The organism is Curtobacterium sp. PhB190, from assembly GCF_004365385.1.
GTDB lineage: Bacteria > Actinomycetota > Actinomycetes > Actinomycetales > Microbacteriaceae > Curtobacterium.
Genome location: NZ_SODN01000008.1, coordinates 168,599 through 226,269, shown reverse-complemented (window position 1 = coordinate 226,269; position 57,671 = coordinate 168,599). Strand labels below are relative to the sequence as shown.

At 70.7% G+C, this 57,671-nt stretch carries 43 protein-coding genes (2 of these 43 running past the window's edge); 9 read left to right on the top strand and 34 right to left on the bottom strand.

Going from position 1 to position 57,671, the window contains the following annotated elements:
• From EDF47_RS14940 to EDF47_RS14875, 15 genes are all read right to left on the bottom strand, one after another.
• Window positions 1-30, bottom strand: partial view of a sugar ABC transporter permease gene (locus EDF47_RS14940; protein WP_131881209.1) — the start only. It extends 1,014 nt beyond the left edge of the window; 30 of the gene's 1,044 nt are visible here — the first part of the coding sequence; its start codon is at window positions 28-30; its stop codon lies beyond the left edge, outside the window.
• Between the two features lie 3 nt (window positions 31-33).
• Entirely contained in the window at window positions 34-1,359 is a 1,326-nt protein-coding gene (locus EDF47_RS14935; RefSeq protein ID WP_131881211.1) for a sugar ABC transporter substrate-binding protein, read from the bottom strand.
• 283 nt (window positions 1,360-1,642) lie between these two features.
• Entirely contained in the window at window positions 1,643-2,833 is a 1,191-nt protein-coding gene (locus tag EDF47_RS14930) for an ABC transporter permease (protein ID WP_243692484.1), read from the bottom strand.
• Window positions 2,830-3,552, bottom strand: a complete 723-nt coding sequence (locus tag EDF47_RS14925; RefSeq protein ID WP_131847068.1) for an ABC transporter ATP-binding protein — start codon at window positions 3,550-3,552, stop codon at window positions 2,830-2,832. Before EDF47_RS14925 ends, EDF47_RS14930 begins: the two co-directional genes overlap by 4 nt.
• Window positions 3,549-4,610, bottom strand: a complete 1,062-nt coding sequence (locus EDF47_RS14920; protein WP_133937473.1) for a peptidoglycan-binding protein — start codon at window positions 4,608-4,610, stop codon at window positions 3,549-3,551. Before EDF47_RS14920 ends, EDF47_RS14925 begins: the two co-directional genes overlap by 4 nt.
• Complete coding sequence (locus EDF47_RS14915) at window positions 4,607-5,152, bottom strand: hypothetical protein (RefSeq protein ID WP_133937475.1); 546 nt, start codon at window positions 5,150-5,152, stop codon at window positions 4,607-4,609. The genes EDF47_RS14920 and EDF47_RS14915 overlap by 4 nt, the downstream gene beginning before the upstream one ends.
• Before the next feature lie 47 nt (window positions 5,153-5,199).
• The gene (locus EDF47_RS14910) at window positions 5,200-6,366 is read right to left on the bottom strand and encodes an ATP-binding protein (RefSeq protein WP_132100709.1); all 1,167 of its coding nucleotides are present in this window, start codon (window positions 6,364-6,366) and stop codon (window positions 5,200-5,202) included.
• Window positions 6,363-7,016 carry a response regulator transcription factor gene (locus tag EDF47_RS14905; protein WP_123937429.1) on the bottom strand — a complete coding sequence of 218 codons (654 nt, stop codon included), beginning with the start codon at window positions 7,014-7,016 and terminating at the stop codon, window positions 6,363-6,365. The genes EDF47_RS14910 and EDF47_RS14905 overlap by 4 nt, the downstream gene beginning before the upstream one ends.
• Window positions 7,017-7,022: 6 nt before the next feature.
• Window positions 7,023-7,145, bottom strand: a complete 123-nt coding sequence (locus EDF47_RS20365) for a hypothetical protein (protein ID WP_260154542.1) — start codon at window positions 7,143-7,145, stop codon at window positions 7,023-7,025.
• Between the two features lie 55 nt (window positions 7,146-7,200).
• Window positions 7,201-7,755, bottom strand: coding sequence for a DUF2231 domain-containing protein (locus EDF47_RS14900; protein ID WP_132100710.1), 555 nt, complete (start codon window positions 7,753-7,755; stop codon window positions 7,201-7,203).
• 89 nt (window positions 7,756-7,844) lie between these two features.
• Window positions 7,845-10,013 carry an AAA family ATPase gene (locus EDF47_RS14895; protein ID WP_131921346.1) on the bottom strand — a complete coding sequence of 723 codons (2,169 nt, stop codon included), beginning with the start codon at window positions 10,011-10,013 and terminating at the stop codon, window positions 7,845-7,847.
• Between the two features lie 53 nt (window positions 10,014-10,066).
• The gene (locus EDF47_RS14890) at window positions 10,067-11,467 is read right to left on the bottom strand and encodes an MFS transporter (protein WP_131881224.1); all 1,401 of its coding nucleotides are present in this window, start codon (window positions 11,465-11,467) and stop codon (window positions 10,067-10,069) included.
• Between the two features lie 115 nt (window positions 11,468-11,582).
• The gene (gene tatA / locus EDF47_RS14885; protein WP_123293839.1) at window positions 11,583-11,870 is read right to left on the bottom strand and encodes a twin-arginine translocase TatA/TatE family subunit; all 288 of its coding nucleotides are present in this window, start codon (window positions 11,868-11,870) and stop codon (window positions 11,583-11,585) included.
• 171 nt (window positions 11,871-12,041) lie between these two features.
• A complete protein-coding gene (locus EDF47_RS14880; RefSeq protein WP_132100711.1) occupies window positions 12,042-13,538 on the bottom strand; it encodes a sugar transferase in 1,497 nt (498 codons plus the stop codon).
• A gap of 112 nt (window positions 13,539-13,650) precedes the next feature.
• Window positions 13,651-16,362 carry a glycoside hydrolase family 2 protein gene (locus EDF47_RS14875; RefSeq protein ID WP_132100712.1) on the bottom strand — a complete coding sequence of 904 codons (2,712 nt, stop codon included), beginning with the start codon at window positions 16,360-16,362 and terminating at the stop codon, window positions 13,651-13,653.
• A 256-nt stretch (window positions 16,363-16,618) separates the two neighbouring features.
• On the opposite strand from EDF47_RS14875, the gene EDF47_RS14870 reads away from it, so the two are divergent.
• Window positions 16,619-17,038, top strand: coding sequence for a pilus assembly protein CpaE (locus EDF47_RS14870; protein WP_131847075.1), 420 nt, complete (start codon window positions 16,619-16,621; stop codon window positions 17,036-17,038).
• A 78-nt stretch (window positions 17,039-17,116) separates the two neighbouring features.
• Here EDF47_RS14870 and EDF47_RS14865 read toward each other — a convergent pair whose 3' ends face one another.
• Entirely contained in the window at window positions 17,117-21,337 is a 4,221-nt protein-coding gene (locus EDF47_RS14865; RefSeq protein ID WP_132100713.1) for a hypothetical protein, read from the bottom strand.
• A gap of 90 nt (window positions 21,338-21,427) precedes the next feature.
• Between EDF47_RS14865 and EDF47_RS14860 the strand changes: the two genes are divergently transcribed.
• Entirely contained in the window at window positions 21,428-22,258 is an 831-nt protein-coding gene (locus EDF47_RS14860) for an aldo/keto reductase (RefSeq protein WP_131847077.1), read from the top strand.
• Window positions 22,259-22,343: 85 nt separating this feature from the next.
• Here EDF47_RS14860 and EDF47_RS14855 read toward each other — a convergent pair whose 3' ends face one another.
• From EDF47_RS14855 to dnaK, 7 genes are all read right to left on the bottom strand, one after another.
• Window positions 22,344-24,398: a hypothetical protein gene (locus EDF47_RS14855; RefSeq protein ID WP_133937477.1), complete on the bottom strand. Its 2,055-nt coding sequence runs from the start codon at window positions 24,396-24,398 to the stop codon at window positions 22,344-22,346.
• 99 nt (window positions 24,399-24,497) lie between these two features.
• Window positions 24,498-25,643, bottom strand: a complete 1,146-nt coding sequence (locus EDF47_RS14850; protein WP_123937420.1) for a class I SAM-dependent methyltransferase — start codon at window positions 25,641-25,643, stop codon at window positions 24,498-24,500.
• Window positions 25,644-25,791: 148 nt separating this feature from the next.
• On the bottom strand, window positions 25,792-28,197 hold the full coding sequence (locus EDF47_RS14845) for a M60 family metallopeptidase (RefSeq protein WP_133937479.1): 2,406 nt from the start codon (window positions 28,195-28,197) through the stop codon (window positions 25,792-25,794).
• Window positions 28,198-28,235: 38 nt separating this feature from the next.
• A complete protein-coding gene (locus EDF47_RS14840) occupies window positions 28,236-28,646 on the bottom strand; it encodes a MerR family transcriptional regulator (RefSeq protein ID WP_123293837.1) in 411 nt (136 codons plus the stop codon).
• Window positions 28,647-28,770: 124 nt separating this feature from the next.
• The gene (locus EDF47_RS14835; protein WP_123293531.1) at window positions 28,771-29,781 is read right to left on the bottom strand and encodes a DnaJ C-terminal domain-containing protein; all 1,011 of its coding nucleotides are present in this window, start codon (window positions 29,779-29,781) and stop codon (window positions 28,771-28,773) included.
• A 23-nt stretch (window positions 29,782-29,804) separates the two neighbouring features.
• Window positions 29,805-30,464, bottom strand: coding sequence for a nucleotide exchange factor GrpE (locus EDF47_RS14830; protein WP_123672067.1), 660 nt, complete (start codon window positions 30,462-30,464; stop codon window positions 29,805-29,807).
• A gap of 2 nt (window positions 30,465-30,466) precedes the next feature.
• Complete coding sequence (gene dnaK, locus EDF47_RS14825) at window positions 30,467-32,332, bottom strand: molecular chaperone DnaK (protein WP_133937481.1); 1,866 nt, start codon at window positions 32,330-32,332, stop codon at window positions 30,467-30,469.
• 263 nt (window positions 32,333-32,595) lie between these two features.
• Here dnaK and EDF47_RS14820 point away from each other — a divergent pair, with 263 nt between their 5' ends.
• The gene (locus tag EDF47_RS14820; RefSeq protein WP_166673242.1) at window positions 32,596-39,309 is read left to right on the top strand and encodes an Ig-like domain-containing protein; all 6,714 of its coding nucleotides are present in this window, start codon (window positions 32,596-32,598) and stop codon (window positions 39,307-39,309) included.
• A 274-nt stretch (window positions 39,310-39,583) separates the two neighbouring features.
• On the opposite strand, the gene EDF47_RS14815 is transcribed toward EDF47_RS14820, so the two are convergent.
• From EDF47_RS14815 to EDF47_RS14805, 3 genes are read right to left on the bottom strand one after another with little or no spacing between them, the layout of a single operon-like run.
• Complete coding sequence (locus EDF47_RS14815; protein WP_133937485.1) at window positions 39,584-40,459, bottom strand: glycosyltransferase; 876 nt, start codon at window positions 40,457-40,459, stop codon at window positions 39,584-39,586.
• Window positions 40,460-40,474: 15 nt separating this feature from the next.
• A complete protein-coding gene (locus EDF47_RS14810) occupies window positions 40,475-41,971 on the bottom strand; it encodes a lipopolysaccharide biosynthesis protein (protein WP_133937487.1) in 1,497 nt (498 codons plus the stop codon).
• 29 nt (window positions 41,972-42,000) lie between these two features.
• Window positions 42,001-42,453 (bottom strand): DUF3060 domain-containing protein, encoded by a 453-nt coding sequence (locus EDF47_RS14805; protein WP_133937489.1) that lies wholly within the window; start codon window positions 42,451-42,453, stop codon window positions 42,001-42,003.
• A gap of 104 nt (window positions 42,454-42,557) precedes the next feature.
• Between EDF47_RS14805 and EDF47_RS14800 the strand changes: the two genes are divergently transcribed.
• Window positions 42,558-43,703 carry a glycosyltransferase gene (locus EDF47_RS14800; RefSeq protein WP_166673241.1) on the top strand — a complete coding sequence of 382 codons (1,146 nt, stop codon included), beginning with the start codon at window positions 42,558-42,560 and terminating at the stop codon, window positions 43,701-43,703.
• 78 nt (window positions 43,704-43,781) lie between these two features.
• Here EDF47_RS14800 and EDF47_RS14795 read toward each other — a convergent pair whose 3' ends face one another.
• Genes EDF47_RS14795 through EDF47_RS14790 form a run of 3 tightly spaced genes read right to left on the bottom strand, consistent with a single transcriptional unit; the run spans window position 43,782 to window position 46,820 of the window.
• The gene (locus EDF47_RS14795; protein WP_131847612.1) at window positions 43,782-44,909 is read right to left on the bottom strand and encodes a glycosyltransferase; all 1,128 of its coding nucleotides are present in this window, start codon (window positions 44,907-44,909) and stop codon (window positions 43,782-43,784) included.
• On the bottom strand, window positions 44,887-45,489 hold the full coding sequence (locus EDF47_RS19920) for a low molecular weight phosphatase family protein (RefSeq protein ID WP_165932426.1): 603 nt from the start codon (window positions 45,487-45,489) through the stop codon (window positions 44,887-44,889). Before EDF47_RS19920 ends, EDF47_RS14795 begins: the two co-directional genes overlap by 23 nt.
• On the bottom strand, window positions 45,486-46,820 hold the full coding sequence (locus EDF47_RS14790; protein WP_165932427.1) for a hypothetical protein: 1,335 nt from the start codon (window positions 46,818-46,820) through the stop codon (window positions 45,486-45,488). The genes EDF47_RS19920 and EDF47_RS14790 overlap by 4 nt, the downstream gene beginning before the upstream one ends.
• Before the next feature lie 91 nt (window positions 46,821-46,911).
• Here EDF47_RS14790 and EDF47_RS14785 point away from each other — a divergent pair, with 91 nt between their 5' ends.
• From EDF47_RS14785 to EDF47_RS14770, 4 genes are read left to right on the top strand one after another with little or no spacing between them, the layout of a single operon-like run.
• The gene (locus EDF47_RS14785) at window positions 46,912-48,339 is read left to right on the top strand and encodes a polysaccharide biosynthesis tyrosine autokinase (RefSeq protein ID WP_123937411.1); all 1,428 of its coding nucleotides are present in this window, start codon (window positions 46,912-46,914) and stop codon (window positions 48,337-48,339) included.
• Window positions 48,336-49,415 (top strand): polysaccharide pyruvyl transferase family protein, encoded by a 1,080-nt coding sequence (locus EDF47_RS14780; protein ID WP_123937410.1) that lies wholly within the window; start codon window positions 48,336-48,338, stop codon window positions 49,413-49,415. Before EDF47_RS14785 ends, EDF47_RS14780 begins: the two co-directional genes overlap by 4 nt.
• Window positions 49,412-50,329, top strand: coding sequence for a glycosyltransferase (locus EDF47_RS14775; RefSeq protein ID WP_159571017.1), 918 nt, complete (start codon window positions 49,412-49,414; stop codon window positions 50,327-50,329). Before EDF47_RS14780 ends, EDF47_RS14775 begins: the two co-directional genes overlap by 4 nt.
• 33 nt (window positions 50,330-50,362) lie before the next feature.
• A complete protein-coding gene (locus EDF47_RS14770) occupies window positions 50,363-51,259 on the top strand; it encodes a glycosyltransferase (RefSeq protein WP_165932429.1) in 897 nt (298 codons plus the stop codon).
• Here the strand turns inward: EDF47_RS14770 and EDF47_RS14765 are convergent.
• Together EDF47_RS14765 and EDF47_RS14760 are read right to left on the bottom strand one after the other, a co-directional pair.
• Window positions 51,232-52,362, bottom strand: a complete 1,131-nt coding sequence (locus EDF47_RS14765) for an acyltransferase (RefSeq protein WP_131881258.1) — start codon at window positions 52,360-52,362, stop codon at window positions 51,232-51,234. The genes EDF47_RS14770 and EDF47_RS14765 overlap by 28 nt on opposite strands.
• Window positions 52,355-54,031 (bottom strand): glycosyl hydrolase, encoded by a 1,677-nt coding sequence (locus tag EDF47_RS14760; RefSeq protein WP_123937406.1) that lies wholly within the window; start codon window positions 54,029-54,031, stop codon window positions 52,355-52,357. Before EDF47_RS14760 ends, EDF47_RS14765 begins: the two co-directional genes overlap by 8 nt.
• An 86-nt stretch (window positions 54,032-54,117) precedes the next feature.
• Here EDF47_RS14760 and EDF47_RS14755 point away from each other — a divergent pair, with 86 nt between their 5' ends.
• Window positions 54,118-55,332, top strand: coding sequence for an ankyrin repeat domain-containing protein (locus EDF47_RS14755; protein WP_133937495.1), 1,215 nt, complete (start codon window positions 54,118-54,120; stop codon window positions 55,330-55,332).
• Window positions 55,333-55,345: 13 nt separating this feature from the next.
• On the opposite strand, the gene EDF47_RS14750 is transcribed toward EDF47_RS14755, so the two are convergent.
• The 3 genes in view from EDF47_RS14750 to EDF47_RS14740 are tightly spaced (at most 12 nt apart) and all read right to left on the bottom strand, a layout consistent with a single transcriptional unit that may run on beyond the window.
• A complete protein-coding gene (locus tag EDF47_RS14750; RefSeq protein ID WP_131881262.1) occupies window positions 55,346-56,536 on the bottom strand; it encodes a family 1 glycosylhydrolase in 1,191 nt (396 codons plus the stop codon).
• 12 nt (window positions 56,537-56,548) lie between these two features.
• A complete protein-coding gene (locus EDF47_RS14745; protein ID WP_131881264.1) occupies window positions 56,549-57,418 on the bottom strand; it encodes an alpha/beta fold hydrolase in 870 nt (289 codons plus the stop codon).
• Window positions 57,415-57,671: the final stretch of an ABC transporter ATP-binding protein gene (locus EDF47_RS14740; RefSeq protein ID WP_131881267.1), read on the bottom strand. Its footprint extends 1,537 nt past the window's final position; the window shows 257 of its 1,794 coding nt (coding positions 1,538-1,794); its start codon lies beyond the right edge, outside the window; it ends in the stop codon at window positions 57,415-57,417. Before EDF47_RS14740 ends, EDF47_RS14745 begins: the two co-directional genes overlap by 4 nt.

The following is a 57,671-nucleotide window of genomic DNA, read 5'->3' as shown; positions in this document are numbered from 1 at the left end:
ACCGGTCGCCTGCTCTGCAGTGGAGGTCATCGACTACTGCTGCGCGTTCAGCGCGGTCGTGAGGTGCTTCGAGAAGCCCTCGGCGGCCTGCTCCGGCGACTTCCGCCCGGTGGCGATGTCCGCGAACATCGACTGGAACGACGCGTCGCCCTCGATGGTCGCCCAGCCCGGCGTCGCCGGGGTCGGACGGCTCGTGCCCGCTGCCGCGAAGTACGGCTTGTGCAGGGTGTCGACGTCGTCGGCCACGGCGTCGAGCAGCTCGGTCGAGTTCGGCTCCCAGCCGTCCACGCCGAACACCTGGTCCTGCTGGAACTCCTTCGAGGTCAGGATCTTCAGGTAGTACAGCGCGAGGTCCTGGTTGGCGGCCTTCGCCGGGATCCCGAGGTCGGAGCCACCGAGGAACACCGGCTGCGTCTTGCCGTCCGTCTGCGAGGGCATCGGGAACGTGCCGATCTGGTCGGCGAGCGCCGGCTTCGCGGTGGTGATCGAACCGATCTCCCACGCCGAGCCGAGGAACGCCGAGGTGTTGCCCTGCGCGAAGACGTCGCTCTGCGAGGGCTTGTCGGTGTTGATGTCCTGCGTCGACTTCGCGGAGTAGTCGTTCTGGAACGTCTTCCACGCCGTCAGGCCCTGCACGGCGTCGTCGGAGTCGAGCTTCCCGGTCCACTTGCCGTCCTTGTCGGAGGCGATCTCGCCGCCGGCATCCCAGACCCACTGCAGCCCGCCGTACCAGTACTGGCCGGGCATGTAGAAGGCGGAGAAGTCGCTCGCCGTGTTGGCGGCCTTGACCTTGTCCAGGTCGGCGGTGAGCTCGTCGTAGGTGGTCGGCACGTCGGTGACGCCGGCGTCCTTCCAGACCTTCTTGTTGTAGACGACGGCACGGTTGCCGGCGAACAGCGGAGCACCGTAGAGCTTGTCGTCCACCGTGGCCGGCCCCTCGAGCCCGGTGAGCCAGGTCTGGCCGTCCTTGAGTTCGTCGCGGTACGGCGTCAGGTCCATGAGACCGCCGGCCGCTGCGTAGACCGGCACCTGGGTGTTGCCGAGGTCGACCACGTCCGGGGCGTCGTCCTGGGCGAGCGCCGTGGTGAGCTTCGTGGTGATCCCGTCCCACTGCTGGGTCTGGATCTTCACCTTCGCCCCGGTGTCCTTCGTGAACTGCTTCTGAGCTGCGTCGAGGACCTTGTCGCTCAGGTCGCCGTTCATCATCCAGACGGTGATGGTCTTGCCCTTGCCATCGGGTGTGCCGATGGCCTTCGTGCCACCGTCGGAAGCTCCGTTGCTTCCGGCGGAGCACCCGGTGAGGGCGAGCGCGGCCGCCAGGCCGAGCGCACCGAGTGCGGCGAAACGCGTGCGTGTCACGTTGACTCCCTTGGTCCGGCCTTTATGAAAGGTCGTTGCGTATTCGCAATAGAAGACCTTCCGAGAGCCCTTGTCAACCGTTGGATCGGTCCCTGTGAGCGGGTTCGATCCGCGTGTTTCCGGGGGATCACGGATGGCGAACAGATCGTCGCCAACGCTTGACGCGACTGGTCATGACCAGGCATGATCTGCGCCACGCGTCGACGGGGTGGACGGAACGACCGGGAGGCCCGGTACCGGTCCCGCAGACCGGCACCGGGCCTCCCGGATCACCACCACGGCCTCAGACGGCCGCCAGGGCGGACGTCGGTGGGATGCGCGCTGCGCGCGCGGCCGGGTACCACCCGGACACTCCGCCGATCACGACGGTCGCGCCGAGCCCGCCGCCGACGGCCCACAGCGGGATCGCCACCGGCCACCCCTGCGCCAGGGCGAAGGCGACCGTCACCCCGACCCCGATCACCACACCGGCCACCCCGCCCAGGAACGACAGCAGCAACGACTCGACCAGGAACTGGTCGCGGATGTTCCGCCGCCGCGCTCCGAGGGCTCTCCGCACCCCGACCTCGGCACGACGTTCCAGCACGGTGATCACCATCGTGTTCGCGACGCCGATGCCGCCGACGAGCAGCGCCACGCCGCCGATGCCGACCAGCAACCCGGTGAACGAGTCGTCGGTGGCGTCCTTCGCGGCGAGCGCGTCGGACGGTCGGGTCACGCCGACGTCCTGCGGGGACCCCGGGCTGATCGCATTCGCCAGGATGTCCCGTGCCGGTGCGACTCGCGACGGGTCGACGCGGGTGTAGACGGCGGTCGGCGCCCCGTCGAACCCGAGCTGCCGGGCGAGGCCGCGGGGGACGAACACCTGGCTGTCCAGGTCGTCGGCGAGCGCGATCGGCTCCAGGATCCCGACCACCTGCACCCACTGCCCGCCGATCCAGACGCGGCTGTCGGCACGGACCCGGTCGATGCCGAGTGCCGACGCGGCGGCCGCACCGAGCACCACCTGCGGCGGAGCCACGACCGAGTCATCGATCCAGCGCCCGGACCCGAGCTCGCCGCCGAGCACGCGCGGCACGTCGCCCCAAGCCGCCATCACGCCGATGCCCTTCGTCTCCGGCGGCGGGATGAACTCGTTGCGGTATACGGCCGCGTCGACCACGGTGCCGACCGCGGCAGCCGACTGCACGTCGTCCTGGCGGAGTGCCGACTCGAGTGCGGTGGACGGCAACGGCGGCACGTCACCGAACCCCTGGGCCTGCGTGGCGGTGAGCACGTTCGTGCCGAGGGCGTCGAGCACCTGGTCGAGCTTCGCCTTGCTCGACGACGAGATCCCGACGACGGCGATCATCGCGGCGATGCCGATCGCGATGCCGAGCGCCGACAGGACGACACGGCCGGGTCTGGTGCGCAGCCCGAACACCCCGAGCCGGAGCAGGTCAGCGGCACCCAACCGTGCTCGCACGCCGGTCACCGGCCGCCACCGATGGCAGCGGCGATGTCCCCAGCCGGCCCGACCGCCGAGTCGTGCTCCACCAGACCGTCACGCATCCGGACCTGCCGCGGCAACGAGGCTGCGAGGCCCAGGTCGTGCGTGATGACGAGGACCGTGGTGCCGGTGGCGTTCAACGCACGCAGGAGCGTCACGATCGCCGCACCGGAGGCGGAGTCCAGCGCGCCGGTCGGCTCGTCGGCGAGCAGGATCGTGGGGTTCCCGACGATCGCGCGGGCGATGGCCACGCGCTGCTTCTCACCCCCGGAGAGCTGGGTCGGGCGGTGGTCGGTGCGGTGCCCGAGGCCGACTCGTTCCAGGGCCTCGTGGGCGCGTCGGCGCCGTTCACGTCGCCCGGTCGCCGAGTACAGGAGCCCGTCGGCGACGTTCTCCGCCGCGGTGGCACCGGCCTGCAGGTGGAACTGCTGGAACACGAAGCCGACGTGCTCAGCTCGCAGCGCGGACAAGGCGTTGTCGGACATGGTCGCGACGTCGTTCCCGGCGATCGACACCGAGCCCTGCGTGGGACGGTCGAGGGTCCCGACGATGTTGAGCATCGTGGACTTGCCGGACCCGGACGGACCGACGACCGCGACGAGCTCCCCGGCGGCGACGTCGAGCGTCACCCCGCGGAGCGCGCCGACGTCGCCGTAGGTCTTCGTGACCTCGCGCAGGGCGAGGACCGGCCCCGTGCCGCTCATCCCGGCACCACCACGCGGTCGCCTTCCGCGACGTTCCCGGTGATCGCGATCCGGCCGTCGGCGATGAACCCGGGGGTCACGGGAACCCGCTTCGTCGTGCCGTCGCGCCGCACCACGTCCACCGCGTACGCGCCGTTCCCCGTCGTCACGAGTGCCGCGACCGACACGGAGAGGACGTCCTTCTCGGTGGCTCCCGCGGCGTCGATCTGCGCGGACGCCGCAGCGGGCAGCCGTCGCGAGCCGGGGTCGAACGCGACGGACACGTCGACCTTGGACCCGGCGTCGTCTCCCGAGCTCGGTTGGACGTCGGTGACCTCGCCCGTCATCGGTGCCCCGGCGCCGTTGATCCGGACCCGCACCTCCGTGCCGACCGCGAGCCGTTCGGCGTCGCGCTGGGAGACGGTGGCGACGACGATGCGCTTCGTGCTCGTGACGGAGAGCACGTCGCCGCTCCCTCCCTCCGCCGGCTGGCCGAGCTTCCCGTCGACGGTCGCGACACGCACGTCCCCGTCGACGAACGCGATGTCCGCCGAGGTCAGCACGCCGGTGACCTCCTGCCCCCGGTCCTCCTGCCACTGCCGCACGGCGCGCTGCGTCCGCGGGCCGAAGGAGTCGTCCTGCGCGACGTCGTACCCGAGCGCGGCGAGGTTGTCGTTGAGCTGCTGCACATCGGTGCCCGTCAGCCCGCGTTCGAGCGAGCGCCACATCGGCACCGTGCCGTGCATCGCCCGCACCCCGCGCTCGTCGACCGCGTACAGGAACTCGTCGCTCCTGATGACCTGCCCGGGCGCGGGGAGCCAGGTCAGCGTGCCCGAGGCGGCGCCGGGGACCCCGGTGGCCGTGCCGTACCCGAGGGTCCCGGCGAACACCTTCGAGTCCGTCAGGTCGCCCTTCGTGACCGCGGCGGTCGGGTGCTGCTGATTGCCGGAATCGGCTGCTGCCGAGGACGGCGCGGCCTGCAGGTCGATGAACGCCCACGTGCCAGCACCTGCGGCGAGCACCGCGACGAGGCACGCGCTCGTGACGAGCGCTCGACGCCTGGTCAGGACGGTGGTCACGGCTGCACCGTCGTGTTCGAACCGGAGCTGCCGCCCTTGCCCAGGACCTCGTCGAAGCACGTCGACGACGCGTCCTGGAACGCGTCCTGGTCGTCGGGCCGGTACGTGGACATCGCATCGTCACCGTCGGGGTAGTCGGCGAACCCGTTCTCACGGATGCACTCCGCGATCTGCTTCCGCTGTTCCGGCGTCCCGGCGGGCTTCGCCGCCTGGAACCCCTCACCGGCTCCGGCGTCGCCCATGCACTCCTGCAGGTCCGCCTTCCACTGTTCGTCGTCGATGCCGTCGGGAGCCGACAGGGACAGGGTGCTCCCATCCGACGACGGATCCGGCATGTCGTACCCGTGGTCACGCATGCAGGACGCGAGCGAGGCCCCGGCCCCCTTGCCGCCGCCCGAGGCCGTGTCGGTCGAGTCGGTCGACGGCGCTCCGGAACAGCCGGCGAGGAGGCCGGGCAGGAGCACGACGGCTGCGGCGACGGCGACGATGGTGGTGGTGGTGGTGGTGGTGGTGGTGGTGGAGTGTTTCGTGGATGGCTTCATGGGACCAGCACAGCGGACCCGGTGTTTCGTCCCCGGTACGCGTGGGGTCACACCGACGAAACGTCGATGCGCAGGCCGCCCTCACGGCGCGCGGTGACGACGAGTCGCCACCCGTGCGCGTGCACGATGGACGCGACGATCGACAGGCCGAGGCCGCTGTGCCGACCGCCGGATGCGACCTCGGGGCAGCGTCGGAACGGTTCGACGAGCAGTGGCGCGACCTCGTCCGGCACGACCGGCCCGGAGTTCTCCACGACGAGGCCGTCACCGCGCGTGGTGACGCGGACGAAGCCGCCGGCTTCGTTGTACTCGACGGCGTTGCCGACGAGGTTGACGAGCAACTGCCGGACGAGCATCGGCTCACCCGTGATGGTGGGTCTGCCAGGAGGCGCGGCTCGGCCCTCGTGGGTGATGGTCACGCCCGCCTCGTGCGCACTCCCGGCGGCTCCCGCGACGACCTCGTCGGCGATGGCCACGAGGTCGATCGACGTCCCGACGCCTGCGAGCCCTCGATCGGCCTCCGCGAGCACGAGCAAGGACTCGACGAGGTGCTCGGTGCGCCGGTTCTGCTCGAGCAGTTCCTCGCGCACCACTCGGACGTCATCGGCGCCGGCACCGTCGTGCAACCCGATCTGCATCGCGGCACGCTGGACCGCGAGCGGGGTCCGGAGTTCGTGCGACGCCTGCGCGACGAACCGTCGCTGGCTCTCGAACGCGGTCTGCAGCCGGTCGAGCAGGTCGTCGACGGTGCCGGACAACCGTCGGAGTTCGTCGTCCGGGCCCTCGAGTGCGATGCGTTCGTGCAGGTTCGACGCCGTGATCCGGTTCGCCGTCGCGGTGATCCGGTCGATCGGTCGGAGCATGCGCCTGCTCACCAGCCACCCGACGCCACCGGCGACGAGGCCCGCCCCGGCGATGCCGATCGCGGACCACTGCCACTGCTGCACGGCGACGAGCCGGACCACCGCGACCGTGGTGGAGGGTGGTGCGTCGTTCGCTGCCGAGCGCTCGCCGATCGGCACCGGCGAGGCGGTCACGAACGTCTCCGCCGGGGAGGCACCGCGGATCGCCGTCGTGTCGAGACCCGCACCGACCCCGGCCAGGGACATCACGTTCGAGAACACCACCACCCCGGTGGCGAGCGCCATCGCCGCGAGCGCGAACGTCAGCGCCGTGCGGGCCCGGATGCTCCAGGTCCGCCGGACCCGTCTCACAGCGCGTAGCCCTCGCCCGGGACCGTCCGGATCGGATCGGGGCGGCCGAGCTTCTTGCGGAGCTTCGACATCGTCACCCGTACGGCAGCGGTGAACGGGTCGATGTTCATGTCCCAGACCTTCTCGAGCAGTTCCTCGGCGGAGACGATGCGACCGTCGGCTCGCAGGAGCGCCTCGAGCACCCCGAGTTCCTTCGAGGTCAGGTCGAGCGGTCGGCCGTCACGGGTGACCATCCGACGGTTCGTGTCGAGGACGATCCCGACGCGTTCGAGCACGGGCGCGACCGGGGCCACGCTGCGCCGACCGAGCGCGCGCACCCGGGCGACCAGTTCCGGGTACTCGAAGGGCTTCGCGAGGTAGTCGTCCGCGCCGAGTTCGAGCCCGTTGACGCGGTCGGTCAGGGTCGCCGCCGCGGTGAGCATGAGGATGCGGGTCAGGCTGCCGCGCGATGCCAGCCGACGTGCGACCTCGTCGCCGTGCACCCCTGGGACGTCACGGTCGAGCACCACGACGTCGTAGTCGTTCACCGCCAGCAGTTCGTCGGCGTCGTCGCCGCGGTAGGCGACGTCGACGGCCATGTCCTGCCGCGACAGGCCCTTCGCGACGAGGTCGGCGAGGGCTGCTTCGTCGTCGACGACCAGGACCCGCACGGCTGGTCACGCGGCGGTGAGGTCGAGTGACACGACCCCCGCCGCCTCGTCGATGTGGACGATGAACTCGAGGCCGCCGCGGGCGGGAAGGCCGGTCAGGGGAACGGTGTCGGTGCTGAGTCGATCCATGGGTCGAGCATTTCACGTACCGCGTTTCGTCCACATAACGTTTCCGTATCAGTGGTCACGCGTCGAACGGCACCTCACCGTGGTCGCTCACGCCAGCGCGCTGGCGGTAGGCCAGGTGTCCGCCGAGGTACCCGCCCACCCCCACGACGCCGAGCGCGGCGAACCCGAGCAGCTTGCCGGCGCCGTGGTTGCCGTTCTTGCGCTGCCACCACGACAGGCCGTACAGCGAGATGCCGACCCAGTTGACGGCCTGGTGCACCCATCCCGTGCGCAGCTGCTCGCGGTCGAGTTCGGACCAGTCCCCGTACCCGGCGAGGCTCGCACTGCCGGAGGACACGAGCCCGACGCCGACGAGGGTCTTCGCGGCCTTCGCGTTGCCCTTCCCGCCGAACACGTCGAGCACGGCGGCCGAGATCCAGGCCCCGAGCGGTACCTGCACCATGAGCGGGTGCAGCGGGTGCCCGAACGGCACACCGTGCAGCAGTTGCCGCAGGGCCTTCGGCCGGGCGAGGGCGTTCACGACCGAACGGTCGATGTCGACGGCCTTGTCGAGCACGCTCGCGTGCTCGACGGTGTCGGTGAGGCGACGGATCGCGCGGATCTCAGGCATGCCCTGCAGCCAACCCGGGAGGCCCGTGCCGGGTCCCAGGAACCGGCACCGGGCCTCCCGTCGGTCACCCCACCCACCGCGGCCGCCGCCTACTCCTCGACGACCTCCGCCAACTGGAACGGCTCGACGGTCAGACCGTCGCCGTCCTCGGCGACGTCCACCCGGACGGTGTCGCCGTCGCGGACGTCACCGGACAGGATCGCGCGCGCCAGCTTGTCGTCGATCTGCCGCTGCATCAGCCGGCGGAGCGGCCGCGCACCGTAGAGCGGGTCGTACCCGCGCTCGGCCAGCCACCCGCGCGCCTCCGGCGTGACCGCGAGTTCGAGCCGGCGGTCGGTCAGGCGACGGGCGAGCCGGTCGACGTACAGCGACACGATCTGGCCGAGGTCGTCGGCCGTCAGGGCCTGGAACACCACGATGTCGTCGAGACGGTTGATGAACTCCGGCCGGAACGCCTGCTGCACGAGCTCGCGCACGGCGTCCTCGCGCTGCTCGTCCGTCAGCGTCAGGTCGGTCATGAACTGCGAGCCGAGGTTCGACGTCAGCACGAGGATCGTGTTCCGGAAGTCGACCGTGCGCCCCTGCCCGTCCGTCAGCCGGCCGTCGTCGAGCACCTGGAGCAGCACGTCGAACACCTCGGGGTGCGCCTTCTCGATCTCGTCGAGCAGGATGACGGAGTACGGGCGACGCCGGACGGCCTCGGTGAGCTGCCCGCCGGACTCGTAGCCGACGTACCCGGGCGGGGCGCCGATCAGCCGCGAGACCGAGTGCTTCTCGCCGTACTCGCTCATGTCGATGCGGACGAGGGCCTTCTCGTCGTCGAACAGGAACTCCGCGAGCGCCTTGGCCAGCTCGGTCTTGCCGACGCCGGTCGGTCCGAGGAACAGGAACGATCCGGTCGGACGGTCCGGGTCGGAGATGCCGGCGCGGGTGCGGCGAACGGCCTCGGACACGGTGTTCACGGCGGTGCGCTGCCCGATGATCCGGCGGCCGAGCTCGTTCTCCAGGTGCAGGAGCTTCTCGGTCTCGCCCTGCAGCAGTCGACCGAGGGGGATGCCCGTCCACTGCGCGATCACGGCGGCGATGTCCTCGTCGGTGACGCTGTCGTTCACCATGCGGTCGGCGGACTCGGCCTGCTCGGCGGCCGCGAGCTCCGCTGCGATCCGGGGCTTCTCGGCGTACTCCAGGCGCGACACCGTCGCGTAGTCGGCTTCGCGCTGGGCACGCTGGCTGCGCATGTTCAGGTCGTCGAGCTGCTGCTTCAGCTCACCGATCCGGTTCAGGCTCGCCCGCTCGGCCTGCCAGCGCTGCTCGAGCTCGCCCAGTCGTTCCTCGCGCGTGCGGAGTTCGTTCCGCAGGGTCTCCAGCCGGGCCTTCGAGGCGTCGTCCTTCTCCTGCTTGAGCGCGAACTCCTCGACACGCAGCCGGTCGACGTTGCGCTTCAGTTCGTCGATCTCGACCGGGCTGGAGTCGATCTCCATGCGGAGCCGGCTGGCGGCCTCGTCGATCAGGTCGATCGCCTTGTCGGGCAGCTGGCGGCCGGAGATGTACCGGTTCGACAGGCTGGCCGCAGCGACGAGCGCCGAGTCGTTGATCGTCACCTTGTGGTGTGCCTCGTAGCGTTCCTTGAGCCCGCGGAGGATCGCCACGGCGTCCTCGACGCTGGGCTCGCCCACGTAGACCTGCTGGAAGCGTCGCTCGAGGGCGGCGTCCTTCTCGATGTACTCGCGGTACTCGTCGAGCGTCGTCGCCCCGATGAGCCGCAGTTCGCCGCGCGCGAGCATCGGCTTGAGCATGTTCGAGGCCGCGACGGACCCTTCGCCGCCGCCGGCGCCCATCAGGGTGTGCAACTCGTCGATGAACGTGATGACCTGGCCGTCGGAGTCGTTGATCTCCTTGAGCACGGCCTTGAGGCGCTCCTCGAACTCGCCGCGGTACTTCGCGCCCGCGATGAGCGAGGAGATGTCGAGCGAGACGAGCCGCTTGTCCTTCAGTGAGTCGGCGACGTCACCGGCGACGATGCGCTGCGCGAGCCCCTCGACGACGGCGGTCTTGCCGACCCCGGGCTCGCCGATGAGCACGGGGTTGTTCTTGGTGCGGCGGGTGAGCACCTGGCTGACGCGTCGGATCTCGGAGTCGCGTCCGATGACCGGGTCGAGCTTGCCGCTGCGAGCGATCGCCGTCAGGTCGACGCCGTACTGCTCGAGGGCGGTCTTCTGTCGCTCTTGCGAGTCAGGAGCACCCTGGAGGTTCGCCATGCGTTCCGTCCTTTCGTTGCGGTGGTGTTGTACTTGAGTCTACTGCACTCAACTTACGTCGGCGCCGGGAGATTCCGGATCCCGACGGCGCTGACGACCGCGCCGGCCAGCAGGAGGACGGCCATCACGACGACCGCCCGGTGCAGGCCGGCGACGCTCATCTCGCCGCCGAGGACCACGCCCGCGAGCGCCACCATCACCAGGCCGGCGATCCGCGCGATCGCGTTGTTCACCGCCGACCCGACGCCGGCCTCGGACTGCGGCACCGACCCGAGCACGGCGCTGGTCAGCGGTGTCACCATGAGCGCGATCCCGAACCCGATGAGCACGAGCCCGGGGAACACCGCGATCCAGTACCCGTCCGGCTGCGCACCGACCAGCAGCATCAGGAGCGCACCGACCGCTGCCACCGCCGGGCCCGCGGCCATGAACCAGCGCGGCCCGAACCGTCCCGCCAGCCCGCCCACGGCCGAGGACACCAGCAGCAGGACCACCGTCGGGGGCAGCGTCGCCAGGCCGGCGAGCCAGGCCGGGAACCCCCAGACCTCCTGCAGGAACAGGGTGACCACGAAGAAGACCATGCTCAGGGCGCCGTAGATCGACAGGGTGGCGAGGTTGCCCACCGCGAAGTTGCGGGCCCGGAACAGCGCGAGCGGCACCAGCGGCGAACCGGTCGTCCGGATCACGTGGAGTTCCCACGGCACGAAGGCCCCGAGTGCCAGGGCACCGAGCACGAGCGCGGTGACCACCACGGGCGCGCCCCACCCGAGCCGCTCCTGCTCGATGAGCCCGAGCACCGCCCCACCGACCCCGACGACCGCCAGCACGGCGCCGACCACGTCGATGCGCGGTCGGATCGCGGGGTGTACGTCACCGGTGATCCGCAGCACGAGCGGGATCGTCACGGCGATCGGGACGGCGGTCAGCACGAAGATCCACCGCCAGCCGATGCTGTCGACCACCATCCCGCCGAACACGGGTCCGAGGATCGTCGACGCGCTCGACCAGGCGGTCCACGTGCCGATCGCCTTCGACTGCGCGGCCCCGCGGAACGCCGCCACGATGAGGGCGAGCGCGCTCGGGGTCACCAGGGCGCCGCCGACACCCTGGAACGCCCGCGAGACGATCAGGAACTCCCCCGTCGGGGCGATCGCACACGCAACCGAGGCGATCCCGAACACGACGAGCCCCCACGTGATGATGCGCACCCGGCCGAACACGTCCGACAGTGATCCGGCGACGAGGATGAGCGAGCCGAGCGTCACCAGGTACGCGTCCACGGTCCACTGCTGCACGACGAGTCCGCCGCCGAGCTCCTGTCGGATCGCGGGGAGCGCCACGTTGACGACGCTCGAGTCGAGCCCGACGACGAACGACGACAGGATCGCCACCACGAGCACGGTGCGCCGGTCGTCCCGGAGCGGCGCGGTCGCGCGGGGTGCGGCAGTGGTCATGTGCTCATCCTGCGCCCCCTCGGACCGCTGCGCGCCCCGCACGACGAAGCCCCCGCGACCGATGTGGTCGCGGGGGCTGCCGACAGGACGGGGCTGGGTGTCCTGAGCTGGTGTTCTAGCGCCGGGAGTCGGTGTTCGGCTGCGCGCTCGGGCCGGGGTTCAGGATCGGACCGGCGGCGGGCTCGGCGGGAGCGTTCGGCACGGTGCTGGTCGGGGCCGCGGTGTTCTGCACCGTGGTGTCGCCTGCCTGAGCCTTCTTCTCGTCGTCGGTCATCTCCTTCTTGAAGATGTTGATCGACTGCCCGAGGCCCTTGGCGAGCGCCGGGAGCTTCGTCGCGCCGAACAGCAGGATGACGATCCCGAGGATGATCAGCAGGTGTACGCCGCCGAGGTTTCCGAGCATCATGACTCCTTGATCTGGAACTGGTCGCCGTTCGCAGGTCTTCTTCGACCCACGCGGCGGAAGTCCGTGTTCTCCCCATCGTAACTCTCCCGCTCCCCGATGCCCAGGCCGAGGACCGGAACGGACACCGTTCGCACAGGGAAGGCGCCGGGCCGATCCGCCGCAGCACCCTCAGTAAGCGCCGCGCGACCGGAGCACCGACGGCACCGTCCGGGCGAGGATCACCAGGTCGTGCAGGAACGACCAGTTCTCGACGTAGTGCAGGTCGAGCCGCACACCCTCGGCCCAGTCCAGATCCGATCGGCCGCTGACCTGCCACAGGCCGGTGATCCCCGGGGTGACCAGGAGTCGGCGGTCGGCGAAGTCCTGGTACAGGGCGACCTCGCGCGGGAGCGCCGGGCGGGGTCCGACCAGGCTCATCGAACCGGTGAGCACGTTCCACAACTGCGGCAGCTCGTCGAGCGACGTCTTCCGCAAGAACGCCCCGACGCGGGTGACGCGGGGGTCGTCCTTCACCTTGAAGAGCGGGCCCGCACCCTCGTTCACTGCCTGGAGTGCGGCCATCCGCGCTTCGGCGTCGACGCACATCGTGCGGAACTTCAGGATCGAGAACTCCGCGCCCCCACGGCCCACACGGGTCTGGCGGAAGAACACCGGACCGCGGTCGTCGAGCCGGATGACGAGCGCGATCACCGCGAGCACGGGCGCAAGCAGCAGGAGACCGAAGCCGGCTCCGACGACGTCGAGCAGACGCTTGCCCGTGCGACGGCGGTAGTCGGGGGTCTCCACGTGCATCAAGGGCAGGCCGTCGACGGGACGCTCGTGCACGCGACCTGCGGCGATGTCCGCGAGGGGCGACGACACGACGAGCTCGACGCCGTGCTCCTCGAGTTGCCACCCGAGGCGGCGCAGTCGCTCGTGCCCGCCGCGTACGGCGCCGGCGACGACGACCGCCGAGACTCCCTCGGAACGAGCCAGCGCGAGGACGTCGTCGATCCCGCTGACCACCGGGACGGACGCCGAACCGAGGTCGATCGTCGCGCCCACCGGCTCGCAGTCGGTCACGACCGCGCGGACCCGGTACCCGGCGCTGGGCGTCGCGGCGATCCGTCGCCCGACGTAGCGGACGTCCTCGGTGTCACCGACGATCAGGACGTCCTGCAACCGTTGCCCGCGAGCACGACTGCGCGCCAGGACGGTGCGGACGGCCTTCCGCCCGACGGCGAGGAAGAGGAGCCCGAGCGGGAAGGCGATGGCCACGTACCCCCTGGCCAGGTCGAGCTGCGCGGCGTACGCCACGACCGCCACCACGGCGACGGCGACCAGACTCGCGGTGACGAGGCGGCGGTACTCGTCACTGCCGATGCCGGCGATGCGTGGGTCGCGGGTGCGGAACATCGACAGCAGGGCCATCCAGACCAGGATGATCACCGGAGCCGTCGCGAACTCGATCCAGCCGGCCTGGGGTCGCACGGCCGACAGCTCCCAGGGGAAGCGCACGACGTGGGCGACCGCGAACGCCAGGACCAGCAGTCCGACGTCCAGCAGGGCAACGGCGGGGGCGAAGCCTCGGCGACCACCCGCGGGTGCCGACGGCGGCGCGGTGGTCGGTGCGGCGGCGGGGGGAACGGTGATGGCAGCGGTGGGTGGGCGCATCGCGAGCGACATGGTGGGGTCCTCCTGTCGACCGGGCCGACGGGAGGTCGACCGGACGCCGGAGTCGTCGGGTCACGACAGCGAGCGGCGCACCACCAAATATATCACTGTGTCGTTCTGTATATCAATGTTCGAGCGCGCGGTCCAGGCTCCACAGGACGGGTTCGGCACGGAGCGCCGGGATGTCGGCCTCGGTCACGCCGGTGAGCCGGAAGGTCACCCGCTCCCCGGGCAGCAGGGTCATGAACCCACGGTCCACCGCACCGGCCGCGGTCACCCGGTCGGGCTGCACGAGCAGGTCGCGGACGAGCGTCTCGGCTTCGACGGTCAGGTCGAGCCCGCCGTCGACGGGTGTGAACGAGGTGCGGTACCGCGCGGGTTCCCACCGCACGTCGACGTCGGGGCCCGGTGTCCAGACCGCCCGACGCCAGTCCATGTCCGCCACGATGAGCTCCCGCGCGGGGTCGTCGACCACGCCGACGGACTCGGGCAGGGCGACGACGGCGACCCCGGCGGACGACAAGCGCACGGGCAACGACGCCTCGGCCAGGATCGTGCCGGCCGTGGTGACCCGTCGCACGCGCACCACGCTGTCGTGGCCGCCGCGCGTGGACCGGACGGCGACCTCGACGGGCGAGGACCCGAACGCACCGGGCGAGACGCCGAGGGACAGGGTGTCCGCCACGTCGCCCAGATCAGCCGTCTCGCCTGCGGAGGCCGAGTGGCCGGGGTGATCTGGGCCTCCCGTCCGATCCGCACCAGACGCGACCGGTGAGACGGGCGACGACGCCGGCGAAGCAGCCGGCCCGGAGACGGCGGACGGCGCGACCGCCACCCGCGACACGGGACGGATCGTCAGCAGGACGTCGTCGTACAACCGACGCAGCTCGTGCGCGAGCGGCTTCAGCCGCCCCGCCGAGTCGATCGCCGACCACGACGACACCGGCCACAGGTCGTTGAGCTGCCACATCACCACGCCCGTGTTGCGCGGCCAGTGGGTGCGCCAGTGCTCGACGCCCGTCGCGATGGCCCGAGCCTGCTGCAGCTGCGTCAGGTAGTGCCACGCATCGAACGAGAAGGGCTCCGTGCCGAACCGGGGCTCGATGCCGCGGGCCAGCTTGCCCATCCCGTCGGCAGCCTTCTGGTGGTGCACGACCCCGGGTGCGTCCTGCGACAGCACCTCGTCCGCGACCCCGTCCCGCAGCGTCCGCCAGGCGGGCGGCGCCTGCCAGCCGAACTCGGACACGAACCGCGGCACGGATCCGCGGTAGGCGGTGTCGGGCAGGCGGTTCCAGGCGTCCCACGAGTGGTGCGTCTCGTGGTCGACGTCGTTCGCGGGCAGCGACTCGGCGCCCGACCACGGCGAGGCCACGGTGTAGAAGCGCGACGGGTCGACCGCGTCGACGATCGTCGGCAGCAGGTCGAGGTAGTAGTCGAGGCCCCAGCCGCGGTCACCGAGCGAGTCCGCCCAGCCGTCCACGTCGTGCAGCCAGATGTTCTCGTTGTTGCCGTTCCACAGCACCAGCGAGGGGTGCCGCGCGAGGCGGGCGACGTTGTCGCGGGCCTCGGCGATGACCTCGCTGCGGATCGGTTCGACCTCCGGGTACGCCGAGCACGCGAACGGGAAGTCCTGCCAGACGAGCAGGCCGAGCTCGTCGCAGACCTCGTAGAAGTCGCGCGACTCGTACACACCGCCGCCCCACACGCGCACGAGGTTCGTGCCGAGCGAGGCCGCCGCGGTCAGACGGGACTGCAGGCGCGCGCGGTCGACGCGCGAGATGATCACGTCGTCGGGGATCCAGTTCACCCCGCGCACGTCGATCAGCGTCCCGTTGACGTGGATGCCGAAGGGACGACCCATGTCGTCCACCTGCGTGTCGATCCGCGTCGACCGGAAGCCGGTGCGGAACGTGTCGCGGTCGAGCACCTCGCCGTCCACCGTCTGCAGCTCGACGACCACGTCGTACTGCGCCTGCGCGCCGTAGCCGCGGGGCCACCAGCGCAGCGCCTCGGGCACGCGCACGGTGACGACGGTCTCGTCGTCCTTCGGTGTCAGCTGCGCCCGCGACCGCTGCCGCGTCGGCGTGCCGTCCTCCTTCAGGCCGCTCACGGTCACGACGAGCACCAGGTCGTCGTCCTCGCCGTCCTGGTCCAGGTCGTTGAGGCCGGAGCGCTCGACGGTGATGTGGGCGTCGAGCACGCCCTCGCCGGCCTCGACGTCGACGAGCGGGCGGACCTCGCGCAGCCGCGCGGTCGACCACCGCTCGATCGCGACCGGTCGCCAGGGACCGCTCGTGACGGCGGTGAGCCCCCAGTCCCAGCCGAAGTTCGAGGCGTTCTTGCGGATGTACGGGAACGGCTCGTCGTACGGGCCCGGCATGCTGCCGGCCTTCGCGGCGACCCGACCGGCCTCGCGGTACGGCGACTCGAACAGGATCTCGAGGTCCTTCGTCGTCGCGCCGGACCCGGTCTGCACGCGCGCGTCGAAGCGGTAGCGGCGGTGCATGTTCCGGGTCGTGCCCACGACGACGCCGTCCAGGCTCAGTTCGGACACCGTGTCCAGGCCGTCGCAGACCAGGTCGACACGCTCGTGGCCGCGCGGGTCGACGTCGACCGCGGTCCGGTAGGCCCAGTCGGCCCGGCCGACCCACTTCGCCGCCTGCTCGTTCAGGTGGAAGGTCGGGTCCGGCAGCAGGCCCTCCCGCTCCAGGTCGGTGTGCACCTGCCCCGGCACCGTCGCCGGGATGCTGCGTCCCGCGACGCCGTCCGGCGCGCCGGTTCCTCCGGCCATGGTCACGGTCCAGCCGTCGCGGAGTTCCTCGCGTTCGAGGGTCATGCAGGTCCTTCTCTTCGGCGGACGGGGTGTCCGTCGCCTCGGTCGGGACGCCGGCCGGTGGCCCGCCCCGTGGCCGGTTGGTCGGCCTGGAGGCGCGGCACCGGTTGCCCGGGCGTCGTCACGTCGCGCGCGCGATCGGGTGGCGCTCGCGCGTGGGGGTGCTCGGCGATGCTAGTACGGGATGCTTTCGGCAACCTACGTGGTGACAGCGCGACTTCGTGGTGACAGCGCGGTCTCGCGCGTGCAGGGTGGGGAGGTGATCACCGTTGCACTCGCCAGGACCCTCCGCGACGCCGGCCTGCGCTGGCACCCCGAGACGGGCGACCGCTTCGTCATCGACAAGCCCGAGGTGGACGAGGACGTCTACACCGTGTCCGAGATGACCGTCGAACGACACGACTCCCCCACCGGCACGATCCTCGGCTTCAACGGGACGACCGAGTGGGCGCTCGACTCCGTGACCGCGTCGGAGTCGCTCTGGCTGCCGCGTGAGGACCAGTTGCGCGAGCTCCTCGGTCCGTCGTTCATCGGGTTGACCCGGGTGTCGGTGAACGGCCGGATCGTCTACACGGTCACCGCGACGATCGGCGGTGCTGACCGCAGCTTCGCGTCCGAGGTCCCCGCGATCGCCTACGGCCAGGCGCTGCAGGCGTACATCGCCGCTGCGCTGGAGTGACGGACCGCCCCTGTCCCTGGGCTGGGACAGGGGGCGGTCCGTGTTGGCTGCGCTGTGTCGTGCCGGCGCCGCTGCGCGTCAGACCTGGCGGTCGTCCGGGCGGCGCTGGCGGCGCCAGAGCAGCAGGACCGCTCCGGCGAGCAGGAGCACGATCGTCGCGGGGACGCCCATCGCGAGGACGGTCGATCCGGTGAACGCGAGTTCCACCGGCGCGGCGGAGGGCTTCTCGGCGGCGGGCACGGGCTGCGGCTCGGCGTGCAGCTTCGTGTGCACCTCGAGCGAGAACACCCAGACCGGCTTCGTCGACGCCGCGGCGGTGGTCACGCCGAACGTCGCTGGCGTCGCGGTCTGCCCCGTGCTCGCAGCACCCGGCTCCTCGGTCGTGGCACCGTCGGCGCGCGTGACCTGGCCGGCCACCTGACCGGTGATCGCGGCCTCGCCGGTCGCTGCTTCTTCCTCGGTCACGACGTGCGCGTCGCTCTCGCACGTGGCACGCTGCCCCGGCTCGACCGTGGACTCCTCGCAGGTCACCGCGGGCATGCCCTCGGCCTGCTGCAGGTCGTGCACCGCGAGGTTGCCGGTGTTGAGCACCTCGTAGCGGACAGACACGCGGTCGCCCGGGCGCAGCACGTGGTCATCGGCGACGACCTTCGTGCTGCCGTCGGTTCCGTGCAGCACCGGCTCGGCGGACAGGTCGAGGGCGCTCTTCGCCGTCAGGCCGACCTGGACCTCGTCGCGCGAGGTGACGGAGTCTCCGGCGGGACCGGTCGCGTCGAGCACCGCTGCGACCGTCACTGTGCCGTGGTCGACGTCCGCCTGGGTGAGCACGTACTGCGGGGTCGTGCAGTCGATCGACGCACCCGGTGCGACACCCTCGCCGACGCACTCGACCGGTAGACCGGCGAGTTCGACGACCTCGGCGCGGGTCCCCGTCAGCGTGACGTTCCCCGCGTTGGTGGCGCGGATGCCCACGCTCACGTGGTCACCGGCGCGCGGCGCCTCGTGCTCGGACTCCGCCAGGTGCGCGGTGACCTGGACCTGCACGCCCGGGGCGCGCTCGATCGCAGTGCCGGCCTTCGCGCCGGCAGTCACGGTCTGGTCGTCCGGGCCGACGGCCGCTGCGGTGAGGGCGAACTGCACCTTGCCCGCGTCGACGTCGCCCTGGGTGAGCGCGTACTCCGCCGCTGCGCAGTCCGCCGAAGCACCGGGAGCGACCCGCTCGGCGGGGCAGGCGACCGTCGTGCCGGCCCGCTCGTCGACGATGCCGCTCAGGTCGTGCACCGTGACGTTGCCCGTGTTCGTGATCGACATGCGGACCGATGCCGTGTCGCCCGCGGTCGGGGCTCCGTGGTCGGTGTCGTCGAGCGCAGCCGTGGCCGTCGTCGTGATCGACGGCGCTCGCACGATCGAGAGTGTCGTGTCGGCACGGGCCTCGACGCGCTGACGGTCGGCACCGGTCGCTGCGCTCGACAGCACGAACCGGACGGCACCGCTGTCGACGTCGCTCTGGGTGAGGGTGTACTCGGACACCTCGCACGTCACCGCGGCGCCCGGGGCGAGATCGTCGTCCGGGCAGTCGACCTCGAGGCCCGCACGGTCTTCGACCTTGCCGCGGATGCCCGTGACCGTGACGTTGCCGGTGTTCCGGATCGTCATCGTGACCGTCGCGGTGTCGCCGGCCAGGGGGACCTCGTGCTCGTTCGCACCGAGGACGCTCGTCGCCGACACGGCGATGGCCGGCGCGCTGACGAGCTCGACCGCCACGGTGTCCGATGCCTGGGCACGCGAACCGCCGGGGCCGTTCGCGTTGACCGTGAGCGCGAAGTCGACGGTGCCGGCGTCGATCTCGTCCTGCGTCAGGACGTGGTCGCCGACGGAGCAGGTCGCCGCGGCGCCGGGGGCGAGCGCACCCTCGGCGCACTCCACGTCCAGGTCGAGGCCGTCCACCTCGGCAGCGAGGCCCCGCAGGGTGGTGTTGCCGGAATTGCGCGCCGAGACGGACAGCTCGACGTGGTCACCGGCCTTCGGCGCGCGGGACTCGTCGGCCAGGCCGGCGGTCGCGGTCGCGACGATGCCGTGCTGGCGGTCGACGGTCACCGACGCAGAGTCCGAAGCAGTCACGCGACGGTCGTCGGGTGCGGTGGCGGTCGAGGTCAGGGCGAACCCGACCGTGCCGGCGTCGATCTCCCGCTGGCTCAGGGTGTGGTCCGGAACGGTGCAGTCGACGCTCGCGCCGGGTGCGAGCGGGGAGGTCGGGCAGGAGACGGGCATGCCGTCGCGGTCCTCGACCTCGGCGGCGACGTCGCGGAGCGTGACGTTCCCGGTGTTGCGTACGGCGACGCTCAGCGTGACCTCGTCACCGGGAGCGGGGGTCTTGCCGGCGGTGTCGAGCGCCGGGGTGACGGTCGTGGCGAGCGCGGGGGCCTGGGCGACCGTGGTCTGTGCGGTCCGGGCGTCACCACGGACCGGCTGACCGGCGGCGTCGACTGCGGTCATCGTGGCGACGAACGTGACGGTGCCGCGGTCGACGTCGTGCTGCGAGACGGGGTGCGAGCCCTCGACGGCGCACTCGATGGACGCGCCGGGCGCGAGGCGGGTCGGCGGGCACGCGACGGTCATGCCGGGCTCGTCGGCCACGGTCACCGCGAGGTCGCGGATCGAGACGTTGCCCTCGTTGGTCACCGTCACCGTGAGCCCGATGTCGTCACCGACCGCGGGGGCACCGCCCCGCGCGACGGGCGTGATGGCGAGCAAGGCGCGCGAGGTGGTGCTCGAGGTGGGGACGGTGGCGGTTGCGCTGGCCGTCACGGCCTGGCCGGCGCGCGATCGTGCAGAGACCGTGGCGGTGTCGTCGATCGAGCCGTGGTCCAGGTCGTCCTGCGTGACCGGGCGGGGAGCGGTCGCGCACGCGGCGGATGCTCCGGGGGCGAGCTGCCGCACGTCGCAGTCCGCGTCGCCGTTCGGGCTGGTCAGCGTGACGTCCCGCACCAGGACGTTGCCGGTGTTGTCGACGGTCGTGCGGAACGAGACGGTCTCGCCGAGGTCGGCGACGGCGTCACCGTTGCCGCCGGACAAGACGGCCTGGTCGGTGACGCGCAGCTCGTTCACCTCGGGGGCGAAGGTGATGCTCGCCGAGCCGGTCGGCAGGTCGACGCCGGTGCGCTCGGTCACGGCGTCTGCACCGATCGTGTACGTGCCGGGAGCCGAGGCGCTGACGTCGAACGTCACCGTGCAGTCCGGTGCGTCGATGTCCAGGTCGCCCGACGCACCGATGGTCGTGGCATCTGCCTCGACGTCGAGGTCCGCCGCGGCGCAGGTGGTCGCGACCTTCGGGTCGGACGCGACGCTGAGGCCTTCGGGCAGCGCCTCGGCGAAGGACCAACCGGGCTTCGAACCGTGCTCGCTCGTGTTCACGACGCGCGCCGTCATGCGCGCGGTGTCCCCGACGATCGGGGCGCCGGAGAACTCGTTCGCCAGGGTCGGGGTCGAGTCGACGATCGTCACTCGGTCGATCGCGCCGTCGTTGCCGCTGTAGGACGACTGGGCGTTGCGGAGACGCCATCGCAGGGTGTCGCCGGAGAAGAGCACGCCGCCGTTCGAGACGAACTCGCCGCCCTTGTACGTGTTGCCGCCCGCGGTGAAGGTGCTCGAGCGAGGGTCGTTGCAAGGGTCGAGGGGACGCTCGGACACCGGGTGCTCGGCAGATCCGTCCACCAGCAGGAAGTCGAGCAGCGGGTGGTCGAACCCGACACAGCTTCCGGCGGCGGCGCTGACACCGAACGACACGAAGCGTCCGGTCTGCCCGAGCGAGAAGTCATCGCGCGACTCGATCTGAACGGCGTTCCGCGGCAGGTTGCGCGACGCGGTCCAAGCACTCACGACGTGGTTGGTCTCCGGGTCCTCGCCGGTGATCTGCCCGAGGACCGACCCGAGCTGCTTGAGCTGGGGGTTGGCGTCGCAGGATGCCATGTCGGAGCTGCTGGCGCTCGTGACGATGCCGTTGCACTCAGCGGCGTTGATCCACGCCGGGTCGGCCGTGTAGGTCTCACCGTTCGCGCCCTTGTACGCGTTCAACAGCACCGGCGTCGTCGTTACGCCGTTCTCGAAGTCCTCGACGAACAGGATCGTGGAGTCGGCGGCAGAGTCGGTCCGTGCGGATCCGGCGTCGGCCGCGGGGGCCGGGACTGCCGTGGCGGCGAGCGGGGTGGCGAGCGCGGCGACCAGGCCGGCCGCGGTCGCCACGGCGGCGACGCGCGGCGCGGTGCGCGCACGAGGGCGTCGTGAAGCGTGTCGGTTCATCACGCCAGAATACCAATATTCTGCATTTGACTTGAACGGTCCTGGGAGCGAGCGGAATGCCTGGGAGCTGGTCGGGTGTTGTCTGGACTCATGACCGTTCCGAACATCACCCTGAACGACGGCAAGACCATCCCGCAGCTCGGCTTCGGCGTCTTCCAGATCGACCCCGCGTCGACCAAGGAAGCGACGCTCACAGCGCTCGAGGTCGGCTACCGCCACATCGACACCGCCGAGATGTACGGCAATGAGAAGGAGGTCGGCGAGGCCATCGCGTCGTCCGGCATCCCGCGTGACGAGATCTTCGTCACCTCGAAGCTCAACAACGGCTTCCACGACCCTTCGGCAGCTGCCGAGAACGGCAAGAAGTCAGCTGACCTGCTCGGCGGCTACACCGACCTGTTCCTCATCCACTGGCCGCTGCCCACCGTCTCGGACTTCGTGCCGACGTGGAAGGCGCTCGAGGAGCTCTACGCCGCTGGCACCTCCCGCTCGATCGGCGTCAGCAACTTCCAGGCCCACCACCTGCGCCGCCTGCGTGCCGAGACGGACGTCCCGCCGGCCGTGAACCAGATCGAGGTGCACCCGTACCTGACCCAGGACGAGCTCCGCGCCGTGAACAACGAGCTCGGCATCGCGACCGAGGCCTGGTCCCCGATCGCCCAGGGCCTCGTGCTCGACGACGAGACCATCACCCGCATCGCCGGCGCCACGGGCAAGAGCCCGGCGCAGGTCGTGCTCCGCTGGCACATCCAACGCGGCGACATCGTGTTCCCGAAGTCGGTCACGCGTGCCCGCGTCGAGGAGAACTTCGCGATCTTCGACTTCGAGCTCTCCGACGAGGACATGACGGACATCACGACTCTCGACAAGGGCCACCGAACGGGTCCGGACCCGGACACGTTCGACTACGTCCCGGCCTGATCGCTCGGAACACACGACGAAGCCGCCCGGGGAGACCCGGGCGGCTTCGTCGTCTCCGTCGCGTCCGGAGTCGTACCGGTGTGGATCAGGCGTCGGCGTCCGGGCCCACCTCGAGTCGGCGACGTCGAAGCGTCAGGAGCACGCCACCGGCGGCCGCGAGCCCCAGGCCGAGGACCGCTGCGACGAGCACCCCGTCGGAGCCCGTCCACGCGAGCCGGTCCGGTCCGCCGGACGACGGTCCGCCGACGGTCGACGCGTTCTGGGGACCGTCCCCGGGCCCAGCGGCGGAACCGGCACCCGGTACCGCGGTCGGATCGGCCGTCGGCCCCGCGGTCGGCGCCGTGGTCGGATCCGGCGTGGGTTCCGCCGTCGGCTCCGGCGTGGGCCCCGGCGTCGGGTCGACCGCACCGGCCTCGATCTCCACCCGGAGCTCGGCGGACGCGACCTGCCCGGCGTTCGACGTGATCTCGTACCGCACCGGCGACGCGACCCCGCTGAAGCCGTCCTCGGGCGTGAACGTCACCCGCCCGGCGTCGTCCACGACGTACGTGCCCTCGCCCGGAACGCGCAGCTGTTTGCCGTCGTCGGACAGCTCCGCACCGTCGAGTCCCTCGTCGGTGAGCCGCAGCGAGCCGAGGTCGGCACCGCTGCCGTCGAGCGCGTCGTTCCCCACGACGTCCACGACCACGGGTTCACCCTGCTGTCCGGTCGCAGCGTCATCCGAGGCGACGGCGTCCGGCAGCACGACCCCGAACGCGATCGTGTCCGTGTTGTTCGTCAGGTCGACGTCGCTCACCGAGCCGTCCCGCGCGACCGCGGCCCGCCCTTCGTCGAACCGGCCGGTGGTGAAGTCGGTGACACTCTCCACCGGCGCCGAGTACGTCCCGCTCCTCGTGGTCGCCGGCACGGTCCCGCGGGCCAGCAACTCGATCTGTCCTCCGGGTGGCGCCGTCCAGTCGGTCGCCACGACTCCTGCGCCCTGATCGGCACCGCACGACGCGCCGCCCGTGGCCTCGCACGACCAGGTGACGTCCTCGAGCGGGAGCGCATCGATCAGTGCCGTCGTCCGCGCCACTGCGTCGGCGGGCCCACCGATCGTGGCCGGCCCGTCGTTGACCGATCGGACGCGGAACGACACGTCGTCGCCTGAGGTCACCGGCCCCTCGGTGTCCACTGACGCCGTGGTCACGACGTCAGTCGGCTGCGTGGCCCGCACGTTGCGGATCTCGTGGAACTCGGCCCGCCCGCCGGTCGACGCACTGAACCCGAAGCGCATCTGGTCGGGCAACGCCGTCGCCGGCAGGTCGGTCGAGATCAGGTGGTGCAGCTCCGCCGGCTCCGAGCCGACGGGGGTGGCGTCTGACATCGTGACGATGGCCGTGATGCCACCGGCGTCCCGGGGCACGACGTCGACCTTCACGTGCCGGTAGGTCGCCGTCTCGGCGTCGACGCCGCGGTCCTCGAGGAACCCGTCGCCGCGGTTGCCCGTCGTCGCCAGCACGGGGTAGCACTCAGCCTCGGCCCCGCGGACGGTGACGGCGTTCTGGATGAACTCCGGCAGCGCGAAGTTGCCGAACCGGTCGAACCCGACGCCGACGACACCGCCGTCCAGTCCTGCCGAGCAGGCGGACTTGCCGTCGAAGTAGCCGAGTCCGCCGCCCACGGGGCCGATGGAGTCGAGCGGCATCGCGGCGTCCTGCAGGAAGAACCCGATGCCGTCGGCGTACCCGGTGTCGGTGGGGCTCCACATCCGCTGGTCGAACTCGACGGTCAGTCCGTTGCTCGAGTCGTACGGCACCTCGTTGTACACCGCCGAGGCCATGTACTTGGCGTTGTCGGTCATCCGCAGCCACTTGCCCGCCGAGCCGTTCTCGACGATCGCGGCCTGCTGGTCGTTCGAGGCGATGCGAGCCCAACCCGACGGCATCGTGGTGCCGACGGGCAGGTCCACGAACGGATCGTGGACCGGGAACGGGTCGACGGCGTGGGCCGGTGGTGCATCTGCGACGACGCCCGCGCCGGCGACGAGCGCGCCCAGGGCGACCATCGGGACCAGCGCGACGGTGACGGCCGCGCGGGACGGACGGGCACGAGGCGGACGGGCCGGCGGTGGAAGAGCACGGGTGGAACGAGTGTGCATGGGAGTCCTCTCTGACGGTGCAGGAGACGACTGTGCACGGGCCGCGGAGTGGTCCGCAAGTATTATCCGTACGATATTCCGCGTTCGGTATGGCGGGCCTCAGTGCGGGGCAGCGACCGACGCCGTGACCGTGAACTTCGGGGTGCGCAGGACCTGCCGCGTCGGCCCGACCAGGCGCTCCAGTACCGGCCGGTAGCGCAGGTGCCCGTTCCACACGCACCACAGTTCGCCGCCGGGCTGCAGGACGGTGGCCGCGTTCCGGAACATCGCCTCGGCCGCGTCGGTGGTCACCGTGGTGTCCGCGTGGAACGGGGGGTTGCAGAGCACGAGCTGGGCGGACCCGGCGGCGAGCTCGTCCCCGGCGTCGGTGCGCAGTGCCGTCACCCGGTCAGCGACGCCGTTCGCCTCGGCGGTCGCCCGTGTGGACGCCACCGCGATCCGGGACACATCGGTCGCGATCACCTTGACGTTCGGCCGCCGCAGTGCGATCGCCGCGGCGATGACACCGTTGCCGGACCCGAGGTCGACGACGGTCCGCGCGGTCGGCACCGCGGCGTCCATCGCCTCGAGCAGCACCCGGGTGCCCTGGTCGAGCGAGGTACCGGCGAACACCCCGCCGTGCGCGACGAGCGTCATGCCGAGGTCGTCGACGTGCACCGATCTGGGCCAGGGATTGGTCGCGGCCGCACGGTTCGCCTGGGCACGCAACGGGTCCTGCGCGATGAGCAGGCGCGACTTCCCCCGCCCCCGCGAAGCCGTGACCTCGCCGAACGAGCGGCGCAGCACGTCGTTCTGCGACAGGTTCATGTACTTGACGTTGCCGCCGCACAGCAGCACGACGTCGGGAGCGGCGAACCGCGCGACGGCCCGGGCGATCTCGTCGAGGCGGTCGTGTGACTTCGACAGCCGCAGCACGACGAGCCGGACGTCGCGGAAGGCGTCTTCGAGCGAGTCCGGGTGGTGGAATCCGCGCAGACCGAACGTGCCAGCGTTGGCCTCGAGCGCGCGTTCCCCGACGAGCGAGTCCTGCACGACGCGGATGTCCGATGCGCCGTACTGCGTGATGAGCCCGAGGGTCAGGACTCCAAGACGGTCATCGACGACCGCCACCTCGCCGGGCTGCCGCAGGGCGTCCCCGTGCACGTGCGGCGCCTCGTCGATCAGGAACCGGTCGGTGCCGTCGATCGCGATGAGGTCCGGGGCGGTGTCGTCGCGGCGGCGGAAGAGGTCGGCGAAGTCTGGCACCGCGTCAGCGTACCCATCCCTCGACGGCGGACCTCGCAGCGGCGCGGACGACCGCGTCCAGTTCACGCGGACCAGCGTGCGACTGCACGTCGCCGCCCGAGCTCCACGACGGCAGGTCGGTCCGGGGGCGCTCCTCGTTGCAGAGGACTCAGCCGGTGGTGCCCTCCGCACGCAGCTCCAGCGACGAGTCGCCCGCGACCGCGTCGGCCGGGACACGGACGACCGGCTTCCAGCGAAGCGTCGAACCCGGGGGCATCGAGAACCCCGAACCCGTCTGCAGCGTGAACCGCATCGTCGTGCCGCCGTCGGCGAGCGTCCCGCCCCGCAGCACGAGGTTCGCGCTCGTCCGCCAGTCCTCGCCCGGCTTCCGGTACATGCCGGCGAGCGTCGACTGCCCGGGTGCGAAGGTCGTGCCGTCCGGACTGGTCAGCGTGATCGCCCCGGTGATCGTCGAGATCTGGGCGTGGACCTGCAACCCGGCCTCGACCTCGACGTCGGCGCCGCGGGTCAGGGCGGTCTTCGGGCCCTGCAGTCCGGACAGGGACTGCCACCCCGGGATCGCCTCGGGCGCGGTCAGGTGCAGTTTGCCGTCCGCGATCCGGAACGCCTGGGGCGCGCTCGAGTCCGAGATGAGCGAGTCGGAACGGTACGCGGCGAGGAGCGTCGGTTGCGCGTGCAGGACGAGCACGAACTCGCCGTCCGCGTACGGGCGGTCCCGGAAGGTCTCGTCGAGGACCTTGCCCGTCTGGTTGCCCTGCACCGTGCCCGTGGCGAGTACCGTGCCGTCCGCCGCGAAGTGCGTGACGGTCAGGTAGGCGTTCGATCCCCAGGACCAGTGCGCGTCGTAGGACGTGACCGCCCGCCACCGGAGTTCCTCGTTCCGCTGATCGAGCCACAGGTCGCCGACGACGCGGTTCGACGCCCCGCGCAGCACGATCGAGTCCCCGCCGACGGCCGCAGTCCTGACGACGATCGTGTCCTCGGCGCCGGTGTCGCTCCGGAGCTGCACGAGGAGCCGTCCGGTGTCGGTACCGACGGCATCGGCGACCGCTGCGGCGTCCACGGCGGTCGCGCTCCCTCGGCCGCTCGCGGTCCCGAGCCCGGTGACCGTCGGCGCGGCGACCACGTGCTCGCCGACTGGCACGGGCGACACTGCTCCGGTGACCACGCCGACCGGCGGGTCGTAGTCGGGGACGAGTCGTTCCACGATGCGGTGTCGTGAGTCGACGTTGTCCCAGATGGGCTCCCGCAGGTCGGGGAGCGCACCGATGACAGCGCGGGTCGCGTCCGACATCGGGAACCCGAGCTGGTCGTAGAACGGCGCGAGGTCGCGGTCGGCCACCCGCGAGGCGACCTCGACGAAGATCGCGTGCTTGTCGTCGATGGTCAGGGCGTTCACGTTCGTCTTCGCCGCCTCGGCACGCAGCGCCGCGAAGAACCTCGGCAGGTAGCCGTCGCCGAACGCGCGGCGCAGCTGTTCCCATGCCAGGAGCCGGACCCGGTCGTGGGCGCCTTCCCAGTCCCGGTCCGCGATCGGTGTGGTGAAGTACCGCTCGAGGAGCGGGATGCTCTCGTCCCACCGGCTCCCGAACCCGAGTCCGTCCTGCACGGCGAGCGCGGACAGGTTGGTGATGGTCTCCGCGGTACCCGGGAAGATGTTGATCGGAGCTTCGTAGGTGTGGCCGATCTCGTGCCACAGCCCCCACAGCCCACTCAACGGAAGCCGGAAGAGATCGGCGGCAGCACCGGTGCCGGTCTGGAACATGATGCGCGCGTTGCTCGCGTTGGCGTACCCGGCACCGGAGTCGGGTGAAGCGATGTGGATCCGGTGCGGGTACTTGTGCGAGGTCCCGACGGCACGCTCGTCGAGGCCGTACGTCTCGTTCGTGAGCTCGATCACCCGGTCCCAGTTCGCGGTGCGCTCCGCGAGGTCGGCACCGGCGATGGCCGTGCCGGTCTTCGGCTTCTGGAAGTCGCCGAAGATCCGGTTCGACACCACCTCGACGAACGGTGCATCGGCGAACCGCCGGAGGTCCGCTGCGAACGAGTCGGCGGTCGACTGGCCCCGGACGTAGGTCGGGACGGCAACACCACCGGCGATCGTGACCGTCGCTTCCCCGGTGTCCGCCGCGCTGACCATCGAGACCATCCCGTCGTGCGGAGCCGTGACACGGTTCACGCCAGCGGTCAGTCGCGTCTGCTGGTACCCGACATCGGCGCCCGAGTTGTGCGCCGCGTACGGGCCGATCAGCCCGATGGCGACGTCCATCGCCGGCGCACCGGTCGGTACCGACACGGTGACGACGTCGCCGGCGGCGACGAACCGTCCGGCAGGCTGCAGATCACTGTGCCGGAACCGCCGTCCCTCTGCTGTGGCCGCGGCCGCCGCATCACCGATGCCGTGCACCAGGACGCTCGTCGCGTCGCCGTTCGCCGAGTGCTCGATCACCGTCTCGTGGACGTCGACTCCGCCGGTTGCCGCTGCGGCGACCCCGCCACCGATGGCGAGTGCCGTGACGACGAGGACAGCAGGGAGGGCAGGAAACAATCGCATGCAGATATTTTACATGCGGTATGTCGATTCGGGAAGGGTCAGCGCGGCCCGCGGTACAGCACGATCTGCGTGTTCCGCTGCGGCCGCGCACCGGCCCGCAGCGACACCGCGGCACCCGTCGTCGTCGCCGCGAACACGCGCGCGCCGGGCCGGTTGATGAGCTGGTCGGCCAACGCGGTCTCGAGCTCACGCACCCGGTCGCGCAGGTCCTTGTTCTCGTTCTCCAGGTCGAGCACGCGCCGGATCCCCTCCAGCGACACCCCCTCGGAGCCGAGGCGCGCGATCTCGCGCAGCTGCGCGACGTCGCGCATCGAGTAGCGGCGGGAACCGCCGCGGGTACGGCCCGGCACGACCAGGCCGAGCCGGTCGTACTGCCGCAGCGTCTGCGGGTGCATCTCCGACAGCTCCGCGGCGACCGCGATCGCGAAGACGGGCGAGTTCTCGTCCATGTCGGTCATGGCGTGTTCCTTCCGTCGTTCGCGTGGGGTGAAAACCAGCCTGGAGGCGCGGTGCGGCTTCCTGACGGAGCCGCGCCGTTCCTCCAGGCCGGTCTACTGCTGTGGTTGCGTGACGCTAGTCGCGCGCCTTGGCGAGGATGTCCTCGCGCGGGTTCTCGTCGGGCAGGGTCGCCGCGAGTGCCTCGACGGCCTCGCGCTGCTTGTCCGACAGGTGCGACGGCACCGCGACCTGGACGGTCGCCAGCAGGTCGCCCGTGCCGTTCTTCGTCGCGACGCCACGGCCCTTGACGCGCAGGACGCGACCCGACGGCGTGCCGGGAGCGACCTTCAGCTTGACGGGCGAACCGCCGAGCGTCGGGACCTCGATCGTCGCGCCGAGGGCTGCCTCGACGAACGTCACGGGGACGTCCACGCGGAGGTTCAGCCCGTCGCGCTCGAAGACCGGGTGCTTGCGGACCGAGACAGCGACCACCAGATCACCGGCCTCGCCGCCGTCGGGCGAGGGTTCGCCACGGCCGCGGAGCCGGATCTTCTGGCCGTCTGCGACCCCCGCGGGGATGCGGACGTTCACCGGTCGACCGTTGCCCTGCGACAGCTTGACGGTGTCGCCGGCGATCGCGGTGGTGAAGTCGAGCGTCGTCGACGCCGTGACGTCGCGACCCTTCGTCGGTCCGCCGAAGCCGCGGTAGCCGCCGGAGGTCTGGCCGAAGCCACCACCGCCGCCGAACATCCCGCCGAGGATGTCCTCGAAGCCGCCCGCACCGCCCGGGCCGCCCTGGCCGAAGCGGACGCGCTGTCCGCCCCCGCCCTGCTGCTGCCCGAACATCCCGCCGAAGACGTCCTCGAAGCCGCCGCCCTGGCCCCCGCCGCCCGCCGTGAAGCGGGCGCCGGAGCCCATGGCGCGGACCTGGTCGTACTCCTGGCGCTGCTCCTTGTCGGAGAGCACCGAGTAGGCCTCGCTGATCTCCTTGAAGCGGTTCTCCGCCGCGGCGTCACCCGGGTTGGAGTCCGGGTGGAACTGCCGCGCGAGCTTCCGGTAGGTCTTCTTCAGCTCGGCCTCCGACGCGTCCTTCGACACTCCGAGGACCTTGTAGAAGTCCTTGTCGAACCAGTCCTGACTGGCCACTGGTACCTACCTTCCGTTCCGGCTCAGGCCGGGACCGCCACCGCGACCTTGGCCGCACGCAGGACGCGCTCGCCGAGCTTGTAGCCCGGCTCGACGACGTCCGCCACGGTCTGGCCGGTGGCACCCGGGGTCGGGAGCTGGACGATCGCCTCGTGGATGTTCGGGTCGAAGGCTTCACCCTTCTCGCCGATCTGCACGAGCTTGAACTTGTCGAAGCCCCCGCGGATCTTCTGGCCGATGACCTGCATCGGACCCTCGGCGAGGTCACCGTGGGCCTCGGCCCGGGTGAGGTCGTCGAGCGCCGGCAGCAGGGCCCGCACCACCTCGGCGATGGCGACCTCGCGGTTCGCCTCACGGTCACGCTCGACGCGCTTCCGGAAGTTCACCAGCTCGGCCTGCGCACGGAGCATGTCCGCACGCATCTCGGCGACGAGGTCGCGGTCCGTGTCGGACAGCTTGTCCTCTTGGATACCGCGGGCTGCGTCGTCGAGCAGGGCCTGGTCCTCCGGGGAGAGGTCGTTCGCCGCGTCCGTTGCCGGGCCGCCGGCGGCGGGGCCGTCGGTCGGTACTTCGACGTCGGGCCCCTCCGCCTCGATGAGGTCCTCGGGCTCGGCCGCGTTCGTGGCGTCGCCCTCGACCTGAGGGTCTTCCTCGTTCGGCACGTTGTCCTTGGGATCCGTCATCGTTACTTCTTGTCCTTGTCGTCCTCGTCGTCCACGACCTCGGCGTCGACGATGTCCTCGTCGTCCGCCGGCTGCTCACCCGCGGGCTGCTCGCCACCGGCTGCACCGGCTGCTGCATCCTGCTGGCTGTAGATGGCCTGGCCGAGCTTGCCCTGCGACTCGTTGAGCTTGTCGAAGGCCGTCTTCACGGCGTCCTCGTCCTCGCCCGCGAGCGCCGACTTGAGCGCGTCGACGTCGGCCTGCACCTCGGACTTGACGTCCTCGGGGAGCTTGTCGTCGTTCTCCTTGATGAGCTTCTCGATCGAGTAGACGAGCTGCTCGGCCTGGTTGCGACGCTCGTTGGCCTCACGACGGGCCTTGTCCTCGGCCGCGTGCTCCTCGGCTTCGCGGACCATGCGCTCGATGTCCTCCTTCGGCAGCGACGAGCCGCCGGAGATGACCATCGACTGCTCCTTGCCGGTGCCCTTGTCCTTGGCGGACACGTGCACGATGCCGTTGGCGTCGATGTCGAAGGTGACCTCGACCTGCGGGACGCCACGGGGAGCCGGCGCGATGCCGGTGAGCTCGAACGTGCCGAGCGGCTTGTTGTCGCGGGTGAACTCGCGCTCGCCCTGGAAGACCTGGATCGCGACCGACGGCTGGTTGTCGTCAGCGGTCGTGAAGGTCTCGCTCCGCTTGGTCGGGATCGCGGTGTTGCGGTCGATGAGCTTCGTCATCAGGCCGCCCTTGGTCTCGATGCCGAGCGACAGCGGCGTGACGTCGATGAGCAGGACGTCCTTGCGCTCGCCCTTCAGCACACCGGCCTGCAGTGCGGCGCCGACGGCGACGACCTCGTCCGGGTTGACGCCCTGGTTCGGGGACTTGCCACCGGTGAGCTGCTTGACGACCTCGGCCACGGCGGGCATGCGGGTCGAGCCACCGACGAGCACCACGTGCGCGATGTCGTTGACCGAGACACCGGCTTCCTTGATCACGTCGTTGAACGGCTTCTTGGTGCGGTCGAGCAGGTCGGAGGTCATCTGCTCGAACTGTGCGCGCGAGATGGTCTCGTCGAGGTTGAGCGGGCCCTCGGCCGTGAGCGTCAGGTACGGCAGCTGGATGTTCGCCGACATCTGCGACGACAGTTCCTTCTTGGCCTGCTCAGCGGCTTCCTTCAGGCGCTGCTTGGCGATCTTGTCCGTGGACAGGTCGACGCCGTGCTCGTCCTTGAACTTCTTGATCAGGTAATCGACGATGCGCTGGTCCCAGTCGTCGCCACCGAGGCGGTTGTCACCGGAGGTCGCGCGGACCTGGATCGTCGAGAAGTCGTCGTCCTTGCCCACCTCGAGCAGGGAGACGTCGAACGTGCCGCCACCGAGGTCGAAGACCAGGATGAGCTCGTCTTCCTTGCCCTTGTCGAGGCCGTAGGCCAGAGCGGCCGCGGTCGGCTCGTTGATGATGCGGAGGACGTTGAGGCCGGCGATCTCACCGGCGTCCTTCGTGGCCTGGCGCTCGGCGTCGTTGAAGTACGCCGGCACGGTGATGACCGCGTCGGTGACGTCTTCACCGAGGTACTGCTCGGCGTCGCGCTTGAGCTTGCCGAGGGTGCGGGCCGAGATCTCCTGCGGCGTGTACTTCTTGCCGTCGATCTCGGTGGTCCAGTCGGTGCCGACGTGACGCTTGACCGACGCGATGGTGCGGTCGACGTTCGTCACGGCCTGGCGCTTGGCGGTCTCGCCGACCAGGACCTCGCCGTCCTTGGTGAAGGCGACGATCGACGGCGTGGTGCGGAGGCCCTCGGTGTTCGCGATGACGGTGGGCTCGCCACCCTCGAGAACGCTGACGACCGAGTTGGTGGTTCCGAGGTCGATGCCTACTGCACGTCCCATGTGTGGTGCTCCTTCTTGCTCGAGGTAAGTCGTTGGACTTGCGTCCGATGGACTCAACTCTACTCAGGACCCGGCTCGCGTCAACTCAGGGCGGCCGAAGTTGCGTCGATCCCACTCAACTCCCAGCCAACAGCGCGCCATGCAATGTTTCGCATGTCATATTCCATGTGATATTCTGGGCTTGCAGGCTGGCCGAGAGGTCCTGGACTGCGATCCCCCACCGTGCCGCGGATTTACGGCGGCCCTCCCCGAAAGAACGTCACATGTCTCGAAAGAAGAGGGCAACGGCCCTCAAGTCCTTCGGCGCGGCAGGTCTCGCCGCAGCCACGCTCGTCTCCGGCTTGTCCTTCGGTCCGGCCGCCTCCGCCGCTTCCGCGGCCCCGTCCCCCACCGCATCGGGTGATCGCCTGACCGGCAAGATCGTCTTCAAATACCCTTTCAACGAGCAGTACGCCGCTGTTGATAAGAACTTCGGCTCCAAGTGGTATTCGACGTACGAAGCGGCACTGCAGAACGCCGCTCCAGGATGGGAGATCCCCGCCAAGGGATCAACAGGCATCATCAAGAACAGCGACGGTCGCTGCGTACAGAATCCTGGCTGGGACTTCGGCGGACGGCTGTTCTTCATGGGAGCCTGCGACTCGGTTCAAGCTCAGAGTGGCACTTACTACTCCACCGGTCAGCTGGCGATGGCCCCGTGGGCGATGTGGCACAACGGTTCAGGCTTGTCGACTGGCAACCAGTCGAGCCTTGAACTTGCGAGCGGCAAGGACATGCGCCCCGCGCAGTCCCCACTCGTTGCGAAGGTCGACTCCGTGGACAACGTCGCGAAGACTGCCGTCGTCTCCGGCACCGCCACCCCCGGCGCCGCGATCACTGTCAGCGGCACCTCGTTCGCGACCACCGCGGACGGCACCGGCAAGTGGTCCCTCACCGTCCGCGACCTCCCCGTCGGTGCGAACGGCCGCACCATCATCCAGAAGGTGAACGGCACCGAGGTCGACCGCGTCAACGTCACGATCACCATCGGCGCGCCCTCGACGACGCTCGGGACGTACAACCTCACCGGGAAACCCAACACCGGCGACGCCTTCGCCAACGGCACCCAGGGCACTGTCTCCTGGAACGCACGAGCCAAGACCGGCGAGACCGGCGTCGACATGGAGAGCGGAACCTCGTACTCCTGGCTGTTCACCATGCCCCGCGGCTACGAGGTCTACGACCTCCCCGCCGGGACGAACAACGGCGTGTGGAAGGACGAGTGGATCACCGGAACCAACTCGAACGGCCTCCAGACGCTGACCTACAAGGCCACCAACGTCTCCGCGGTCACGCAGAAGAACGTCGCCAAGGGCGTCGCCACCCGCACCTTCAAGATCCGTGCGACCACGCAGCCGACAGCCGACGCCACCCTGTCCGCCGTGTTCACGGCACCTCCGGGATACACCTCCACCACGCCCCAGGCCTCCACCATCCTCAAGGCCGGCGTCGGGAACAGCGTCGTGGTCCCGGAGACGACTCCCCCGGTCGCACTCAACCGCGGCGCGACGACGACCGTCCCGGTCACCGTCAAGACCACCGGCGCACGCTCGGGCGTCAACGCCACGATCGTCCTCTCTGCGCCCGCCGGCACTACCTTCGCCAACGCCGACACGCGTGCCGTGCAGTACAAGACGCCGGACGGCAACTGGACTGACTCGTCGTACCTCGGGATGCGCAACGGTGTCCGCTCCGACAGCAACACGAAGCTCACATACGCCGTCAACGGCTCCGGCTTCGATGTCCCCGCCGGCACGCTCATGCGGTTCAACACCCTGGTGTCCACGCCCGCCCAGGCCGCTGGCGGCAACAGCACCGTCGGCTACGTGTTCGCTGGCACGAGCACCCAGGGTGCCTTCAGCGCGACGGGGTCGACGGTCACCACGCTCACCGCTGCCGCCACGAGCCCGATCACGGCGAAGGTCGATTCCGTCGACAACGCCGCGAAGACCGCCGTCGTCTCCGGCACCGCCACCCCCGGCGCCGCGATCACCGTCAGCGGCACCTCGTTCGCGACCACCGCAGACGGCACCGGCAAGTGGTCCCTCACCGTCCGCGACCTCCCCGTCGGTGCGAACCCCCGCACCATCATCCAGAAGGTCGGCGGCGTCGAGATCGACCGCACCAGCGTCACGATCACCATCGTCGAGAACGGTCCCATCATCGGCGTGCCCCAGCCGAACGTGCCCCTCAGCCGCACCACGCCCACCAACGTGCCGTTCGTGGTCGAGAACCAGGCGACCCGCACCGGCATGGAGGGGATCGTCACGGTTGCCGCTCCAGCCGGCACCACCTTCGCGCCCGGCCAGACCACGGTCACCGGACAGTGGCGCAACGGCTCCAGCGGCGCGTGGGCGAACTCCGAGGTTCTCAACCTCAAGAACGGCCGCCTGTTCGACAACAACCGCCAGATGGAGTTCAACTTCGGCAAGACCGGCGGCTCGCAGAGCGCCGGCCAGCAGTTCCGCTGGAACCTCAAGGTCGACGCCTCGAACGCCACGACGACCTCGAGCCAGATGAACTACCTGTTCATGGGCACCAGCTCCATCGGCAGCTACCGCGTCAACGGCTCGACCCCGACGACCCTCGAAGAAGCTCCGGCGAACCCGGCACCGCTCATCGTCCAGACCCCGACCAACGGGTCCACCGTCACCACCAAGCGCCCGGTGTTCTCCGGCACCGGCGACGAAGGCGCCAAGATCGACATCCGGACCAACGCCGGCCAGATCATCGCCACCGCAACCGTCAAGGACGGCAAGTGGTCTGCCCCCTCGGACATCGACCTCACGAACGCCGCCTACGACCTCACCGTCACCCAGACGCCCGTCCGCGGCGACACCTCGAACGCACGCGTCAACTTCACCGTCGAGGCGGCTCCGGAGTCGACCACCCTCGGCATCCACAACCTGGGTGCGGCACCGGACTCGGGCGAGGTGTTCACGAAGGACACGACCGGCAAGGTGCGGTGGAATCCGCAGGTATCGGCGAATCCCACCGGCATCGACATCGAGAACGGCAAGTCCTACTCGTGGACGTTCACCCTGCCGGTCGGCTACGAAGCCGTCAACCTTCCCGATCCGTCGACCTGGTACGGGTGGCACGTGGAGTGGTTGAAGGGCACCACCTCCGACGGCCAGCAAACCGTCACCTACAAGAACACGAACGTCTCCGGCGAGACGATGAAGAACGAAACCACCGACATGGGCGAGCGCTCGTTCAGCATCCGTGCCACCGAAAAGCCGACCGCGGACAGCACCCTCACCGCCTCGTTCACGCCGCCACCGTCGTACACTTCCTCGTCTCCCAAGGGATCGGCGACGCTGAAGGCTGCCGCCGCGCTGACCGCCACGGTCGGGACCGTCGACAACGTCGCGAAGACCGCCGTCGTCTCCGGCACCGCCACCCCCGGCGCCGCGATCACCGTCAGCGGCACCTCGTTCGCGACCACCGCAGACGGCACCGGCAAGTGGTCCCTCACCGTCCGCGACCTCCCCGTCGGTGCGAACCCCCGCACCATCATCCAGAAGGTCGGCGGCGTCGAGATCGACCGCACCAGCGTCACGATCACCATCGTCGAGAACGGTCCCATCATCGGCGTGCCCCAGCCGAACGTGCCCCTCAGCCGCACCACGCCCACCAACGTGCCGTTCGTGGTCGAGAACCAGGCGACCCGCACCGGCATGGAGGGGATCGTCACGGTTGCCGCTCCAGCCGGCACCACCTTCGCGCCCGGCCAGACCACGGTCACCGGACAGTGGCGCAACGGCTCCAGCGGCGCGTGGGCGAACTCCGAGGTTCTCAACCTCAAGAACGGCCGCCTGTTCGACAACAACCGCCAGATGGAGTTCAACTTCGGCAAGACCGGCGGCTCGCAGAGCGCCGGCCAGCAGTTCCGCTGGAACCTCAAGGTCGACGCCTCGAACGCCACGACGACCTCGAGCCAGATGAACTACCTGTTCATGGGCACCAGCTCCATCGGCAGCTACCGCGTCAACGGCTCGACCCCGACGACCCTCGAAGAAGCTCCGGCGAACCCGGCACCGCTCATCGTCCAGACCCCGACCAACGGGTCCACCGTCACCACCAAGCGCCCGGTGTTCTCCGGCACCGGCGACGAAGGCGCCAAGATCGACATCCGGACCAACGCCGGCCAGATCATCGCCACCGCAACCGTCAAGGACGGCAAGTGGTCTGCCCCCTCGGACATCGACCTCACGAACGCCGCCTACGACCTCACCGTCACCCAGACGCCCGTCCGCGGCGACACCTCGAACGCACGCGTCAACTTCACCGTCGAGGCGGCTCCGGAGTCGACCACCCTCGGGACGTACAACCTCACCGGGAAGCCCAACACCGGCGACGCCTTCGCCAACGGCACCCAGGGCACTGTCTCCTGGAACGCACGAGCCAAGACCGGCGAGACCGGCGTCGACATGGAGAGCGGAACCTCGTACTCCTGGCTGTTCACCATGCCCCGCGGCTACGAGGTCTACGACCTCCCCGCCGGGACGAACAACGGCGTGTGGAAGGACGAGTGGATCACCGGAACCAACTCGAACGGCCTCCAGACGCTGACCTACAAGGCCACCAACGTCTCCGCGGTCACGCAGAAGAACGTCGCCAAGGGCGTCGCCACCCGCACCTTCAAGATCCGTGCGACCACGCAGCCGACAGCCGACGCCACCCTGTTCACCGTGTTCACGGCACCTCCGGGATACACCTCCACCACGCCCGTCGCGATCACGACGCTCAAGGCAGCCGAGATCCCGGCCGACCCAGCACCGCTCGTCGTCCAGACTCCGGCCAACGGCTCGGTCGTGGACACCAAGCGTCCGACGTTCTCCGGTACCGGTGACGAAGGCGCGACCATCGAGGTCAAGGGCAACTCCGGCCGTGTCGTCGCCTCGGCGACGGTCAAGGACGGCAAGTGGTCCGCTCCGGCGGACTTCGACCTCGGCGAGGGCTTCTACGACCTCGGCGTGACCCAGACCCCACTCACGGGCTCCGCCGAGACGAAGCGCGTGAACTTCACGATCCGCACCGAGGCCCCGGCGAACCCGGCCCCGCTCGTCGTCCAGACCCCGGCGAACGGCTCCACGGTCGACCAGAAGCGTCCGGTGTTCTCCGGTACGGGTGACAAGGGCGCACGTGTCGAGGTCAAGGGCACGTCCGGCCGCGTCGTGGCCGCTGCAGTGGTCGATGACAACGGCAACTGGTCCGCCCCGGCGACGTTCGACCTCGGCAACGGTGTCTACGACCTCACCGCGACGCAGACCCCGGTCCGTGGCAACGCCGACTCGAAGCCCGTCTCGTTCACGATCAACGCCTCGGAGTTCTCCACGGCGCTGACCGCCACGGGCGCCTTCGACCAGGACGTCACCAAGCCCGCGACGATCTCGGGCGCGGCGACCACCGGCGCGACCGTCGTCGTCAAGGACAGCCTCGGCAACGAGATCGGCCGCCTCGTCGCAAGCGACGGCCGCTACACGATCCCGGTCCCGGCGAACCGCGCACAGTTCGGCGTGAACGAGTTCAGCGTCACCCAGACGCTGAACGGCAAGACCTCCGCAGCCGTGAACGTCTCGCTCGACTACGGCACGCCGACGCCGATCAACATCACCTCGCCGGCGAACGGCGCGACCGTCAACAAGGAGGGCCTGACCTTCACCGGCACCGGTCAGACCGGCGCGAAGGTCACCGTCCGTGGCACCGTGAACGCGATCGCCAGCGGCGACGTCGTGAACGGCGAGTGGACCGCCAAGGTCGACTTCCCGCTGACGAGCAACCTCTACAACTTGTGGGCGGTGCAGACCACCAAGGGCGGTCTGACCACCCAGCAGGCGATCACCGTGACGGTCACGGACGAGCAGGCGGTCACCCCGCTCACCGCGACGGCGGCGTTCAACACCACCGACGAGAACCTGCCGGCGACGATCTCCGGCGCGGCCCAGATGGACGCCACGGTCACCGTGAAGGCTGCTGACGGCTCGATCGTCGGTACCGCGAAGGCGACCGGCGGTCGGTACACGATCACGATCCCGCCGGCCAAGGCGAAGTTCGGTGTCAACACGTTCACGGTCACCCAGACCGTCAACGGCGCCGTGTCCGCCCCGTTGAACCGCTCGCTCGACTACGGCAACCCCGTCGCCCCGGTGATCTCCACCCCGGCGAACGGCGCCACCGTGACGAACGGCCAGATCCGCTTCACGGGCACCGGCGCCACCGGCGCCAAGCTCGACATGCGCGGCAAGACCTCGTCGATCGGTGACACGAAGGTCGCCAACGGTGCCTGGACGGTCGATGTCTCCCGGCAGCTCACCCCCAACCTCTACGAGCTGCACGCGCTCCAGACGAGCAAGGGCGGGCTGACGAAGCAGGCCGAGATCACCGTCACGGTGCAGGACAAGCAGGTCACGGAGCTCACCGCGGCCGGCTCGTTCCAGGCCGACGTCGAGAAGCAGGCCACGATCAGCGGCAACGCTCAGACCGGCGCGACCGTCGTGGTCCGCGAGGGCAGCACCGTCATCGGCACCACCACCGGCGCCGACGGCAAGTACTCGCTCTCGATCCCGGCCACCGTCGCGGGCGTCCGCACCTTCACCGTCACCCAGACGGTCGACGGTGAGGTCTCCCCCGCCAAGACGGCGACGCTCGACTACGGCACGGCGACCCAGGTCGTCGTGAACACCCCGGCCGAGGGCGCACAGGTCCCCGGAACCGGCATCACGTTCACCGGTACCGGCCAGGCTGGCTCGAAGGTCGTCCTCGGCGGCACCACGAGCCGACTCGGCGAGGCCACGGTCAACTCCGAAGGCGAGTGGTCCATCACGATCAGCCGCACGCTGACCCCGCAGGTCTACGTGCTCTACACGAAGCAGATCACGAAGGGCAACCTGATCGGCGACGCGGTGGTCACGACCATCAACGTCACCCAGTAACACCCCAGCAGGACCCGACGGCCCGACCCCACCCAGGGGTCGGGCCGTTCGGCGTCCCCGGCACCTGCGCAACGCGCAACGCCAGCGGCACCGGCACCGGCACCGGCACCGGCACGACAACCCAGCAACCGCAACCGCACCGGCCCACCACCCACCGCCGACCGCCGACCGCCCTGCCACAGCCCACAGCCCACAGCTCACGTTCACCAACGACGAAGGCCGCCGCCCGTCGTGACGACGGGCGGCGGCCTGGCCGCTCAGCGGCGGACTGCGATCAGAAGGCGGCGATGCGGTGCCGCACGGAGCCTGCGAACCGGCCACAGGTAGCGCCGACGCGCGAGGCGGCGGTGATCCGGGCCTCCTGGCCGGTGCCGGCGAGCAGAACGGCTTTGACCGTCGATGCGAGCTCACGGACCCCGTCGACCGCGCGCCACCGTGCACCGGCGGCGCGGTGTGCCCGCAGGAGGCGCGCATCGTCGACGCCGTAGCGGTACGCCTGGCGGAACGCACCGCGGGCCGCGCTGCGCAAGCGGTACTGGACGACCGCCTGCGGGACGAAGACGATGGGCGAACCAGCCGCAGCCACCCGCCAGCAGAAGTCGATGTCCTCGCCGCAGTGCAAGGACTCGTCGAAGCCGTCGACGGCCTCGAGCAGCGCGCGGGTCACGCCGAGCGCACAGCTCGGCGTGTAGGGCAGGTGCCGGAACTTGACGGGCAGCTCCGTCGTCGACGCGGTCACCCGGGCCGCGAGCGCGGGTGCGTTGAGCAGGTCGTACGCCAGTCGGCCGCCGCCGATGCCGTCTTGCTGCACGGCCACAGCCATCGCCGAGATCCATCCGGGTTCGAGCACGTCGTCCGCGTCGCAGAACAGCACGATGTCGTGTCGTGCGGCGCGCCAGCCGACGTTGCGAGCGTGGCTCGGCCCACGGACGTCCGTCGCGTCGACGACGCGCACGGCCCAGCCGGATGGCCACTCCGTGGCGTCGACGAACGGGCGCAGGACGCTGGGCCTGACGCCGTTGGCAGCGAGGACGACTTCGACGTCGCCCTCGTGCTGTTGCACGGCGATCGCCCCGAGCTGCGCGCTCAGGGCGGTGTCGGGTCGACCGACCGGGACGACGACGGAGACGGGCACGGCGGAGACGGGCACGGCGGACTCGCTCTCTCAGGGTGTGGTTGCGGTGGTGCGCCCGAACTGGGCGGGCACGACGTGGCGCGCCATCGCGATGACGTCGCGGCGGATGCCCGGCAGCACGACGGCAAGGGCGAGCACGACGAGCGCAGAAGCGCCGCCGACCGTGATCGCGAGCCAGGGGCCGAGGTCGAGCAGCCGGGTCAGGAGCGTGACACCACCCACCGCCACGGCCACGATGCCGGGGCGGACGATCGGCGCGACGAGGTCACGGAGCCCGAGCCCTGGGCGTCGACCAGCGACCACGAAGCCGGGGACGACGAGGACGAGCGAGCTGACGGAGAACGCCCACGCCATCCCGGTGACGCCCCACGGCAGGCCGACGAAGAACGAGGCGAGGACGAGTGGACGGCTGACGAGCGCCCAGATGGTCTGACGAGCGCCCTGGCCGGTCGCGACGAACACCCAGACGGTGACGTAGCCGAGAGTCTGCGCGATGCCAGCGAGCACCAGCACGCGGAAGATCGGTACCGAGCCCGCCCACGCGGGGCCGAACAGCACGGTGACGACGGCGTCGGCGAGCACTGCCAGCACCGCGAAGGTCGGCCACAGCACGTACCCGGTCAGGGCTGTGAGGTGCCGGTAGTAGCGCCGGAAGCGCTCGCGGTCGTCGGCGACCTTGGCGAGCACGGGGACCGCGACGCGCTGGAGCGGCCCGTTGACCTGCTCCAGCGGGATCGTGAGCAGCTGCCCGGCCTGTGCGTACAAGCCGGCGGCGAGCGGGCCGAACGACGCCCCGACGATCACCTTGTCGAGGTTGCGGGCCGCGAAGTTGAGGACCTGGACCGCGGTGACGTTCGCTGCGAAGCCGAGTTCCGGCCGGACGGCGGACCACCGCGCGGGGCGGGTCGGGCGCCAGGGACACACGGCGATCGAACCGATGCCGAGCACGAGCGAGAAGAGGAGCGCCTGGGCGACGAGCGCCGACGAGCCCGCACCGGCGATCGCGAGCACGAGCGCCAGGGCGGCGCCGGAGACCATCGACGCGACCTCGAGCAGGGCGAGGGCACGGAAGCGGAGGTTGCGGGCGAGCAGCGCCGTGGGGACCGCGCTGGCCCCGGCCACCACGAAGGGAACCGCGAGCAGCATCACGGACCTGCCGGACGCTGGGAAGCCGAGGACGACCGCGAGTGCCGGCGCCGACAGGGCCAGCGCAGCGCCGACAGCGAGTCCGGCTGCGGCGCTGAGGAGGTGGAGCGAGGAGGCGACGCCGGCGGACAGGCGCGGCGCACGGATGACGAGGGCTCCGATGCCACCGATGCGGAGGAGCTCGGCGAGACCGCTGAGCAGGAGCACGACGACCGCGAACCCGTACTCGGCGGGGCCGAGGATCCTGGCGATCACCACGACGGTGACGAGCTGCACGAGGAACCGGGTCGCGGTGCCGGCGGCGGTGACGATGCCGCCACGGGCTGCCGCGGTCGCGAGCGGAGCGGAGGACTGCCAGTCCGGCAGGGTCGCGCGGGTCATGGCAGTCCTCCGTTCGGGTCGGGTCGGACTCAGCGGGTGACGAACAGGTTCTCGGCGCCCTTGTCCGTGACCTTCGGCTTGCCGTCCGTGGTGACCCGGTTGCCGTTGCCGCTGACCGTGACCTTGCCGATCTCCTTGGCGTCGACGTCGTTGATGGTGCCGCTCATGACGAGCGCGTCGACCTTGCCGAGGTGGACGACCGCGTTGCTCGCGGTGATCTCGACCGAGGCGCAGTCGCCCACGGTGACGTCCTTGTTGCTCTGGTCGATGACGACCTTGCCGTCGGCGCACTCCGCCGTCGCCTTCTGGATGTCGGCCGGCGGCGTCGAGAAGCGGTCGTCTGCCTCGGCGCTCGAGCTGGCCGTCGGCTTCTTGGTGGGCTCGTCGCCGCCGGTGCCGGAGCACGCCGTGACGACGGTGAGGATCCCGATCGCAGCCAGGGTCGTGGCGGCGATGCGGGCGGTGCGGGAGGTGTGACGCATGTCGGGTTCCGTTCTGGGATCGCGGCGAGGCGGATGACGCTTGGCACTGTCGCCCCGGTGACGTTTCAATGTCACGCTCTATAGAATACTGGTATTCTAGATGCATGACAACCCGGAACCTCCCGCTCGTCGCCATGCTCACCCACAGCGCAGCACTGTCCGGGGCGGAGCTCCTCGTGGCGCGGGTGGCCGCCGCCCGGGTCGAGACCGAGGTGATCGTCGTCCTCGGTGAACACGGGCCACTCGAGTCCCTGCTCTCCGGGCTCGGCGTCGAGCACGAGGTCGTCGCGCTCGACCCGTCCGTGACCGAGCACGCAGCCGATGCGGCCGGGGGCCTCCTCGCGAAGGGAGTGTCGACACTCCGCTCCACGCGGGCCCTCGCGCGACGGCTCCGCGACCTCGGCGCCGACGTGGTCGTCACACACTCGGCGAAAGCGCACGTGTACGGCGGACTGGCCGGCCGGCTCGCACGCATCCCCGTCGTGGCGTACGTCCACGACGTCGTCGGAGCGGCCGGTGCCTCCCGCGCGAACACCCTGGTACTCCGCGCGGCGCTGACGACGCTCCCCGCAGCCAGAATCGCCAACTCACGGACGACGGCCCGCTCCCTCGGCCGGTCCGGTCCGGCACCCGCGGTGATCGGCTGCCCCGTGGACCTCCCGGACCAGGCCGCCCCGTCGGCACCCGGCCCGTTCACCATCGGCATGGTCGGGCGGCTCACCCGTTGGAAGGGGCAGGAGATCGCTGTCCGCGCCTTCGCCGCGGCCCGCGCGCTCGGTCTCGACCCCGATGCGCGGCTCCGGCTGATCGGCGCGGCGCACTTCGGGACCGACGACCACCACGCCGCCGAGTTGCACACCCTGGTCACGGAGCTGGACCTGACGGCGGTGGTCGAGTTCCGGGGACACCGGCAGGACGTCGATGCCGAGATCAGCGCGTGCGATCTGCTCGTGCACGCCAGCCGCCGCCCGGAGCCGTTCGGGCAGGTGGTCACCGAGGCGATGGCGCTCGGTCGACCGGTCATCGCCGCGGACGCTGGCGGCCCTGCCGAGGTGCTCACGCACGGCGAGGACGGGCTCCTCGTCCGTCCCGGCGACGTCGATGCCCTCGCGCACGCGATCCTCCGGTTGGCCGGTGACGAGCAGGAACGGAACCGACTCGCCCGCAACGGGCGCCACTCCGCCGCGCGCTACGCGACGCCGCACATCGTGGCGCAGATCGAGCGCGTCCTGCTGAGCGCAGCCAGCTAGCGACCGACTGGAGGCCCGGTGCAGGTCCGACGGACCGGCACCGGGCCTCCAGGCGGTCCGGTCCACCCCCGCGGACCCTCAGCCGGTCCGGCCCCCCACCGGGATGCCGGTCCACTCCGCGATCTCGCGCTGGAACCGCTCGGTCGAGAACGCGGCGGCGCGCGCACGACAGGCCGCTGGGTCGAGTCGCACGGCACCGTCGACCGCTGCGGCCAGGGTCGAATCCGCGAGGTCGTGGAGGAGCGTGCCGCTCGTTCCTTCCTGCACCGAGTCGCGAGCCCCGCCCTCGGCGTTCGCGACCACCGGCGTGCCGAGGGCCAGCGCCTCGACGGGCAGGATCCCGAAGTCCTCGACGGGAGGGAACACGTAGACCGCGGCACGCTGCAGGAGCGCCGCGAGCATCGCGTCGGAGGGCGTGCAGACGAAGTGCACCTCGACCCTCGACTCGGCAGCCAGCGCGCGCAGCCGCTCGGCATCCGGACCGTCGCCGGCGAGCACCACCGGACGCCCGGACGCCCGACCGGCATCGATGACGACGTCGAGGCGCTTGTACGGAACGAACCGCGAGGCACCGAGGACGAAGTCGGCAGGCAGCGCCTCGAGGACAGCGCGGTCGCGCTCGTCGAGCACGGACGCCCAGTCGGCGACCGCAGCGAGCCGCTCCACGCCGACCGGCGGGTTGATCACCTGAGCGTCGATGCCCCAGGTGTCGCGGATGCGCTGCTGCACGAAACGACTGTTCGCGGCGACGTGACGGAGCCCCTGGGCGCGACGGCGGTCGACGGAGCGGAGTACCGGCGAACCCGCGCGGGCGAGCATGGTCGATCCGCGGGCATCGAGTTCCGGGTTCCAGAGGTACCGGGCCGGCGTGTGCACGTAGGTGAACTGCCGGTCCGGGGCGACCCCGGTCACACGGGCCTGGTGGGCGAACAGGTGCGAGCTCACGATCGCCCAGTCGTACTCGCCGACGGTGCGCAGGCCGTGACTCCACAGGGCCGGGAGGAACGGCATCGACAGCGCCTTCCTGCCGCGGAGGGGCGACCGCGCCAGGACACTCTCGACCACCCGCCGGTCCGCGTAGCGCCCGGGGGCGTCGTTCCACAGCCCGAACACGTCGGCGGCAGGGTAGGCATCGGCGAATGCGTCGACGACACGCTCGGCGCCGCCCACCGCCTCGATCCACTCATGGACGAGCAGTCCGCGCACGGTCGGCTCCGTTCTGGTCGGCGGCGGCGCGTTCCGCGCACGCCGCGATGGTCGCGATGGCGGAGATCGCCCGCTCGCGCATGGTCAGGAAGTCGTGCTCGTCGCCGCGTACCGGGTCGGCGACGTCGTCGAGCGCCGGGTCGGTCGGGGCCGTCGCGACCCGGAAGCGGGACACGAGGCGCGGGAGTTCCGCCCAGAACCGCTCGTCGACGGCATCGGCGTCCAGCAGGGGGCGGACGAGACGGTCGAACTCCGCCATCGTGAAGGTCCACCGCAGGAGGTGCGGCGCGAGGTCGAGGACCTGCGCTCGGTGCGCGCGCTCAAGCGTGAGCACGAGGTCCCTGTCGCGCAGCACCGCGGCGGTCAGCGGCGTCGAGACGAAGGCGTCCGGGTCGCCGCCGTCCTGTCCGACAGCGGTGGCGGAACGCGGGAACATCGGCGTACCCGCTGTCGCAGCGGTGCCGGCGCTGTCCACGCGGAAGACTCCGGGCAGCACTGCGTCGAGGCGCGCCCGGAGGACGCGTTCGACGTACGGCGAACGGCAGATGTTGCCCTCGCAGACGATGAGGATCGAGATCACTGATGGGCTCCTGTCAGGGTGACGGGTCGTGCACGGGCGGCGTCCGGTCCCGGTTCCGGCGGCTCGGCGACGGGGCGCCAGACGCTCGAGGCACATGCGGCGAGGAGCAGCCAGAGGATCGGCGTCGAGAGGTCCGGGGTGCCGACGAGCTTCGCGACGAGCACCGCGGCGAGCGCGACCGAGGCCGGGACGGTCGCCGGTGACCGCGCCGCGCGCACGAGCACGCCGAGCGCGAAGACGGCGAACGCGATCGTGCCCGGGATCCCGACGCAGGTCAGCAGCGTCATCCCGAAGGACGACGGCCGGTTCGCGCCGAGCCCGGCGCCGATGCCGAGGGTGTCGGCGAGGACCCCCCAGCTGAAGCCGTCCGCGCCGGTCCGGGAGTCGTACGACTGACTGCCGACCTTGTCGTCCACGATCGCCTCGACCGGTGCGGCGAGCTGCGGGCCGGCCGCGAGCAGCACGATCGCGATCGTCAGCCCCCCGAGGACGAACCAGACGGTGCCGCGTCCACCCCGGACGACGTACCGCACGGCGACCACGAGCAGGCCGACGGCGATCACGACGGCGGAGGCGACGACAGCGGTGCCGGACGCCGCCTGCAGGAGGTTCGCGCACGACAACGCACTCGCCGCGGCCCAGATCATCCGCTGCCCGCCGGACGACCGCAGTGCCGTGACGGCGAAGTACGCGGCGGCCGGGAGGGCGAACGCTGCGAGCTCGCTCGGTTCGCTGAAGACCCCCCGCAACCGCTCCCCCGGGAGCGCCCACGCGTAGGCGACCCCCGGCAGCGTGTCCATCAGGGGTGCCAGCACGTCCGCACCTGCCTGCACGAGCACCCCGCGCACGGTGGTCACGACCGTGCCGACGACCAGCGCGATCCGGAGCGCGGTCTCTGCCGCCCCGACGCGGACGAGGTACAGCAACGCGCACACCGCGAGCAACAGGTACCCGAGCTGCGCGAGGTTGCTGATCGAGTAGGTGAGGTACCCGGGGTCCAGCACCTGACCGTCCACACCGCCACGTGGGACGAGGACACGGACGCCGGCGAACATCCAGGGGGCGACGGCGGTGGCGATGGTCGCCCACGCGACGAAGGCTGCGAGCGCGTTCGCCGACCAGTGCGTGGTGCGCAGCGGGCGGGTCCCGAGGAGCGCGATGCCCGACGCGAGCGCCGCAGTCGAGAACAGGGGCACGCCGTTCCCTCCGGCGACGACGGCAGCCGTGTACGGCAGGCCGCCGGCGACGCCGATCACCGCGGGGAGCCACGTCCGACGGGCGATCAGCGCAACGGCGAGCACAGCCGTGAAGACGGCTCCGAGGACCGGCATGATCCCCCTCCATTCCACTGTCGCTTGCGGTGGTATTTCATATCATCTACGATAAGTATCACACATCCGATCGCCTCCCGGAAGGCCCCCAGTGACGCTCTCGCAGTTCCTCGAAGTGATCAGACGGCGATGGATCTCCGCGCTCGCGCTGGTCCTCCTCGCCACGTCGGCTGCCGTCGGCGTCACCCTCGTGCAGGCGCCGGAGTACCGCGCCTCGAGCGAGGTCTTCGTCTCGGTCGCCGCCGGCTCGTCGGTCACCGACCTCAGTCAGGGCAACAACTTCTCGGCGGCGCGCGTGAAGTCGTACACGGCGCTGGCACTGACCCCGCGCGTCCTCGGCGCCGCGGCGAAGCAGCTCGGACTCCCGGCCGGCACCGACCTCTCGAAGGTCGTGACGGCGTCCTCCACTGACGAGACCGTGATCATCTCGCTCAGCGCGACGTCAACGTCGCCGGCCCGTGCGGCGGCGATCGCCAACGCGGTCACCACGCAGCTCGTCGCCGTCGTGGACGAGGTCGAGCGCTCATCGCAGCAGAGCGACCTCGTCCACCTCAGCGTGTTCCAGCAGGCGAAGGCACCGACGATGCCGTTCGCTCCGCGGATCCCGGTCAACCTCGCGATCGGCGTCCTCGCGGGCCTCGCACTCGGTGTTGCGCAGGCAGTCCTCCGCGAGGTCCTCGACACCCGGCTGCGGTCGTTCGACGCGCTCCGGCGCCTCACCACGGCGAGTGTGCTCGGCGAGTTCGGGGTGGACGACACCATCGCGAAACACCCCCTCGTCGCCGTCGACAACCGCTACAGCACCCGGGCCGAGAGCTTCCGGCAGCTGCGGACGCACCTGACGTACACGAACCTCGACGGCGGTCCGCAGAGCATCGTCGTGACGAGCGCGACCCCGGGCGAGGGCAAGTCCTCGACCGCCGTGAACCTCGCGCTCATGCTGGCGCAGAACGGGTCGCGGGTCCTGCTCGTCGACGCCGACCTGCGACGCCCGACGACCGGGACGTACTTGGGGATCGAGAGCCGCGTCGGCCTGTCCACCGTGCTCACCCGACAGGTCGCGCTCGACGATGCCATCCAGGAGGTCGGTGGGGACAACCCCCTGCACGTCCTCGCTGCGGGGCGGGTGCCGCCGAACCCGAGCGAACTCCTGAGCTCCAGCCGGATGGCGGACCTCGTCCGCGAGCTCGAATCCCGCTACGACGTCGTGATCGTCGACGCCCCGCCGCTCCTCCCGGTGACCGACCCCGCCGTCCTCGGCGCCATCTGCTCCGGGGTCCTGCTCGTCGTGAGCGTCAACGGACAGACACGGCGCGCCGACTTCGTCGCGGCCGAGCAGACCCTGCGGCAGGTGGGCGCACGACTGCTCGGGCTCGTGGTGAACCGCCTCCCAGCCCAGCGACGCATGAAGACCTACTACAACTACGAGCCCTCGGCGCCGGTGAGCGAGAGCCCTCGCCGCTCGTCACGCGCACGCAACGACTCGACCGCCACCACCGAACAGAAGGAAACCCGATGACCCGCAGCACACCGCCCCGATCGTTCGTCTACCTCGGCTGGCAGGGGTACGGCAACTTCGGCGACGACCTCCTGCACGAGACCTGGCGTGCCGCGCTCCGTCACCCCTTGGACGTCGAGGCGCCCCTGACCCGGCGGGACTACGCTCGCCGCTCACCGCGCTTCGTTCGCGACCGCGCCCGGCTGATCGGTCGCGAGCGGCTCGTGCTGCTCGGTGGCGGCACGACCGTCGGGTTCGCGTCCTGGGCCGGACACGTCGACCGTGCGACCCGGTACTTCGGCGCGACCGGCACCATCGGACTCGGTCTCGGGGCAGCTGCCGCCGACGACAGCTACTCGCTCGGGACACAACCGCAGCAGTGGGACGCCTGGCGTTCGCTCGACCGGTTCGCGCTGCACGGTGTCCGTGGGCCGCTCACCGAACACGAGGTCACCACGAACCTGTGCCCGGTCGACGTCGTGGGCGATCCGGCGCTGCTCTACCCCGAGCTCGTCCACGTCCAACGCACCGTCCGGCCCGACGGCCGGATCGGCGTCAGCATCGGATCTGATCCGACCACGAGGTTCGACGTCGACACGATCGCCGAGGCGGTCGACCGACACGCGGCCGCGACCGGCACCACCGAGGTCGTCGCGTTCGCGCTGTCCGGGGCCGACCGCATGGCGGCGCACGGGTTGGCCGCCCGCCTGCGCACACCGGCGGTCGTGCACGAGTACATCGACGTCCCGACGACGATGGCCGCCATCGCGGGATGCGACCTGGTCGTGTCCGAACGACTCCACGGCGCCATCGCGGCGGTTTCGCTCGACGTGCCCACTGTCCCGCTGTCGTACGCGTCCAAGTGTGACGACTTCTGGCGCAGTGTCACGGACGGCCCCGCGCCGCTCACGGTGGGCCACGACGTCGACGAGCTCGTCCACGAGATGCAGATCGCCACCCGACACCGTGACGGGATCCGCGCCCGGACGGCCGAGCTCCGGGAGCGGCTGGGCTCCGTCCAGCAGCGCCTCCTCGACTGGCACACCGCAGGCTCGCCGACAGCCGAGCTCTTCGCCCGCACGAAGGCCCACGCGTGAACGCCGACCACCGCTTCCACCTCGTCGTCTCGACGATCCGGACGCCGGACCACCTCGCCCGCTGCCTCGAGACGATCGAGCGCGCCGGGGTGTCGGTGTTCGTCACCGTCGTCGAGCAGCGACCGACTCCGGATGCACTGGCCGTGCTGCAGCCGCTCATCGACGCCGGGCACGCCGAACACGTGCACCAGCCGGACGTCCGTGGCGTCAGCCGGGGCAGGAACGCCGGGATGACTCGACTCCGCGGTGAGGTGATCGCGTTCCCGGACGACGACTGCTGGTACCCCGACGGCGTCCTGGCGACGATCTCGCACCGGTTCGCGACGCAGGGGCTCGACGCGGCCTCGATCCCCTCCCGCGGAAGCGACGAGCAGGGCACGATGCTCCGCTGGCGCCGGCGCCCGGGTGACGTCACGAGTTGGCGGGTGCCGCGGACCGTCGTGAGCTCGGGGATCTTCATGCGTCGCGACGTCCTCGAACGCCTCGGCGATTTCGACGAAGACCTCGGTACGGGCTCCGGAACGCCCTTCGGGGCCGGCGAGGAGACCGACATGGTCCTCCGCGCCCTCGCCTCCGGTGCGCGGATGCGCTACATGCCGGACCTTTCGGTGCGGCACCCGGACTTCCGTGACGCCGGTATGACGACCGAGACCCTCGCGAAGGTCCGCCGGTACAACCGCGGCTTCGGTCGGGTCCTCCGCAAGCACGGTCTGTACGGGCAGGCCGCGTACTGGATCGGTCGCGGCCTGGTCGGGACCGTCGTCCGGACCGTCCGTGGCGACCGCGACGGAGCGCGCTTCCAGCACACGCAGATGAGCGCTCGGTTGCAGGGATGGCGGGGCCGGGACGACGAGGGCCGGGTGTACCCGGCCTGTGGAACCGTGGTATTTCGTCCACAACATACCGAGAAGTAGGATCCCGACGAGATGCGCCACGACACTGGCCCGATGCACCATCGATTCCACTTGATCATCGCCACGAACCGGCCGCCCGAGTACCTCGACCGAGCGATCCGGTCGATCCAAGCCGAGCCGTACCGGGTCTTCCTCTCGGTCGTCGCGCAGCGCCCGGTCCCCGAAGTACCCGACCGGCTCGCGGCGATGATCCGGGACGGCGACGGTGAGTACATCCACCAGCCCGGCGCCAGCGGTGTGAGTACCGCCCGGAACGCTGGGATGCGAACGCTCCGCGCTGACCTCGTCGGGTTCCCGGACGACGACTGCTGGTACCCGACCGGCGTGCTGTCCGCGATCGATGCCCGGTTCAGCAGGGTGGACGAAGAACCCCGGCTCGGCGGTTTGTGCATCCCGACGAAGGACGCGACCGGCCGAGGCACCATGCTCCGGTGGCTCGGGCGATCCCGACGGATCCGGGTGCGGGACGTCCCGCGCACCGTCATCTGCTCCGGGGTGTTCTTCCGGCGAGAGGTCCTCGACGACATCGGGGACTTCGACGACACGCTCGGGTCGGGTGTGGAGCCCTTCGGCTCCGGCGAGGAGAACGACCTGGTCATGCGCGCGGTCGAGGCCGGGGTGCGGGTCGACTTCGACGCGGACCTGCACGTGCACCACGGCGACTTCCGCGACGACGGACCCACCACCGCGGTCCTCGCAAAGGTCAGGCGGTACAACCGCGGGTTCGGGCGAGTGCTCCGGAAGCACGGTTGCTGGGGGCAGGCGAGCTACTGGGTCAGCCGATCGGTGGTCGCGCTCGTGATCGCTCGCGTCCGGCGCGACGCCGCCGCGGTCGAGCAACAGCACGCCCAGCTCGCCGGGCGGTGGCAGGGGTGGTTCGGCCGCGATGACGCCGGGCACCGTCACCCCGTGCACCCACGCACGCGCTGAGGTGCGCCGGCCGCGGGACGGGTCGTGGGGTGTCTGCCCCACGACCGTGTCGCGCGGAGCACCGGCCGCTCGAGCAGGTACCACGATGCCGAGGCCACACCGATGCCCACCAGAGCGAGCCCCAGGCGCACCACACCGGTGGACGGGTCACCCCCGGGCTCGATTCGGAGCAGCGGGTAGTGCCACAAGTAGAGCCCGTACGAGATGGTCCCGAACCAGCGAGCGATCGCCAGGTCGAGCGCGGGAGCACCACCGAGCGCCCCTGCGACGACGACGAGCGCTGCGACCGCCACCGCTGCCGTCTCGACCCAGCGAGCCGCACCGGGCAGGGACCCGACCGTGATCGGCAGCGTGCACGCCGACAGCACCACGAGCAGTGTCGCGCCCACGCCGCCGACCCCGAGCACGACGGCGCTCGGACGTCCGGTCCGCAAGTCGATCTGACCGAGACCGCGGAGACTGCCCGTGCGCACGGCGAACGCGGCGAGCGCACCCACGAGCAGGGCGGCGGCGCTCGTGTCGAGCCCGTACGCCAGGCGGTCGTACGGCAGCACGACCGTGCCGACGACCCGCCAGGTGACCGCAGCACCGACGAGTCCGCAGAGCGCGACCACGGCAACGCGGGGCCGAGTGCGGGCGAGGACGCCGAGCAGGATGAGGACGAGGGGCCAGACGAGGTAGAACTGCTCTTCGACGGCGAGCGACCAGGTGTGCTCGAACGGTCCGAGCTCGACGCCGAGCACCCGGGCGTGGTTGCCCGTGTAGGACCCGACGGTGGCGAGGACGCGGGGCAGATCACCGCGGATCGGGTCTGCCAGCACGATCACCGCGACGGTCACCACCACCAGGACGGCCGTCCACGCCGGGAGCAGCCGTGCCGCGCGGCGGAGCCAGAACCGGCCGAGGTGGATCTGCCCGGCACGCTCGGCCTCGTCGAGGAGCGCCCGGGTGATCACGAAGCCGGAGAGCACGAAGAAGGTCGTCACCCCGACGACCCCGCCGTAGGGGACGACCGACTCTGCGGTGTGCGACGCGACGACGAGCAGGACCGCGAGGCCGCGGAGCCCGTCGAGTTGCGTGAGGCGGTCCGCCGGTTCACCCATTCCAGACCACGAACCGGGGCTTCCACGTCGCCGACATCGCGAGCTTGCCACCGGTTCCCCGGACGGCTTTCGTGCCCCCGTAGGCGTCGACGATGGTGCCGTCGCCGGGCAGACCCACACTGATGGGCAGTTCGTCGAACCGGTCAGCGGTCTGCCACACGACCCGCACCGAGCGTGTGCCGTCGGCCGAGACGAACCGGGCTTCGCGCACGGCACCCGTCACGAACTGACCGGCGAACCGCATGCCGGCGAGCTGGCGCTGCATCGTCGCGTACGCAGCGGCAGCGGGCTTCGGCTCGTACGCGCGGCTCGGCGCGTCGACGAGCCCGAAGGTCCTGGCACTGCCGTCCGGATCAGGTTGGTCCGGGGCGGCCATCTCGAACGAGAACACCCGCTCGACGCCGTACTGCGCGGCGAGCACGTGGGTCCGGACCAGGAACGCCGCCTGGTCGTCCTCGGAGACCCAGCCTGGCCTGCCGTTCGGGGTCGGCCATCCGACCTCGGTGATCCAGATCGGCAACGGTTCGCCGTTCGCACGGGGGTACTTCGCCGCTTTGTCCCGGAGCCAACGAAGCGCGTTCTCGATGCACGGGTTCGTCGCGACACAGTGCTCCGGCGCGTACGGCTGGTTGTACGGGTGCACGCTGATCGCATCGATGTGGTCGGCACCACCGAGCCGGAACCACTCGTCGAGCCAGCGGAGTTCGCCCGACGACACGGCGTTCTCGGCCGGCCCGACGATCCGTGCATCCGGGTCGACGCTCCTGATCGTCGCGGCCGTGACCCGTGACAGCGCGATGTACGCGGCAGGGTCGGCGGAACGGGTGCCGTGGGTGTTCGTCCACTCGTTCCAGATCTCGAACGAGCGGTCGGCGTCCGGGTACCGGTCGCGCATGTGCGTCACCGCCTCGGACACGAACCGGCGCCAGGCTGCTGTCTGCGCCGGGTCCGAGACGTCCGGCGGGGTCATCGCGCCGCCGGTGTACGCCATGTGACCGTAGTCGAGGACGAACAGCGGAGCGACGCCACGGTCGCGCACGATGGGGTCCACTCGCGCATCAGTGCTGCGGAAGTCGAACACGCCCGGCACCTTCTCGACGGTGGACCACTGCAGGTCCTGGCGGAAGCCCGCGGCGCCCAGCCCGTCGAGTGTCGGGAGCGCCGCGGCGACCGGCCCGGGCGAGCCGTTCATCGTGACGTTGAAGAAGGCGTCACGGTGCTCGACGCCCGGCGTCCGGACGAACCGGAAGGACGTCTCGGGCAGAGCGGGGCCGTGCGCCGTCACGCGGTACGTGCCCGCGTTGAGACGTCGAGTCGGACGGATCTCCGCTCGTCCGGAGGAACCGACGACGGCGTCGCCGGCTTCGACGAGCACGCCTCTGGCGTCGGTGATCCGCCAGCCCACGTCCGCGAGCGCCGGTGTCCCCGCGGCACCGACTGCGAACGTGACCGGTTGATCCGGTGCGAAGAGACCGTTGGCCGACATCGGCTGGATCGTCGGTCGAGCGGTCGCCGTCGATGCTCCGGCGGCGTGGGCCGGCTGCCGCACAGTCGCTTCGGCGAACAGCAGCAGGGTCGTCGCCGCGGCGAGGACGACGACGCCGGAGGCTCTCCTGCGGGGACGGGTCGCGGGAGGTCGAGAGTCGGACGGGACGTGGGTCGATGGCATCCCACCACGCTCGCCCGGTGCCGGTGCTGACGCCAAACATGTTGAATGACGCCGAGTTCGGAAGTGGCGTCAACTAGTGTCGGGCCGTGCGATGGAGTCGAGTGAACTGGCCGTCCGTGGGCTACGTCTCCCTCGAGGACTTCGACGGGCAGCGGGAACACGTCGCCCGCGTGCTCGAGGACGCTCCCCCGGCCGTCGCCGCACTCCTGACCGTCAAGTGGACGGACTCCCGCATCGCACGATGGGACGTCGAGCACCCGGATCTCGCGCACCCGGACCTCGCGCACCCGGACGACGAGGACGACGACGACACCGCGACGACGGTCGACCTGCCCGGGCACGGTGTCCCCGACCCGGTCGTCGTGCACACCGAGGTCATCGTCCGCAACGACGAGGTGCTCGACACCCCCGACGGCCTGTGGCGCCGGTGGAACCACGCCAGGGTCACGCTCCGACTCCGCGACGCCGTGGTGGACCCACCCCACACCGACCCCGCAGCACTGCTCGCCGGGGACGCCCACGTCGTGCGCGGTGAGCTCGAGTACCTGCACGAGCTCGACCAGTGGGAGCTCCGCCTGCTCGTCTCCCCCGTCGGCGAGGTGGCGATCCGCTTCCGGGGCGTCCGGGTCGCGATCCGCAGCGTGCCCGAGTCCGTCTACACGGAGCTCGACGCACGGCCAGCGCGCGGCTGGCACGGTCCGGTGCCGGACGGCTGGGTCGAGTACGCCACCGAGGTGGTGCGTGCCGCCGCGTACGGCGACCTGGGCGGACTGCACCTGGCCGACGACGCGAGTGACGTCGACGACGTCGACCCGCGCTGGGGCTTCGCCCCGCTGCACGCCGCCGCGTGGTTCGACCGGCCCGAGATGCTCGAGGAGCTCCTGCGTCGCGGCGCGTCGCTGCAGCTCACCGACACCGAGGGGCGGACGCCGCTGACGCTGGCGATCGACCGCGATGCACGTCGGGCGATCGACGTGCTCGTGGCTGCGGGCGCCGACCTGGAGGCCCGGGACACCGACGGCAACACCCCGATCGTCCGCGCCGCGTGGGGTGGCCACGGTGCGATCGTGCGGTCGCTCGCCGCCGCGGGTGCGGACGCCAGGGCGCTCGGCTCACGGGGCGCGTCCCTGCTGATCGCCGCGGTCGACTCCGGTGGCCTGGACACGGTGCGGTCCGTGCTCGCCCTGGACGTCGACGTGAACGCCGAGGACGACGAGGGCTCGACCGCCACCGCTCGCGCAGAACTGCTCCGCGACCGAGCGGTCGCGGAGCAGTTGGCGCACTACTACTCGGGGAGCTGATCGAGCCGGCGGGCTACTCCGCCGTCTCGATGGCGTTCGCCTGGGCGACCTTCCCGTACCAGTGCGCGGACGGCTTCGGCGTGCGCTCGAACGTCTCCGGGTCCCACGACACCAGGCCGAAGGTCGGACGGAAGCCGGACGCCCACTCGTAGTTGTCCAGGAGCGACCAGTGCTGGTAGCCGAGGACCTCGATGCCGTCGTCGATGCAGCGGTGGATGCCCTCGAGCGCGCCCTGCGTGTAGGCCTGGCGACGGGTGTCGTCGGCGGTGGCGATGCCGTTCTCGGTGATCATCAGCGGGACACCGCCGGACAGCTCCCACGCGCTGCGCAGCCCGTCGGCCGAGGCCTCCGGGTAGAACTCCCAGCCGGTCAGGGTCGTCTCGACGTCGTCCGCCACGGGCAACGGACCGGAAGCGCCGATGAACGTCCGGGTGTACGCCTGCACGCCGAGGAAGTCGTCGCCGGCGGCGTTCTCGAGGTACCAGTCGTCGCGCGGGTACCCGTACTCGCGGAGCATCGCGTCCGCGCCGAGCTCACCGTTGGACTTGAACGCCTGCGTCGCGACGGTCCAGCCGCTCTGGATGCCATCCACCTGGGAGAGCACCTCCCGCGAACGCTTGTGGGACTCGAGCAGGGCGTCGGCGACGCCCAGGTCCGGGTTCGGCAGGCCGTACGCCACCAGGTTCGACGCGTCCTCGCCGCCGGCGAGCATCGCGGCGATGTTCGGCTCGTTGATCGTGCAGACGTACCGGACACCATCGGACACCACGGGCAGCGCGGCTTCGGTGTAGCGGGCGAACAGGTCGGCCGCGTCGGGTGCGCGCCAGAAGCCGTCGCGTTCGAACCAGCGGGGCACCGTGAAGTGCATGAGCGTGACGATCGGCTCGATGCCGAACTCGTGGCAGGCGTCGACCATGCGGCGGTAGTGGTCGATCTCGGCGCGGCTGACGAACCCGCGTTCCGGCTCGATGCGCGCCCACTCGATGCTGAACCGGTACGAGTTCAGGCCGAGCTCGGCGGCGATCCGGATGTCCTCGCGGTAGCGGTGGTAGCTGTCCGCGGCGTCGCCGGACGGCTCGACGATGGTGGTGTCCGGCTCGTGCTCGTGCACCCACCAGTTCGAGTTGACGTTGTTGCCCTCGATCTGGTGCGCGGCGGTGGCGGCACCCCAGAGGAAGCCCTTCGGGAAGTCGAGCGTGCTGATGACGGGGTCCTTTCAGTGGGCGTTCATGAACGCATCGAAGACGGCGACCGTGCCGAGCGGGTTCTCGATCTGGGGGCCGTGGTAGCTCTCGGCGATCACCTCGTACGACGAACCGAGACGCGAGGCCATGTCCGCCTGCCACGGGATCGGCCAGGCGCCGTCCCAGACGCCGTGCGCGACGAGCACCGGCAGTCCGGTCGCGCGGAGTTCCTCGGTGGTGTCGGTGCGGTCCTCGAGGATCGCTGCACCACCGAGCACGCTGAGGACGCTCGTGTGGTCGAAGCGCTCGCGGACCATCCGGGCGTCGTCGGGGAGCTCGGCGTCGGGGCGGCCGGCCCAGAGCGGGTTCTGCGCGTCGAACAGCGCACGGTTGGAGCACGTGTCGGCGACGATCGTCTTCTCGGCGGCCTTGCGGTACGACCAGCCGTGCGGGCCGGAGCAGAACATCGTCACGTCGCGGAACGACGTCGGCGAGGCGATCGCTGCGGCGCGGACGATCACGCCGCCGAGCGAGTGGCCGATGAGGTGCACCGGAGCGCCGTCGTCGAGCAGTCCGGCGACGCGGACGACGTCGGCGGCCTCCTGCTCGAGCGTGTACGCGGTGCGGTCGTCGGGCGAGACCGAGTCGGCCTGTCCACGGCGGCTGATCGCCACCGCCGACCACCCGGCGTCGCGGAGGAGCGGCAGGAACGTGCGCCAGTCCTCCTTCGAGCCGGTGTAGCCCGGGACGATGAGCACGACACCCTTCGACACCCCGGACGGCACGATCCGGTACGCCGTGAGGCGACCGATCGGCAGGTCGATGCCGACGACGTCGACACCGTCCGGCGTCGGCAGGTGGCCGAACGCCGGCACCGCCGGGAAGTCGTGCAGCGTGGTCACAGCCGGCCCTCCGCGAGGGCGCGGCGGGGGTTCGGCACGGCGTCGAGCAGGGCGATCGTGTACGGGTCCTGCGGGTTCTGCAGCACCTCGGCCGTCCGTCCCCGCTCGACCACGGCACCCTCGTGGAGCACCATGATGTCGTCGGTGATGAGCCGCGCGCTGAGCAGGTCGTGCGTGATGTAGAGGAGCGAGACGCCCCACTGCTCGCGCAGGTCCTCGAGCAGGGCGAGCACGCCGGCGCGCAACGTCACGT

Excerpts from the sequence above, each read along its gene's own strand:
- EDF47_RS14900 (WP_132100710.1), bottom strand. The coding sequence starts at position 7,755 with ATGCCTGAGATCCGCGCGATCCGTCGCCTCACCGACACCGTCGAGCAC.
- EDF47_RS14890 (WP_131881224.1), bottom strand. The coding sequence starts at position 11,467 with ATGACCACTGCCGCACCCCGCGCGACCGCGCCGCTCCGGGACGACCGG.
- EDF47_RS14915 (WP_133937475.1), bottom strand. The coding sequence starts at position 5,152 with ATGAAGCCATCCACGAAACACTCCACCACCACCACCACCACCACCACC.
- EDF47_RS20365 (WP_260154542.1), bottom strand. The coding sequence starts at position 7,145 with ATGGATCGACTCAGCACCGACACCGTTCCCCTGACCGGCCTTCCCGCC.
- EDF47_RS14925 (WP_131847068.1), bottom strand. The coding sequence starts at position 3,552 with ATGAGCGGCACGGGGCCGGTCCTCGCCCTGCGCGAGGTCACGAAGACC.
- EDF47_RS14855 (WP_133937477.1), bottom strand. The coding sequence starts at position 24,398 with ATGCACACTCGTTCCACCCGTGCTCTTCCACCGCCGGCCCGTCCGCCT.
- EDF47_RS14820 (WP_166673242.1), top strand. The coding sequence starts at position 32,596 with ATGTCTCGAAAGAAGAGGGCAACGGCCCTCAAGTCCTTCGGCGCGGCA.
- EDF47_RS14800 (WP_166673241.1), top strand. The coding sequence starts at position 42,558 with ATGACAACCCGGAACCTCCCGCTCGTCGCCATGCTCACCCACAGCGCA.
- EDF47_RS14860 (WP_131847077.1), top strand. The coding sequence starts at position 21,428 with ATGACCGTTCCGAACATCACCCTGAACGACGGCAAGACCATCCCGCAG.
- EDF47_RS14865 (WP_132100713.1), bottom strand. The coding sequence starts at position 21,337 with ATGAACCGACACGCTTCACGACGCCCTCGTGCGCGCACCGCGCCGCGC.
- dnaK (WP_133937481.1), bottom strand. The coding sequence starts at position 32,332 with ATGGGACGTGCAGTAGGCATCGACCTCGGAACCACCAACTCGGTCGTC.
- EDF47_RS14805 (WP_133937489.1), bottom strand. The coding sequence starts at position 42,453 with ATGCGTCACACCTCCCGCACCGCCCGCATCGCCGCCACGACCCTGGCT.
- EDF47_RS14880 (WP_132100711.1), bottom strand. The coding sequence starts at position 13,538 with ATGTCGCTCGCGATGCGCCCACCCACCGCTGCCATCACCGTTCCCCCC.
- EDF47_RS14830 (WP_123672067.1), bottom strand. The coding sequence starts at position 30,464 with ATGACGGATCCCAAGGACAACGTGCCGAACGAGGAAGACCCTCAGGTC.
- EDF47_RS14780 (WP_123937410.1), top strand. The coding sequence starts at position 48,336 with ATGACCCGCAGCACACCGCCCCGATCGTTCGTCTACCTCGGCTGGCAG.
- EDF47_RS14760 (WP_123937406.1), bottom strand. The coding sequence starts at position 54,031 with ATGCCATCGACCCACGTCCCGTCCGACTCTCGACCTCCCGCGACCCGT.
- EDF47_RS14770 (WP_165932429.1), top strand. The coding sequence starts at position 50,363 with ATGCACCATCGATTCCACTTGATCATCGCCACGAACCGGCCGCCCGAG.
- EDF47_RS14845 (WP_133937479.1), bottom strand. The coding sequence starts at position 28,197 with ATGCGATTGTTTCCTGCCCTCCCTGCTGTCCTCGTCGTCACGGCACTC.
- EDF47_RS14840 (WP_123293837.1), bottom strand. The coding sequence starts at position 28,646 with ATGGACGAGAACTCGCCCGTCTTCGCGATCGCGGTCGCCGCGGAGCTG.
- EDF47_RS14765 (WP_131881258.1), bottom strand. The coding sequence starts at position 52,362 with ATGGGTGAACCGGCGGACCGCCTCACGCAACTCGACGGGCTCCGCGGC.
- EDF47_RS14790 (WP_165932427.1), bottom strand. The coding sequence starts at position 46,820 with ATGCCGGTCCTCGGAGCCGTCTTCACGGCTGTGCTCGCCGTTGCGCTG.
- EDF47_RS14875 (WP_132100712.1), bottom strand. The coding sequence starts at position 16,362 with ATGACCCTCGAACGCGAGGAACTCCGCGACGGCTGGACCGTGACCATG.
- EDF47_RS14895 (WP_131921346.1), bottom strand. The coding sequence starts at position 10,013 with ATGGCGAACCTCCAGGGTGCTCCTGACTCGCAAGAGCGACAGAAGACC.
- tatA (WP_123293839.1), bottom strand. The coding sequence starts at position 11,870 with ATGCTCGGAAACCTCGGCGGCGTACACCTGCTGATCATCCTCGGGATC.
- EDF47_RS14810 (WP_133937487.1), bottom strand. The coding sequence starts at position 41,971 with ATGACCCGCGCGACCCTGCCGGACTGGCAGTCCTCCGCTCCGCTCGCG.